General features: G+C 50.6%; 48 protein-coding genes (2 of these 48 running past the window's edge). 20 read left to right on the forward strand and 28 right to left on the reverse strand.

All coding sequences use genetic code 11. The annotated features are described in order from the left end of the window. The 8 genes from iolE to iolB all read right to left on the reverse strand — a co-directional run. Positions 1-173 carry the 5' end (the start) of a myo-inosose-2 dehydratase gene (iolE, locus tag J2Y43_RS30905; RefSeq protein WP_309991901.1) on the reverse strand. 730 nt of this gene lie to the left of the window's left edge, so only the first 173 of its 903 coding nucleotides appear in the window; it begins with the start codon at positions 171-173; its stop codon lies beyond the left edge, outside the window. 103 nt (positions 174-276) lie between these two features. After that, positions 277-2,142, reverse strand: coding sequence for a 3D-(3,5/4)-trihydroxycyclohexane-1,2-dione acylhydrolase (decyclizing) (iolD, locus tag J2Y43_RS30910; protein WP_309991904.1), 1,866 nt, complete (start codon positions 2,140-2,142; stop codon positions 277-279). 30 nt (positions 2,143-2,172) lie between these two features. Next, complete coding sequence (locus tag J2Y43_RS30915; protein WP_309991906.1) at positions 2,173-3,123, reverse strand: class II fructose-bisphosphate aldolase; 951 nt, start codon at positions 3,121-3,123, stop codon at positions 2,173-2,175. Positions 3,124-3,286: 163 nt separating this feature from the next. Next, positions 3,287-4,897: a sodium:solute symporter family transporter gene (locus J2Y43_RS30920; RefSeq protein ID WP_309991909.1), complete on the reverse strand. Its 1,611-nt coding sequence runs from the start codon at positions 4,895-4,897 to the stop codon at positions 3,287-3,289. Positions 4,898-5,210: 313 nt separating this feature from the next. Then, positions 5,211-6,248: an inositol 2-dehydrogenase gene (gene iolG / locus J2Y43_RS30925; RefSeq protein ID WP_309991912.1), complete on the reverse strand. Its 1,038-nt coding sequence runs from the start codon at positions 6,246-6,248 to the stop codon at positions 5,211-5,213. Between the two features lie 163 nt (positions 6,249-6,411). Further along, complete coding sequence (locus J2Y43_RS30930) at positions 6,412-7,878, reverse strand: CoA-acylating methylmalonate-semialdehyde dehydrogenase (protein WP_309991914.1); 1,467 nt, start codon at positions 7,876-7,878, stop codon at positions 6,412-6,414. Positions 7,879-7,892: 14 nt separating this feature from the next. Next, the gene (gene iolC, locus J2Y43_RS30935; RefSeq protein ID WP_309991915.1) at positions 7,893-8,900 is read right to left on the reverse strand and encodes a 5-dehydro-2-deoxygluconokinase; all 1,008 of its coding nucleotides are present in this window, start codon (positions 8,898-8,900) and stop codon (positions 7,893-7,895) included. Between the two features lie 111 nt (positions 8,901-9,011). Then, positions 9,012-9,875, reverse strand: a complete 864-nt coding sequence (gene iolB / locus J2Y43_RS30940; RefSeq protein ID WP_309991916.1) for a 5-deoxy-glucuronate isomerase — start codon at positions 9,873-9,875, stop codon at positions 9,012-9,014. 126 nt (positions 9,876-10,001) lie between these two features. On the opposite strand from iolB, the gene J2Y43_RS30945 reads away from it, so the two are divergent. After that, the gene (locus J2Y43_RS30945; protein ID WP_309991919.1) at positions 10,002-11,033 is read left to right on the forward strand and encodes a LacI family DNA-binding transcriptional regulator; all 1,032 of its coding nucleotides are present in this window, start codon (positions 10,002-10,004) and stop codon (positions 11,031-11,033) included. 113 nt (positions 11,034-11,146) lie between these two features. Then, on the forward strand, positions 11,147-13,789 hold the full coding sequence (locus tag J2Y43_RS30950) for a DUF3857 domain-containing protein (protein WP_309991922.1): 2,643 nt from the start codon (positions 11,147-11,149) through the stop codon (positions 13,787-13,789). A gap of 71 nt (positions 13,790-13,860) precedes the next feature. On the opposite strand, the gene J2Y43_RS30955 is transcribed toward J2Y43_RS30950, so the two are convergent. From J2Y43_RS30955 to J2Y43_RS30980, 6 genes are all read right to left on the reverse strand, one after another. Then, positions 13,861-15,555, reverse strand: coding sequence for a RagB/SusD family nutrient uptake outer membrane protein (locus J2Y43_RS30955; protein ID WP_309991923.1), 1,695 nt, complete (start codon positions 15,553-15,555; stop codon positions 13,861-13,863). Positions 15,556-15,565: 10 nt separating this feature from the next. Next, a complete protein-coding gene (locus J2Y43_RS30960; RefSeq protein WP_309991926.1) occupies positions 15,566-18,601 on the reverse strand; it encodes a TonB-dependent receptor in 3,036 nt (1,011 codons plus the stop codon). Between the two features lie 501 nt (positions 18,602-19,102). Further along, the gene (locus J2Y43_RS30965) at positions 19,103-19,321 is read right to left on the reverse strand and encodes a hypothetical protein (protein ID WP_309991929.1); all 219 of its coding nucleotides are present in this window, start codon (positions 19,319-19,321) and stop codon (positions 19,103-19,105) included. Positions 19,322-19,339: 18 nt separating this feature from the next. Further along, on the reverse strand, positions 19,340-19,801 hold the full coding sequence (locus tag J2Y43_RS30970) for a DUF6932 family protein (protein ID WP_309991931.1): 462 nt from the start codon (positions 19,799-19,801) through the stop codon (positions 19,340-19,342). 49 nt (positions 19,802-19,850) lie between these two features. Further along, positions 19,851-22,394 (reverse strand): FtsX-like permease family protein, encoded by a 2,544-nt coding sequence (locus tag J2Y43_RS30975; protein WP_309991933.1) that lies wholly within the window; start codon positions 22,392-22,394, stop codon positions 19,851-19,853. Between the two features lie 13 nt (positions 22,395-22,407). After that, positions 22,408-23,082: an ABC transporter ATP-binding protein gene (locus J2Y43_RS30980; RefSeq protein WP_291039794.1), complete on the reverse strand. Its 675-nt coding sequence runs from the start codon at positions 23,080-23,082 to the stop codon at positions 22,408-22,410. A 193-nt stretch (positions 23,083-23,275) separates the two neighbouring features. Here J2Y43_RS30980 and J2Y43_RS30985 point away from each other — a divergent pair, with 193 nt between their 5' ends. Next, on the forward strand, positions 23,276-23,971 hold the full coding sequence (locus J2Y43_RS30985) for an arylesterase (protein WP_309991936.1): 696 nt from the start codon (positions 23,276-23,278) through the stop codon (positions 23,969-23,971). 36 nt (positions 23,972-24,007) lie between these two features. Here the strand turns inward: J2Y43_RS30985 and J2Y43_RS30990 are convergent, their stop codons facing one another. The 3 genes from J2Y43_RS30990 to J2Y43_RS31000 all read right to left on the reverse strand — a co-directional run bounded on the left by J2Y43_RS30990 (position 24,008) and on the right by J2Y43_RS31000 (position 26,054). Continuing rightward, positions 24,008-24,559 carry a hypothetical protein gene (locus tag J2Y43_RS30990; RefSeq protein ID WP_309991938.1) on the reverse strand — a complete coding sequence of 184 codons (552 nt, stop codon included), beginning with the start codon at positions 24,557-24,559 and terminating at the stop codon, positions 24,008-24,010. 64 nt (positions 24,560-24,623) lie between these two features. Further along, a complete protein-coding gene (locus J2Y43_RS30995; RefSeq protein WP_309991940.1) occupies positions 24,624-25,763 on the reverse strand; it encodes a T9SS type A sorting domain-containing protein in 1,140 nt (379 codons plus the stop codon). Between the two features lie 126 nt (positions 25,764-25,889). After that, positions 25,890-26,054 (reverse strand): lmo0937 family membrane protein, encoded by a 165-nt coding sequence (locus J2Y43_RS31000; RefSeq protein ID WP_295927853.1) that lies wholly within the window; start codon positions 26,052-26,054, stop codon positions 25,890-25,892. Positions 26,055-26,280: 226 nt separating this feature from the next. On the opposite strand from J2Y43_RS31000, the gene J2Y43_RS31005 reads away from it, so the two are divergent. The 6 genes from J2Y43_RS31005 to J2Y43_RS31030 all read left to right on the forward strand — a co-directional run bounded on the left by J2Y43_RS31005 (position 26,281) and on the right by J2Y43_RS31030 (position 33,655). Continuing rightward, entirely contained in the window at positions 26,281-27,099 is an 819-nt protein-coding gene (locus tag J2Y43_RS31005; protein ID WP_309991943.1) for an alpha/beta hydrolase family protein, read from the forward strand. 15 nt (positions 27,100-27,114) lie between these two features. Further along, positions 27,115-28,362 (forward strand): acetylxylan esterase, encoded by a 1,248-nt coding sequence (locus tag J2Y43_RS31010; RefSeq protein WP_309991946.1) that lies wholly within the window; start codon positions 27,115-27,117, stop codon positions 28,360-28,362. Positions 28,363-28,397: 35 nt separating this feature from the next. After that, positions 28,398-29,651, forward strand: coding sequence for an L-fucose:H+ symporter permease (fucP, locus tag J2Y43_RS31015; protein ID WP_309991949.1), 1,254 nt, complete (start codon positions 28,398-28,400; stop codon positions 29,649-29,651). A gap of 296 nt (positions 29,652-29,947) precedes the next feature. Beyond that, complete coding sequence (locus J2Y43_RS31020; RefSeq protein ID WP_309991952.1) at positions 29,948-30,847, forward strand: ROK family protein; 900 nt, start codon at positions 29,948-29,950, stop codon at positions 30,845-30,847. A gap of 148 nt (positions 30,848-30,995) precedes the next feature. Next, positions 30,996-32,195: a heparan-alpha-glucosaminide N-acetyltransferase domain-containing protein gene (locus J2Y43_RS31025; RefSeq protein ID WP_309991955.1), complete on the forward strand. Its 1,200-nt coding sequence runs from the start codon at positions 30,996-30,998 to the stop codon at positions 32,193-32,195. Between the two features lie 29 nt (positions 32,196-32,224). After that, positions 32,225-33,655, forward strand: a complete 1,431-nt coding sequence (locus J2Y43_RS31030) for an SMP-30/gluconolactonase/LRE family protein (protein ID WP_309991958.1) — start codon at positions 32,225-32,227, stop codon at positions 33,653-33,655. On the opposite strand, the gene J2Y43_RS31035 is transcribed toward J2Y43_RS31030, so the two are convergent. The 5 genes from J2Y43_RS31035 to J2Y43_RS31055 all read right to left on the reverse strand — a co-directional run bounded on the left by J2Y43_RS31035 (position 33,656) and on the right by J2Y43_RS31055 (position 39,903). Next, positions 33,656-34,072, reverse strand: a complete 417-nt coding sequence (locus J2Y43_RS31035) for an LIC_13387 family protein (protein WP_309991960.1) — start codon at positions 34,070-34,072, stop codon at positions 33,656-33,658. It abuts the gene before it with no gap. A gap of 20 nt (positions 34,073-34,092) precedes the next feature. Further along, a complete protein-coding gene (locus J2Y43_RS31040; RefSeq protein WP_309991964.1) occupies positions 34,093-36,198 on the reverse strand; it encodes a family 10 glycosylhydrolase in 2,106 nt (701 codons plus the stop codon). 82 nt (positions 36,199-36,280) lie between these two features. Then, on the reverse strand, positions 36,281-37,417 hold the full coding sequence (locus J2Y43_RS31045; protein ID WP_309991966.1) for an MFS transporter: 1,137 nt from the start codon (positions 37,415-37,417) through the stop codon (positions 36,281-36,283). A gap of 151 nt (positions 37,418-37,568) precedes the next feature. Beyond that, a complete protein-coding gene (locus J2Y43_RS31050; RefSeq protein WP_309991970.1) occupies positions 37,569-39,290 on the reverse strand; it encodes a GMC family oxidoreductase in 1,722 nt (573 codons plus the stop codon). A gap of 82 nt (positions 39,291-39,372) precedes the next feature. Next, positions 39,373-39,903, reverse strand: coding sequence for a gluconate 2-dehydrogenase subunit 3 family protein (locus J2Y43_RS31055; protein WP_309991974.1), 531 nt, complete (start codon positions 39,901-39,903; stop codon positions 39,373-39,375). A gap of 583 nt (positions 39,904-40,486) precedes the next feature. Between J2Y43_RS31055 and J2Y43_RS31060 the strand changes: the two genes are divergently transcribed. Continuing rightward, positions 40,487-41,539, forward strand: a complete 1,053-nt coding sequence (locus J2Y43_RS31060; RefSeq protein ID WP_310226728.1) for an aldo/keto reductase — start codon at positions 40,487-40,489, stop codon at positions 41,537-41,539. Positions 41,540-41,578: 39 nt separating this feature from the next. On the opposite strand, the gene J2Y43_RS31065 is transcribed toward J2Y43_RS31060, so the two are convergent. Next, the gene (locus J2Y43_RS31065; protein WP_309991980.1) at positions 41,579-42,217 is read right to left on the reverse strand and encodes a response regulator transcription factor; all 639 of its coding nucleotides are present in this window, start codon (positions 42,215-42,217) and stop codon (positions 41,579-41,581) included. 679 nt (positions 42,218-42,896) lie between these two features. On the opposite strand from J2Y43_RS31065, the gene J2Y43_RS31070 reads away from it, so the two are divergent. The 3 genes from J2Y43_RS31070 to J2Y43_RS31080 all read left to right on the forward strand — a co-directional run bounded on the left by J2Y43_RS31070 (position 42,897) and on the right by J2Y43_RS31080 (position 45,816). Beyond that, positions 42,897-44,894 (forward strand): T9SS type A sorting domain-containing protein, encoded by a 1,998-nt coding sequence (locus J2Y43_RS31070; RefSeq protein WP_309991983.1) that lies wholly within the window; start codon positions 42,897-42,899, stop codon positions 44,892-44,894. A gap of 159 nt (positions 44,895-45,053) precedes the next feature. Next, a complete protein-coding gene (locus J2Y43_RS31075) occupies positions 45,054-45,551 on the forward strand; it encodes a hypothetical protein (RefSeq protein ID WP_309991985.1) in 498 nt (165 codons plus the stop codon). A gap of 70 nt (positions 45,552-45,621) precedes the next feature. After that, positions 45,622-45,816 (forward strand): hypothetical protein, encoded by a 195-nt coding sequence (locus J2Y43_RS31080; RefSeq protein ID WP_309991988.1) that lies wholly within the window; start codon positions 45,622-45,624, stop codon positions 45,814-45,816. A gap of 199 nt (positions 45,817-46,015) precedes the next feature. Here the strand turns inward: J2Y43_RS31080 and J2Y43_RS31085 are convergent, their stop codons facing one another. Then, entirely contained in the window at positions 46,016-46,579 is a 564-nt protein-coding gene (locus tag J2Y43_RS31085; RefSeq protein ID WP_309991991.1) for a YfbU family protein, read from the reverse strand. Positions 46,580-46,714: 135 nt separating this feature from the next. Here J2Y43_RS31085 and J2Y43_RS31090 point away from each other — a divergent pair, with 135 nt between their 5' ends. Continuing rightward, positions 46,715-46,951 (forward strand): hypothetical protein, encoded by a 237-nt coding sequence (locus J2Y43_RS31090; protein ID WP_309991992.1) that lies wholly within the window; start codon positions 46,715-46,717, stop codon positions 46,949-46,951. Here J2Y43_RS31090 and J2Y43_RS31095 read toward each other — a convergent pair. The 4 genes from J2Y43_RS31095 to J2Y43_RS31110 all read right to left on the reverse strand — a co-directional run bounded on the left by J2Y43_RS31095 (position 46,945) and on the right by J2Y43_RS31110 (position 51,606). Further along, positions 46,945-48,216 (reverse strand): replication-associated recombination protein A, encoded by a 1,272-nt coding sequence (locus J2Y43_RS31095; RefSeq protein ID WP_309991994.1) that lies wholly within the window; start codon positions 48,214-48,216, stop codon positions 46,945-46,947. The genes J2Y43_RS31090 and J2Y43_RS31095 overlap by 7 nt on opposite strands. Positions 48,217-48,331: 115 nt before the next feature. Next, positions 48,332-48,913 (reverse strand): sigma-70 family RNA polymerase sigma factor, encoded by a 582-nt coding sequence (locus J2Y43_RS31100; protein ID WP_309991997.1) that lies wholly within the window; start codon positions 48,911-48,913, stop codon positions 48,332-48,334. Positions 48,914-49,072: 159 nt separating this feature from the next. Continuing rightward, positions 49,073-50,701, reverse strand: a complete 1,629-nt coding sequence (ade, locus tag J2Y43_RS31105; protein ID WP_309992000.1) for an adenine deaminase — start codon at positions 50,699-50,701, stop codon at positions 49,073-49,075. Further along, positions 50,698-51,606, reverse strand: a complete 909-nt coding sequence (locus tag J2Y43_RS31110; RefSeq protein WP_309992001.1) for a helix-turn-helix domain-containing protein — start codon at positions 51,604-51,606, stop codon at positions 50,698-50,700. The genes ade and J2Y43_RS31110 overlap by 4 nt, the downstream gene beginning before the upstream one ends. Positions 51,607-51,781: 175 nt before the next feature. Between J2Y43_RS31110 and J2Y43_RS31115 the strand changes: the two genes are divergently transcribed. From J2Y43_RS31115 to J2Y43_RS31140, 6 genes are all read left to right on the forward strand, one after another. Next, positions 51,782-53,437: an altronate dehydratase family protein gene (locus J2Y43_RS31115; protein WP_309992433.1), complete on the forward strand. Its 1,656-nt coding sequence runs from the start codon at positions 51,782-51,784 to the stop codon at positions 53,435-53,437. 519 nt (positions 53,438-53,956) lie between these two features. Next, positions 53,957-54,730, forward strand: coding sequence for an SDR family oxidoreductase (locus J2Y43_RS31120; protein ID WP_309992005.1), 774 nt, complete (start codon positions 53,957-53,959; stop codon positions 54,728-54,730). Positions 54,731-54,911: 181 nt separating this feature from the next. Further along, a complete protein-coding gene (locus J2Y43_RS31125) occupies positions 54,912-55,778 on the forward strand; it encodes a fumarylacetoacetate hydrolase family protein (protein ID WP_309992008.1) in 867 nt (288 codons plus the stop codon). Positions 55,779-56,003: 225 nt separating this feature from the next. Next, a complete protein-coding gene (locus tag J2Y43_RS31130; RefSeq protein ID WP_309992011.1) occupies positions 56,004-56,834 on the forward strand; it encodes an amidohydrolase family protein in 831 nt (276 codons plus the stop codon). Positions 56,835-56,842: 8 nt separating this feature from the next. Beyond that, positions 56,843-57,172, forward strand: coding sequence for an L-rhamnose mutarotase (locus J2Y43_RS31135; protein ID WP_309992014.1), 330 nt, complete (start codon positions 56,843-56,845; stop codon positions 57,170-57,172). A gap of 37 nt (positions 57,173-57,209) precedes the next feature. Next, positions 57,210-57,671 carry the 5' portion of an endonuclease/exonuclease/phosphatase family protein gene (locus J2Y43_RS31140; protein ID WP_309992017.1) on the forward strand. 321 nt of this gene lie beyond the right edge of the window, so the window shows 462 of its 783 coding nt (coding positions 1-462); it begins with the start codon at positions 57,210-57,212; its stop codon lies off the right edge, out of view.

Here is a 57,671-nt window from a genome sequence, read left to right on the forward strand (position 1 = left end):
TTCAGCACATTGGTATCGCGGGGAAATTTGTTGCCCACCTCGCAGCCAGTAAATCCGGCCAGCGCCATTTCGCTCACACATTGCTCAAATGTATTCTCGCCGCCGAGCTCCGGCATATCGTCGTTGGTCCAGTTGATCGGAGCAACGCCCAGTTTGATGTTTTCGAAGTTCATAATTAGGGGAGTAAAGGGAAGAAAGGGAGGATGGAGGAAGGGGAGGGGGAATGGAAGGAAGACAAATTCCCTTTCCTTCCTTCCTCCCTTTCCTCCTTTCTCCCTATAAAAAGATTCGTTGTGTTTTTTTGTTCTCGCGATAAGTTTCAAATGCCTTTTGCACCGACGCCGACGTCGATACTTCGGCCACAGGCACTTCCCACCATGCGTGGTAGCCCTTCACGGTGCGGTAGAGGCTCGTTTCGATATAAATGACGGTCGTCCGGTCGGCGGTTTTGGCTTGTGCCAATGCGTTTTCCAGAGACTGCCTGTCGGTAGCGCGGATGACGTTGGCGCCGAGGCTTTCTGCATTTTTGGCAAGATCCACGGGCAAAAAACCGCCCGACAGCTGGCCGGTTTCATTTTCGCGGTATTTGTACATGGTTCCAAAGCGCTCGCTGCCGATGCTTTCTGATAAGCCGCCGATACTCGCGTACCCATTGTTATTCAAAAGCAAAATCGTGAAGCGTACACCTTCCTGAATGGCCGTTACGATCTCGTGGTTATTCATCAGGTAACCGCCGTCACCACAGAGCACGTACACTTCGCGGGTAGGATCAGCCATTTTAGCGCCCAGCCCGGCAGCGATCTCGTAACCCATGCAGGAGAAACCGTATTCGAGGTGGAAGTTCTTAGGGTCGGTGGCGCGCCAGAGTTTGTGCAAATCGCCCGGAGCGCTGCCCGATGCGTTGATCATCACATCGCGATCGTCCATGAAGCTGTTCAAGGTGCCTATCACCACCGCCTGATCGATTGGCGGAACGGTGCCGTTGCCATCAGCGTAGATTTGCGTTACTTCATCATCCCACGCCTTGTTGATATCAGCCATGTGCTGACGATAATCCGCCGCGACTTCATGGTCACCTAAAAGTCCCGAGAGCTCTTCCAAGACAGCCTTCGCATCGCCGATCACCGGTAATGCAGCATGTTTGAAAGCGTCAAACTCGCTGATATTGATATTGATAAAACGGACATCCGGATTCTTGAAGATCGACTTCGAAGCCGTCGTAAAATCGCTGTAACGCGTACCGATACCGATGACGAGGTCGGCCTGATTGGCCACATCGATGGCATATTTGGTGCCGGTAGCGCCCAGGCCACCAATGCTATACGGTGCATCGTAGCGCACCGCACCTTTTCCGGCGAAAGTCTCGCCGACAGGAATGCCGGTTTTGGAAGCAAATTGGTGAAGTGTTTCAGCTGCGCCGCTGTAAATAACCCCGCCGCCTGCCACAATCACCGGTTTTCGAGCGGATTTGATCCATTCAGCAGCCTTTTGCAAAGTTACCAGGTCAGGACGCGGCCGGCCGACGTGCCATACGCGTTTTTGAAATAGAGATTCAGGAAAATCGTAAGCGTGAGTCTGGACATCCTGCGGCATGGAGAGCGTCACCGCACCCATTTCGGCCTGTGAGGTAAGTACACGCATTACTTCGGGCAGGGAGTAAATAAGCTGCTCCGGGCGGTTAATGCGGTCCCAGTACTTGGACACCGGTTTGAAACAATCATTTACGGAAATATCCTGCGTAGCCGCGCTTTCGAGTTGCTGCAAAACCGGGTTAGGCTCGCGGGTAGCGAAAATATCGCCTGGGAGGAGCAGTACGGGCAACCGGTTAATGGTCGCCAATGCAGCGCCGGTGATCATATTGGTAGCGCCGGGGCCAATGGACGTCGTACAAACGAATGCGCCCAGCCGGTTCTTCACCTTCGCATAAGCAACCGCGGTATGGACCATCGATTGCTCGTTACGGCATTGGTAGTAACGGAAATCCGGGTTTTCCTGCAATGCCTGGCCCAGTCCGGCCACATTACCATGCCCGAAAATACCGAAACAGCCGCCGAAATAGGGCTCTTCAATGCCGTCGCGTTCGATGTACTGGTTTTTGAGAAACATGATGGTAGCCTGCGCCACCGTGAGTCGTTTGGTCATGTCTTTGAATATTTACTGTTCGAAACAGAGTCAGCTGATAATGTTGCTGAAATCGCCCGCCTTGCCCGTGCAACCGAACAGGTCGAATTTTTTCAGCATAAACTTTTTGTATTCCTCCATAAAAATCTTCCCCGGGGTAGTGGGGGCGAATTCGTCAGGGCGGTCGCGGAAAAACTCCCGGTTGACCATCGTCCATAGTAAACGCGTGTCGGTAGCAATGTTAATCTTGCAGATACCCAACGGAATAGCCTTCCTTACTTCTTCTTCCTGCACACCTTTGGCATCGGTTTTCAATTGGCCGCCGGCCGCATTAATGCGTTCGATCACTTCCGGCACCACATTGGAGCCGCCGTGCAACACGAGCGGGAAGCTCGGCAAGCGCTGCTGGATTTCTTCTAGAATGTGGAATTGTAAACCTTGCCCGCCCGAGAATTTGTAGGCACCGTGGCTGGTACCGACGGCAATGGCCAGGCTGTCGCAATCGGTCGCATGCACAAAATCCTCGACTTGCTGCGGATTGGTATAAAATGAATGCGCCGCGTCCACGGTCAGATCATCTTCCACACCGGCCAGCACGCCGAGCTCGGCTTCCACACTGATGCCTTTGGCATGTGCTGCGGCCACTACGGCTTTGGTACGGGCTACATTTTTTTCAAAATTGTCGTGCGAGGCATCTATCATCACGGACGTGTAGCCGCCCTTGTCGATCGCATCGAAAATGTGCGCTTCATACCCATGATCCATATGGATCGCGTACGTCACGTGCGGGTAGATGCGTGCCGCCGCACCTATCATAGACAGTAGCATGTCCGCATTCGCGTAGTCACGTGCGAAGGGCGTAGTTTGTACGATGAAAGGCGCATTAGCCTCTTGTGCTGCGGCGAAAAGGCCATGGATTTCCTCCATGAAAAACACATTGACGGCCGGTATCGCGTAGCGGCCATAGCATTTTTGGAACAATTGTTTCGTCGTCAGAAGCATCTGGTTAATGGCTTTCGGCTGTCGGTAATCGGCAGTCGATCATTTATGGTATGGATGTTTTTTCAATATCAATGCATTTGCCCGAGAACTAAACACTCTGGACTTCGCTTATCGCCGACAGCCGACAGCCGACAGCCGACAGCCGACAGCCGACAGCCGACAGCTACCAAAATATCGTGTATAAAGCTGCCAGCACACCACATATCAGCACCGAGCCGATCACAAAACTCTTGCCGGGTTGGAACATCGACGCCTCGATTTTCAGGCCCTTCGGGTTGTCCTTGCTCTTCGGATCGGCCAGGGAAACGGCGACGATCACGGCGCAGAGGATCAGGAAGATATAGCCCATACGATCGAGGAACGGGATTTCAGGATACATAAACTTGCCTGCTGTCGATAATGGGATCGTGAGCAATGCGGCTGTGAGAGCCGCCGCCGATGTAGTCCGTTTCCAGAACATACCGAGGATGAATATGGCAAACACACCCGGGGTAATGAAGCTGCTATATTCCTGAATGAATTGGTAGGCCTGGTCGAGCACCCTCAGTTGCGGGGCAATGAGGATACCGATGCCCATCGCGACGTAGATCGTGTAGCGGCCTACGCGCACAAGCTGGCGCTCGGTAGCGTGCGGGGCGATGTACTGTTTGTAAATGTCTAATGTAAATATCGTTGAGATACTGTTTGCTTTGCCGGCCAACGACGCAACAATAGCGGCGGTTAGCGCGGCAAATGCCATTCCTTTCAGACCCGCTGGCAGGAGGTTGAGCAAAACAGGGTAGGCGTGGTCAGGTTTCACCGCATTCCCATCGAGCATTTCCTGCTGGAACATGCCGTTTTGGTACAAAACAAATGCGGCAATGCCCGGGATTACGACGATGATCGGAATGAGCAGTTTGAGCAACGCCGCGAAAAGAATCCCTTTCCGGGCCGTTGGCAAGCTCGCACCAAGGCTTCGCTGAATAATGTACTGATTGCAGCCGAAATAAGCGAGGTTGTTGATCCACATTGCACCGATAATCACCGTCAAACCGGGAAGATCTTTATAAAAAGGATGCTCCTTCGGCAGGATCATATGGAAATGGGAATCGGCCTGTTCGCGGAGCAATGCAAGCGCATTAAAAAGACCCGGCCTGTTAAAATGCTCCGAAACGAGGTCCAAAGCAAGGTAGGTCGTCGCCAAACCTCCCATTACGAGCACTATTACCTGTACGACATCCGTGTACCCGATTACTTTCATTCCGCCGATTGTGATCACGATCGCAAACAGACCGAGCCCTACGATGCCGTAGTTGAAATCGAGCCCGGCGGTCACTTCGAGCGCGAGTGCGCCCAGGTAGAGGATCGACGTCAGGTTTACAAATACATATAACAATAGCCAGAAAACCGCCATGATCGTCGCCACCGTGGGGCTATACCTTTCCCGCAGGAATTGCGGCATGGTGTAGATCTTGTTTTTAAGATAAACCGGCAGGATAAACAATGCGACGACGATCAGCGAGGCTGCTGCCATCCATTCGTAGGAAGAGATGGCCAGGCCAATGGCAAATCCCGATCCCGACATCCCGATAAAGTGCTCCGCCGAAATGTTGGATGCGATGATGGAAGCACCGATCGCCCAGAACGTCAGCGAGCCCTCTGCAAGGAAGTAGTCGGTTGAACTAACCTCTTTCGAGCTTTTCTTTTTATAAATCCAGTAACCGTAAGCGGAAACGCCTATCAGATAGATGAAAAATACTATGTAATCCAGCGATTGCAGACCGGTAGTGGACATGCTTATGAAAGGGTTAGTTGGTTAAATGTTACGGTAAATGATGTCGGGGCTTGGTCTTGGTCAGGTGTTGTCATTGGTGGTCAGGTGTTGTCAGGTGTGGTCAGGTGTTGTCAGGTTTAGTCAGGTATTGTCAGGTGTTGTCATTTGTAGTTAGGAGTTGTCAAGTGTAGTCAGGTTTAGTGAGGTCTGGTCATTTATGCGGGCCAAACTTATTCATTTTCCACTACACCTGACCATTCATGACTATAAATGACAATACTTGACCACACATGACTACGTTTGACTACTCCTGACCACACATGACTACGTTTGACTATTCCTGAACCGCGGTCGCATAATGCAGCACTTCGTCCAATTTCACGCTTCTGCCTTCGGTCAGCGACTTCATGGCAGCGATACCGATTGCCGTTGCCATGAGGCCGTCGTGCGCATCCACCGGCGATGGGGTGTCTTTCAACACGCAATCGATGAACGTTTTAAGGCACACGCGATAGGCAGTTTCATATCTTTCGAGGAAGAAATGCAGCGGTAACGAGCTATGGCCGCCATTGCTGTCGAAATGAATGAGTGTATCGGTAGTATTGTTTTCGGCCTTCGCCATGCCTTTCGAGCCGAAGATTTCCAGGCGCTGGTCGTAACCATAAACGGCCTTGCGGCTGTTGTCGATCACACCTATCGCACCGTTTTCGAAGGTTAACACGATCACTGCTGTGTCGATATCACCAAATTCCTTAATCTCCGGGTGAATGAGCGCGTCGCCTTTCACGAATACCTCTTTTACCTCGCTTCCGACAATGTAGCGCGCCATATCGAAGTCGTGGATGGACATGTCGAGGAAAATCCCACCCGAAACCTTCAGGTATTCTACCGGCGGCGGCGCCGGGTCGCGGCTGGTAATGCGGAGAATGTGCGGCTCTCCGATTTTTTCATTGGCAACCAGGTGCCGGACATTCATAAAGTTGGCATCGAAGCGGCGGTTAAAGCCGAGCATTAGTTTCACATTGTTGTCCGACACCGCTTTTTCGGCAGCCTGAATCGCTTCCAACGTTACATCCAGGGGTTTTTCACAAAAAACGTGCTTCCCTTTTTCTGCGGCGGCTACCGTGTAGGGCACATGAAAAGGCGTGGGGGAGCATATGATCACCGCCTCAACGTCGGGGTGGTTGATCACGTCATAAGCATCCGTTACGACTTCGGGAACACCGAGGTCACGAGCGAATGCATGTGCAGCAGGCGAGAGGTCGGAAGCGATAATCACTTCCGCATCGGGCATATGGTGCACGAGGTTGCTAAGGTGGATTTGGCCGATCCGGCCCAGTCCGATCACACCGGTTTTGAGTTTTTTTGTCATCTTCAGAAGTTGCGAGCGAGTTGCAGCCGTCGACTAAAGTCGGCGGTCAAAGATTTTGAAAAGATATATTTTCAAGATTCTTGATCATCCCTTGCCGTCGACTTAAGTCGACGGGAATTGATTAGAATTGATTAGAATTGAATTGATTAGAATTTTTTAATTTCTAAAACTTCCTGTTCCATTCTTTCAGCCAGCGCTCGATCACCACTTTGGTTTGGGTGAAGAATTCGACCGCGTGCTTGCCTTGACCATGAAGGTCGCCGTAGAAACTATCCTTCCAGCCCGAGAACGGAAACTGTGCCACAGGAGCGGCGACACCGATATTGATACCGATATTCCCCGCCTCGGCTTCATGACGGAAACGCCGTGCATTCAAGCCGCTGCTGGTGAAAATACAGGCCATGTTCCCATACTTGCCGGAATTGATGAATCGGATCGCTTCCTCGATGGTATTAATATGTACAAGGCTTAGCACTGGTCCGAAAATCTCGGTAGCGGCCAACTCGCCGTCCAGTGGAATGTCTTCGATAATGGTAGGCGCAATGAAGTTGCCGTTTTCGTAGCCATCGATTTTCGCATTGCGTCCATCCACGAGCAGACGGCCACCTTCATGCAAACCCTTGTCGATGAGGCTGTGAACGCGGTTTTTGCTCTCTGCTGTGATAACGGGCCCCATTAACACATCCGAATCCAGGCCGAAACCTGTTTTACGGTTCCGTGCCGATTCCACCAGGCTTTCCGTAATATCTTTGTGCTCTCCAACGGTTATAATTGTCGAGGCGGCGAGGCATCGCTGACCAGCGCAGCCGTAAACGCTGTCGATCACGATCTGTGAAGTCATATCGATATCTGCATCCGGCAGCACGATTACCGGATTTTTGGCACCGCCTTGTGCCTGCACGCGCTTGCCGTTGGCCGAACCTTTGGCATACACATAGCGGGCTACATTGGAAGAACCCACAAAGCTGATCCCTTTGATAACAGGGTGTTCGAGAATCGCGTCCACCGTCTCACGCGCGCCTTGCACGAGGTTTAGTACCCCTTTCGGAAGATCCAATTGCTCCATTAATCCAACAATCTTGGTCATGGTTAGGGGTACCTTTTCCGATGGTTTGATAATGTAGCTGTTCCCGCAGGCGAGTGCGTAGGGGAGGAACCAGAACGTGATCATCCCCGGGAAGTTGAACGGCGCGATACATGCGCACGGGCCAAGCGGCTGGCGGATCATATATTCGTCGATGCCCTTGGCAATATCTTCCGAAAACTCGCCCTGGATGAGGGTGGGCATACCGCACGCATTTTCGACATTCTCGATCGCGCGCACCATTTCGGCCTTTGCTTCGATGAACGTCTTCCCCGATTCGAGGGTGATAGTCCGCGCGATGTCGTCGGCGTTGTCTTCGAGTATTGTTTTGAGTTTAAACAAATATTGCACCCGCTTCGAAACCGGCGTATTTCTCCATTCCTGAAAGCCTTCCTGGGCAGCCGCAGCGGCATCGGCGACGTCTTGCGCATTACCGTAAGGCACTTTCGCCAGCACTTCCTGGTTGGCGGGGTTCACCACGTCCACATAGTTGTCGGAGTGGCTGTCGACCCAGCGGCCGTTGATGTAATTCTGTAATTTTTCCATTTGTATTTTAAAACTTATAATCCTCCGTATCCTTTCACGAACTCCATTACTTCATCATAGGCCGGCATAAAATTCGCGCAGCCTTCGCGCGTCACGATGATCGCCCCGCACGCATTGCCCATCCGCACGCTTTTGTACAAATCCCAGCCCCGCAACAGTCCGAACGAGAAGCCGGCGCAGAACGCGTCACCCGCCCCAAGCACGTTCAGTACCTCTACCGGGAAACCGGGCACTTTCACTTCCTCCTTACCCGGCTGGAAAATGGACGCACCATCCTTGCCGCGCTTCACGACCAGCGTCTCCACGCCCGAGTTCAGGATTTCATTAATGGCATTCTCAATGTTCCCGCGGATTTCGGGGGCCGATATTTGCTGATGTTTGATGAGAAGCTGTTCCTTATCGGTCAAAAACGTGGCGAGGATCTCTTCCTCTGTTCCTACCACGATATTGAAGCTACCCAATGCTGCGCGAATGGTTATCCCAAATGCACGTGGATCAAACCACTGGTCGGCGCGGAAATCGATGTCAAGCAATCGCGTAACACCATTCTTTTTTGCCAGTTCAAGGGCATAAAACATCGCAGTACGGCTTGGGTCTTTGCTGAACGCCGTGCCCGAGAATGCGGCAGCCTTGAAATCCTGGAACGGTATGGCGGATACGTGATCGATATTCAGGTTGATATCCGCACAGTTTTCGCGGTAATACACCAGCGGGAAACGGTCGGGAGGCTCGATACCCAGTACTACGGCCGAGCTGCGGGTGCCTTCGATAACCGGAACCCATTCGGTAACAATGCCTTCGTTGTCGAGGAAGTGCTTGATGAAGTTCCCGACCTGATCGTTGCCGATGCCGGTCAGGATAGCCGTTTCCAGACCCAGGCGACGGCTCCCCGTGGCGATATTGAGCGGACAGCCGCCTACAAATGCATTGAATGCCTCGATTTTTTCAAAAGGGCTACCCACGTTGGCCGAGTAGAGGTCAATGGACGAGCGGCCAAGGGTAAGAAGATCGTATTTGGGCATGGATTTTTTTGCTACTTCGGCTTTCGGCTATCGGCCGTCGGCCTTGTTTTTCGTTATTTTATCTTATTCACCAACAGTTCGACAGCCGAAAGCCGACAGCCGAAGTCCTTTTCATCCATTCATCTCCGCCGTGACAATCGGTAGTCTTGGATCGGCGCCTTTCCACGTTCCGTAAATCCAGTCGTGGTCGGGGTCGGAGGTGTTGGCGAGCGACTGGTCGCTTCCTGCGAGGAAATTGAGGTAATATACATTATAGCCATGTCCGGCCACTACCGGGTGGTAGCCTTTGGGAACGAGCACCGCTTCATTGTTTTTCACGCGGATAATCTCGTCAAGCGAGCGGTCTTCGGTATAAACCTGCTGGATGGCGTAGCCCTGCGGTTTGTCGATTTTGTAGAAATAGATTTCTTCGAGATTCGCTTCGAGCAAAGTGCCGTCCTCGGCCACCTTGCGCTCGTCGTGCTTGTGCGCGGGGAAAGAGCTCCAATTGCCGGAAGGCGTGTACACTTCCACACAAACGATCTTATGGCAGCCGAAACCCGGTTCGAGCAGGCTGTTGATTTGACGGTTGGCATTGTCACCACCACGGTATTCGATGGCCGCTTCCTCAGGGCGCTTCATACGCGGCGGGTGGTCTTCGTCGGAAAGGACTTTGCAAATCGCGATGTCGGTACCGGGCGACTGCGCCGTAAGTACGAACGGCGTGCGGCGCGAGAGGTACATCGCATGCCCGATTCCACTGAACACGTCCTTGCGGCCATTGCCTGTTTCCCAGACCTGCCCGGCGGCTTCCACTTTGAAATTTCCGCCCAGCAATGCAAAGCAATATTCATATTCGCCCGTATCTCCCACGATTTGTTCGCCTGCTTCCAGTATTTTAGCTTCGAAGTTCAGGTACGTCCAGCCAGCCTGTTCGGCGGTGAGGGAATGATAGGTCTTGTTGTGTGTTCGGGGCTTAACTAGCAGGTTACTCATTGTGGTAAATCCATTACATTTGCACAATGATAGTGTTGTATAAATTAAACACAAAATGTAAATATGTTAATATTGAATGCAAACGTTTGAAAAAATTTCAAAGAATTAATTGTCCTATTCCCACCCATGAATTCCTCACGTCCTGTTACGATCAAAGACATTGCACGCCGTTTCCGGTGCTCTCCATCCACTGTTTCCCGTGCGCTCAACGACCACCCGGCCATCAATGAAGACACCCGGAAAAACATCCAGGAATATGCCAAAGAGGTGGGCTACCAGCGTAACGAAGTGTCGCTGAGCCTGCTCAATAAAAAGACCGCGTCGCTCGGGGTAGTGGTTCCGACGATCAGCAATTACTACGAAACGGCGGTCATCGAAGGCCTGCATACGGTGTTACAGCCCATGGGTTACACGCTCAATATTTGCGTAACCAACGAAAGCTACCTGCTTGAAAAAGAATCGTTGTCCAAACTGCTCTCCAACCGTACCGAAGGGATATTCCTGTCGGTTTCTCAGGAGACTTACGATGCCGGTTACTACGAGCATCTCGAAAGCGTGATCCAGCGTAAAACCCCGCTCATCTTCATCGACCGTGAGTATGAGGATTTCGAAACAAGCCGTGCTACTGTGGACGATTACCACGGAGCATTTGCAGCCGTAGAGCATTTAATTTCAATAGGTTATAGGCAGATTGCGCATTTGAAGGGACCTAATGGACTTACCGTGTCTGAGCAGCGTTTCAAGGGCTATATCAATTGCCTCAAAAAGTACAATTTGCCTATCCGCGAAGACCTGATCCTGAACACAAACTTCAACGTAGAGAGCGCCATTCTGCCTACCAAGCGCCTGCTCGAACTCGCGTCCCCGCCCGACGCAATCTTCGGTGTGAACGACCAGGTGGCGATCGGGGCAATGCGTGTGGCCAAAGACAAAGGACTGCGCATTCCGCAGGATATCGGGCTCGTGGGCTTCGACAATTCGCCCATTTCGGCCTACACATTTCCGTCGCTCACTACCGTTCACCGCCCGGGGCGGAAGATCGGCATGGAGGCTTCCCGCTTGTTTCTCAATCAGTTGAACGGCTCGGGTGATTTCGCACCGGAGAGCATTGTATTGCCGTCGGAACTGGTGATCAGGGAGTCGTCGCTGCGGATTTGAAACATCCTCAGCGAACTGCTTTTTTGTAAAATAAATAGTTTGTAGCTATCAGGTACTTTGGAGAAATATGAATAGCTTAGTCGATCTGTAACTCTTCTATCTGATTTATTAACTTGACATTTACATTCCGTTCAATCCGACTCTTCCTGTCCGTATTGTGTGTGCTGGCTATGTGCATTGGCGAACTACGGGCAGCTCCTTCCATTGGTGTCAAGCCTGTTCCGTCGTGGGTAGTGCCGGTTACGCCGGGTGGGAAAGCGCCGTCGGCGAAGGACTTTTCCGGCGGGTATTACATTTCTTTTGTCGATAAGCAGGTAAACCTCGGGGCAAAGAGTACTTACCGGCGATTCGTGAGGCAAATTGTTTCAGAAAGCGGCATTCAGAACGGGTCCGAGATTTCGGTCACTTTCGATCCGGCTTACGAGCGGGTAGACTTTCATGAAGTGACTGTCTGGCGGGGAGGGCAACGCATTTCCCATTTGAAGCAGGGGGATTTCAAGGTTATGCCCGTTGAGTCAGAGCGCCAGCGATTTATTTACAACGGCTTTCATTCTGCCTCGCTGGTATTGAAGGACATCCGTAAAGGCGACCGAATCGATGTGGCGTATTCGACAACCGGCTGGAACCCGGTTTTCATGAATAAGTACTCCGATTTTCTTTATTTCAATGCGTATGACTATATCGCGCATATTCATAACTCCATTCTCTCGCCGGCTGGCAGGGTACTGCATTTCAAGGATTTCAATAAACCTCCCGTAAGAACCGCACAGAGCCTCAGCGGGAATACGCTGTACGAATGGGATGTACGTAATGTCAAAAATAACTCCTACGACGACTATGTTCCGGGTTGGTACGGCAAGGAGCCATCGGTTCAAGTGACGGAATTCGGGACCTGGAAGGAAGTGGTCGACTGGGGGCTGAATTTCTATCAGGTACCAGTGCCTGGGGGAGCTTTGAAAGCGAAGGTCGAGGAATGGAAATCACAAAGTGAGAGTACGCTGGACTTTATCGGAAAGGCAGTGCGGTTTGTCCAGGACGAGATCCGCTACCTGGGCATTGAAACCGGTGAAAATTCGCATCGGCCTCACAAACCGGAAGAAGTATTTGCACAAAGATATGGTGATTGTAAAGACAAAACATTCCTGCTTTGTGCTATTTTGAGGTCTAATGATATTGAATGTGATCCCGTATTGGTCGATTCTTACAAACGTTCGCAGATAGCGGAAAACCTCCCTTCTCCAGCGGATTTCAACCACGTGATTGCCCGTGTGCGTGTGCAGGAGAAGATTGCCAAGGACAATGAGTTCAGTTTTGTATTCATCGATGCCACGATGTCATTGCAGGGGGGGGCAGTACCCCAAATGTATTGCCCGCCGTACGGTAAGGGCCTGTTACTCAAAAGCGGTCAGAACCAGTTGGTTACCATCCCCGACCATAATGCAGGAAATGTCGATATCGTGGAGGATATTTATCTGCCGCCGACCGGCGATTCAACAGCGGAAGGGCGGATTCAGGTAAAAACAGCCTATTACAAAGGCGATGCGGACGATTTCCGGGCACAGTTTCAGGAAGGCGATGTGTCGGAAACGGAGGAGAATTATCTCAATTTTTACAAAGACCTCTTCAAACACGCTGTGGTGGAGGCTACGGATACACTGGAATACTATGACCAACGCGAAGGCAACAGCTTCTCATTGGTAGAGCGCTATTCTCTCAAAAAACCTTGGAAACTCGATAGTGCCACCAATAAATTCTATTTCGACGTATTTGGCAAGACGCTTTATACTACGCTGAACATTTTGCCGGGCCGCCCGAGGAAAGATCCGGTTTCGCTTAAATTTCCATCCGATCAGAACTATATCATTAATGTACATATGCCGGATGCGTGGAATGTTCCCGCGGATAAATGGGAAATTAAGCGTAGCTCCTACATCATCAGTTTTGAATCGAAATATCTGCCTGAGGAATATACCTGGCAACTCAAATACCAGCTTAAAACACTGAAAGACCACGTGCCGGTGGCCGAAGCCAAACAGTTCAAGGCGGATATTGACAAGCTGGTAGAAAACCTCGAGTATCAACTCACAGAGCCGAAATCAGCCGGTTTTGATGTATCCGACATCAACGGCTGGATGGTAGGGTTATTGATTGTCGTCGGCATATTCGCAGTTACATTTTTCAGAAGATTGTACCGGTATTCGCCGGGTTACAGACATTTCCATGAGTCGGGGGTTATCTTGGGCGGTTGGTTGATTTTACTGGCAATTTCAGTGGGATTTGCGCCCCTTACCCTGCTGGCTCAGTTCGTCGGCCAGCAATTGCCGGTTTATGTTTCCTTGGCCCACTGGGACGCAATGGAAGCCAGGGGGATGCTCGTTTCGACGGCTTACCACGCATTGCTGGTCTTCGAATTATGTTTTAACGGGGTGATGATCGGTTACGCAATACTGGTTGCGGTTCTATTCTTTAAAAAGCGGGATTCATTTCCTACACTTTATATCTACTTTTTGGGAATCAATCTGTTGGGTATTATTCTTGACACTTGCCTTAGCTACGCATTAATGGGGGATATGTTTGATGGCGAGCTCAATAACACAATCGCCGCGATAGGCCGGGCGATGTTTTTCTCCGCCATATGGATTCCCTACTTAATCAAATCTTCGCGCGTGCAGCGAACGTTCGTGAATACCTATGGCGACCAGCCCGTCGAGAAGGAGTTGAGCGAAGGTACAGAGGTAGCAGAGCCCTTGGAATAATAATTCTGGTTTAAACTAAAACAAAAAGCCGGTCAGATTCCTCCGACCGGCTTTTCTTTGTTACTCAAACATCAATACCCATCATTCTGCTTCAAGTACCCTGGCAAATTCGACGCGCCGTCGATAGCCGTTTGCGGGATCGGGAAGATGCGTTTCTTTACGTCGGTATTCGTTTTTTCGGTCCATTGGCCCTCGTATTTGCCGAAACGGATCATGTCCGGGCGGCGGAGCATTTCCCAGTAAAACTCGAAGCCGCGTTCGCGGAACAGGAGGTCGAGGGTCATGCTGGTCAATGCCGGTGGAGCGAGCGTCTTCGTGCGTGATGCGCGCACGAGGTTCACGTCGGCCAGAGCACCGGCAGCATCGTTGCTTTTGCGCAGTTTCGCTTCGGCACGCATCAGGTAGATGTCCGCCAGGCGTGCGATCACGATATCGGCTTCGCCACGGTTACGGCCAGTGTTGGATTTGCTGCTGAACTCGTATTTCTCCACGCGATAGCCGGTGTTGTAGTTACTTCCGGCCGTAGTGAAGTCGATCATTTCAGAGAAGCTCACTGGCAAATCGGCGCGGTTGCGCGTTACGTAGCTTAGCTTTCCTACTTTCAGCTTGCCGTCCGGACAGCGGAGGAAGGCACCATTCACACGCAATGCACCGTATTGCTGGCCTCTCAGGATACCACGGTTGATTTTGTAGTCAGCGTCAGCGACACAAGTATCAGCGGCATTGGTGTAAATCGACATGTTTTGCTGGTAAAAACGCGGATCACGTGAGGGATCCACTGCCCCGTAGGCTTGTACCCAGCTCTGGTAGAAATCGGAAGTGATCGCAGGGCCGTCGGTGCCGTTCGCAGCGGGGAATTCAGCCAGTGGGAACTGGTCGCCTGAAATCGAGAAGTAGGCCATACGGTTGTGACCGTTCAGCTCGGCACGCTGGTCTACCGCGAAAATGATCTCTTCGTTGGTATGGTTGTTGTTTCCGAAAATCGCGAAATAATCAGCCGAAAGTTTCGCCTGGCCGGAGTTGATCACCTTGTCGGTGTATTGGATCACTTTGTCCATATCCTCGGCCTTGAAATCGAATGTGGCACCATAGATGTTGCGATACACGGCAGCATTCAGGTTCAGGCGCGCCAGCAGGCTCCATACGGCAGCCTGGTTCAAACGGCCGGGGCCAACCACAGATTTTGGTTGCACCGTTGGCTCAACCGCCAGCAATTCACTTTCGATATACTTGACAGCCTCGTCACCGCGGATAATCTTTGAGGTAGTTCCCGGATCGTCCTTCACAAACGCAATGCCGAATAAATCGAGCATAACCATATTGTAATAAGCGCGCATACCGCGGGCCTCGGCAGTGTAAAGTGCCGCGTTGGGCGAGGTAGCTGTTTTAAGACCTTCGATAGCCGTGATACACCGCGAAATAGACTGTACCAGCTGGTTCCACGTGTTGTTCACGTTAGGATCGGTGCTGGTGGTATTGTGGCCGTGTAATGCGATGTATATACCGTTATCACCCCAGTCGGTTCCGCCTCGATAGGGGAGAATAGCCTCGTCGGTGGAGATTTCCTGCAATGCAAAATAGGTGGTATGCTGGAAAAGGTTCGGCAGCAATGCGTAGGTTGGTGCCAGCAGCCCGTTGACTGTCTCTTCTTCTGAAAGTTTTGCCGTGAGTGTTTCGTCAAGCACTTGTTCTTTCAGGTCGGTACAGGCGTTGCTGAGCATCAGCAGGCCGGCTACCGCAAATATGGTTGATAGTTTCTTCTTCATGGGTCAATAATTAAAAGCCGAGATTGATCGAGAAAATGAAGGTTTTCGCTTTCGGATAGCTCAGGTAGTCGATACCGTAAGAGGTAATACCGGCGATCGAACGGTCGTTGTTAACTTCCGGGTCATAGCCATTGTATTTGGTCCACAATGCCAGATTTTGGCCGGTAACCGAAATGCGGGCTGTCTGTACCCATCTGTTGATTCCAAGCTTAGCGGTATTGAGGTTGTAACCCAATACAAGGTTGTTCAGCCTCAGGTAAGCACCGCTTTTGAGATACCTCGTAGAAACCCCCGCCGAGTTATTAACCGATTCTTCCGGCGAAGCAAGTGCCTCAGGTGTTACGTTCACGCCTTTCGACAATTTCAGTTTGTAGAAGTTCGAGTTGGCCGTGTTGTCATACACTTTGTTACCCGCAACGCCATTGAAATTGGCGGACAAATCGAAACCTTTGAAACTCACATTTCCATTGAAGTTGTACATGCGGGTAGGCAATGCCGTACCGGCCACAATCCGGTCGGCGTCGTTGACAATACCGTTGCCATCCACGTCGCGGAACTTGCTGATACCCTTTTCATCAAAACCGATGAACTCTTTCAGGTAGAATGAGCCGATGGCTTCACCGTTGATATAACCGTTGATCGTCGCCGAAGTCAGACCCGATCCTTGGGCGGAACCGGATGGAATCACGGTGTAAGGAGAGTGCTCCACACGGTTTTTGATGAAAGTAATATTGCCGCCTACCGAATATCTCAGGCCGTTTTCCAGGGTGTTACGGTAGTTCAGGTCAAACTCCAAGCCCTGGTTGATGATCTGCATGTCGGGCACGTTGGTCCAGAATGTTCCGGCCGGTTGCACGGGATCGGCAGGGATCACTTCAAGCAGCATTTTTTCAGACACCTTTCTGAAATAATCGACTTCTCCGCTCAATGCGCCTTTGAACAAACCAAAATCAAGACCTAAGTCAGTCTGTTTGGATACTTCCCATTGAATGTTGGGGTTAGCCAGACGCGTGTAGGTAGTACCGGCCGGGTAGGTAGTACCACCGTCGAGTGGGTAGCTGGCGGTGCCTGAAACAACGGACGTAAACCGTGCCTGTGTTATTTTGGATGGGATTTCCTGGTTACCCGTTGATCCCCAGCCTGCACGGAGTTTCAATTCCGAGAATGGCGACGACTTCATGAACGGTTCTTCTGAAATCCTCCAACCTGCCGAGAATGAAGGGAAAGACCCGTATTTGTTATTCGAACCGAATTTGGACGACCCATCGATGCGCAATGTAGCAGTGATCAGGTACCTGTCTTTGAAACCATAGCTCGCACGGCCAAAGAAGGATTGCAGCTCATTGATTGTCGCGAAACCGCCGGGCTGGTTCAGCGCCAATGAGAGATCCTGTCCGAGACCGGGGTTGTAAATCGGCTCGATATCGGAAATGGGGAACTTATTGATGCTGAAATTCCGGCTCTGAATAAAAATGCGCTGGTAGGAATGACCGAGTAATGCGGTCAGGCTGTGGATTTTGGTATTCAGATTGTAAGTCAGGTAGTTTTCGAGCAACCTGTTGGTATTGCGCAGCCCGTAGGTTTCCAGACGGCCGATTTCGGCAGGGATCGTGCTGGGCAGCAATTGCTTATCCTGTGTGGCGGTCGAGTTATCGATGCCGAAGTTCAGTTTATAAACAAGCCCGTCGATGATCTTCACAGAAGGGGAAATGCTAGCCAGCACACGATTGGTCGTCAATTCCTCCTTGTATTGCTGTAAAATGAAAAGCGGGTTGGTGAAATCCTGGTATTGAGCCAGTTGCCCGTTTGCATCGTAAGGAGCATAAGTTGGATTGATAGTCAAAGCACTACCAATGGCGCCCTGGATATTAGGGCGCTGATTTTTGGTGTTGGTGGCATTGAGGTTGAAATCCAGCGTAACGCGGTCCTCGAACAATTTCTGGGAAAGGTTCATGCGGCCGGTGTAACGGTTTTGCTGGCTGTTTTTAAGAATTCCTTGCTGCTTTTGTGCGCCGAACGATGCGTAATACGTCATCTTTTCACTACCGCCGCCAACAGAAATGTTGTGATTATGGGTAGTCGCGGTCCGGAAAATTTCCTTTTGCCAATCGGTGTTGGCTTTGCCGTCGGCGATTGTTGCGCCTAGTTTAGTGGCTTCGGTCAGGAATTCCGGTCCGGAAAGCACATCCAGCGGGCGCGCCACATTGGAAATACCCAGGCTACCCGAATAAGTAACTTGAGCCTGGCCCGATTTACCCTTTTTAGTGGTAATCAGGATCACCCCATTTGCACCACGGGCACCATAAATGGCTGTGGCCGAGGCATCTTTTAATACGTCGATCGACTCGATATCCTGTGGATTCAGGAAGTTGAGCGGGTTTGCATCACCCCCTGTACCACTGTTGTCGAGTGCCATTCCGTCCACGACGAACAATGGGGTGCTACCTGTGCGCACGCCGCCGGGACCGCGAACGGTAATGCTGGTCTTGCCGCCAGGCTCACCGGTAGCAGAGGTGATGTTCACGCCCGACACCTTTCCTTGCAGCAACTGTTCGGGGGAGTTGATGATACCCTGGTTGAACTCGGCGCTTTTCAGGGACTTCACCGAACCGGTAATGTCTTTTTTCGTAGCGCTGCCGTAGCCGACCACCACCACCTCGCTGAGGTTGGCTGCGGCTTCTTTGAGCTTGATTACGATGGAGCTGGCGTTGCTTTCGGTCAAAAGGAAATCTTTCAGCGACTGCTTTTCAAAACCGATATAGCTGAATTCCAGGTTGTAGCGCTGGCCTGTCTGCAAGTTTGCAAAACTGAAAGTGCCTGATTCATTGGTAGTTGCGCCTTGCTTATTATTGCCATTGGCATCGGAGATCACCACAGTAACGCCGGGCAGACCTTCGGAGGAACCTTCGGTCGTCACTTTTCCGGTGAGGGTAACCTCCTGCAATTTGTTCATGTTGGTCTCAACATGCTTTCTGGGCTGGCCTTCGGGAACGGGTATTTCAGCTGCGGCAATGGCATGGAGGCCGCACACGGCCGTTACTTGCATAAGGCAGTTTCTGAATATTCCGGTCCTGACTGATAGAGTCGAAGTCTTTCTCATAGTCGTGGATTATTGGATTTTACAGTGAATAGAAAGTTGAGGCAAAAGAGATTTTTAGTCATAGAGGAAAATTTGGGGAGTAATGAACCACAAGATTACATATTGTATTATTAAGATAATTAATAGTAATAACTTTATAGGCAATGCAAACGTTTGAAATTCTGTGCAAACGTTTGAAAAAATATGAAGATTAAATTGGATGAAATTAATAATGCTTTTTGCGGTGTAGGAATAGTGATTTTAAATCACCCCAAAGTCTAATCGGGATGGGAAAAGTTGCATTAAAGCAGCATTTCAGGGCCAAAAATGGCATTACGGAAAAGAATAAATGAAGGAATGGGTTTTAAGGAATTGTTAAATCGCCGTGCACGGATAGGACGCGGGCTGGAAAGTGGAGTAGCGGGAGGAACGGAGAGAAGGAGAGACGGGACGGCTAATTTCGCGCGGCTAAGCGGCGCTATCTGCCGGGACAACTTTCAGGGTTAGCCCATGTGTTTTCAAGAGTTGATCCAGCTCTTGCTGGTGCTCGGCTAAAAGCTCTTCGTATTGTTTGATCATTAGCCATGAATCGCCTGACTCACGATGCATGTGCAGGGTTTGATTAGTGGTTGCCACAAGGCCTATAAGCCGTGACACGCGCAATTCCCATTCTTCCAGTTCTAACATCGACTGTGGTTTCATGACTCAATAATCTAATTGTATAAATCCTTTCGGCTGTCCTTTACGGGAGTCTCTAACAAACTCGTGAAGCCACTGCTTAGAATCCAGATGAGAGCGAAAAAAATGTTTGTGATCGGTTGGGTAATCTTCAAGGTACCCGTCAAGGCGGAGGCTTCGTTCTCGACTATACTCTCTCAAACTGCCAAGTATATGCTCGTTTCGGCTGAAAGTTTTTGCATTTATAAATGTTACAAAATCAATGTCATTGGGATTAAGTTTCCTGGTAACAAAACTTCCATCTATCCATTGATGAAATCCCGTGCCAATGATAGAGATGAGTCTTTCCATATATTCTGAAAAATTCTCAAAAATCACCTGCCTCGTGCCGGACCGCGGGAATGCATCCACAAACTCAGCTTTAAATGTCGCCCAGTCGGTGTAAATAATCTCGTAGGGCTTCAAGTTGCCGTTAATGTCAAATTCCAAGTGTGTGTGTAGCTTAATTTTCAGTTTAAATATACCGAAAATTAAACACTTAAACATCCTGCCGCAATACCTCTAACGGCGGGCGGGACAGGATGCCGCGGCTGTTGAGCAAACCGATGATAACGGTTAGCAAAGAGACAAAAAGGAATATCAATATCACCGGGCCGAGCTCGGGGTTGAATTCCGATTCGAAGTTGAATTTGGCGAGGCAGAAACTTCCGATAAGCGCGATGAGGATACCTGTGAATGCCGCCAGTGCGCCCAGAAAGAAATATTCGAGCGAGGTAATGACGAATATCTGTCTCCGGCTCGCACCCAACGTGCGTAGGAGGACGCTCTCCTGAATGCGCTGATATTTGCTGATCATGACGGACGCAATGAGGACGATCAGCCCGGTAAGTATGCTGAATCCGGCCATAAAGCGGATCACAAAGCCGATTTTGTTGAAAATATCATCCAGTACACGCAGTACGAGGGCAAGGTCGATGATCGAAATGTTGGGGTATTGCCTTACCAATGCCTGCTGGAACCGCGCGGAGACGGTCGGATTGGGTACGTGCGTGAGCATGGCGTGGAACTGCGGGGCGTCTTCGAGTACGCCGGTTGGGAAAACGACAAGGAAGTTGGTACGGACCTCGCTCCAGTTCACCTCCCGGAAGCTGGAAATAATGGTGGACATAATGGTGCCTTGCACATTGAAAACCAGCGTGTCGCCGATTTCCAGGCGGCTCCTTTCCGCAAACCCTCCCTCGACGGAAATGGGTATGAGTTCGGACGATTGGTCGTATTTACCCTGCCATTTCCCTTTGGTGATTTTCTCGGAAGAAGTAGTGGAATCACGGAAGGTGACGCGGTATTCCCGACCGAAAATGCGGCGTGACTGCTCGGCAGTGGTATCGCCTTCGAAATCGGCGGCGGTTTTGCCATTCACTTCTTCCAAACGCATATTCACAATGGGGACGCTCTGGTTGATGGGCACATTTTGCGCCTTGGCAATCGCCAGAACGCCGTCTTTCTGATGGCTCTGAATGTCGAAAAGCACCATATTGGGCTGGTTGCCGCTGCTCGATAGCTTCACACGGGTGAGCAGGATCGTTTGTATAAAAAATAGCGTGCAGATCAGCGAGGTACCCAGGCCGACTGAAACGATGAGAATGGTCGTCTGGTTGTTGGGGCGGTACAAATTCGCAAGCCCCTGGCGCCAGAGGTAACTCCATGAAGTGGGAAAGAACTTACGCACAAGCCACATCAGCAAGCTGGCTATACCGAAAAGGATCAGGAATGAAGCGAGAATGCTGGCAGTAAATACCAGTGCCTGCACCCAGGTTTGCATTTGCAGGAACGAAAACCCGAAAATGAACAGGACGATCAGCCCATACAATGCCCAACTCACCGCGTCGCGTTCGGGATGGGAGGCGTCGGAGGCGGAGCGCAGCACATTCAGCGGCGATACTTTGCGGATCGATACGAGCGGCGGCAATGCGAAAAGTATGGAAATGAGCACGCCGATCGCCAGGCCCTGGCCGATAGCAGGCCATGAAATGTCGGTAGTGAGGTCAAACGGAAGCAGGTCCTTCAATACCACAGGCAAAAATTGCTGGATGACCGTACCCAGAATGGTGCCGAGCACGGTGCCGATGAGCCCGATGCCCGCGATTTGAATCAGGTAGATCAGAAATGCCTGCGAGGCTTTTACACCCAGGCAGCGCAGTATCGCAATGGAATTCAGTTTCTCGCGCACATATATATGTATGGCGCTCGCGACGCCTATGCACCCGAGCAGGAGCGCGACGAACCCTACCAGCGAGAGAAAGCGCGTGAGGTCACGGAAGGAGCGGCCGGTGTCTTCTTTCTGGCTTTGAACCGTATTAAAATCAAGGTCATACTTCTCGAACTTCGGTTCCAGCGTTTTGACCATCTTTTCGACATCCGTTTTAGCCGGATATTTGAAATAATACCTGTAACCCACGCGACTGCCTTTTTGCATCAGGCCGGTCTGATCCAGAAAGCGCATCGGAATGTAGACAACTGGCGCCACCGAGGCCGTCACACCGGTCGCACCGGGGGCTTTTTCCAGAACGCCGGCAATAGCAAAAGTCACTTCGCCGATCCGGATCGAATCACCGACCTGCGCGCGGTATTGGAGCATCAGGGTTTGGTCTACCAATGCTTCCTGGCGGTTTCTGAACGTCTTTTCAGCCGAAACGGGAATGGTTTCCAGCTTTCCGTAGTAAGGGAAGTCACCCGAGAGCGCCTTCACCTGCGTCAATCGGCTGCCGCCGCCTTTATTGAAATACACCATCGAGGCAAATGCGCGTTCCTCGGAGCGCACCTTGCCGAGCGAGTCGACAAAGGCCATCGCTTTTCCATCGATTTTCTTACCACTATAAATGGATAAATCGGCACCGATGAGCGTAGCTGCCTGGCTGTCGATATTGTCGCGGAGGTTGTCGCCGAGCGAGTAAATGGCTACCAGCGCCGCGATGCCGAGGATAATGGAGGATATAAAAAGGGCCAGCCGGGCGCGGTTTCTACGACTGTCGCGCCAGGCCATTTGCAATAACCACGAAAGGTTGAATGTATTGGGGTTCATCGGAAATTCACGGTTAGCTGGCCTCCACAATTTTGCCGCCTTTGATGCGGATGATGCGCTGTGTCTTGGCAGCGAGTTCGAGGTCATGGGTGACGACCACGAGCGTGGTACCCGCCTCGCGGTTGAGGTCGAAGAGCAGCTTCACCACTTTTTCGCTCGTTTCGGCGTCGAGGTTACCTGTCGGTTCGTCGGCAAACAGGATCTGCGGCTGGTTGGAGAATGCACGTGCCAGCGATACGCGCTGCTGCTCGCCGCCGCTGAGCTGGGTGGGGTAGTGGTGGCCACGTTCGGCCAGGCCTACTTTGTCGAGCAGGTCGAGGGCACGGGATTTTACATTCTTTTCTCCACGCAGTTCCATGGGCACCATCACATTTTCCAGTGCGGTGAGCGTGGGGAGGAGCTGGAAGTTCTGGAAAATGAAACCAACATATTGGTTACGAACGGCCGCCAGCTGGTCTTCGTTGAGGCCATTCAGCCGGGTTCCGTGCAGCTCTACGGTGCCGGCCGTGGAGCGATCGAGCCCTGCGCAGAGGCCGAGAAGCGTCGTTTTGCCGCTGCCCGACGGACCTACGATCGAGACCGTGGAGCCTGTTTCGATGGAAAAACTGATATTGTCGAGGACTTTGAGGGTGCGGTCGCCGCTTTTATATATTTTACTGACGTCGTGCAGATCGAGTATGGTATTCATCAATCGTTTTTCTTTATGTTTGCGTGGTGTCCGGGACGCGCCGTCCGAGGCGCGCAGCCAGGCGCGAAAGACCTAATTTGGCTCTTTTCGGCTATTGTTTCTCATAAATATAGTTTAAACGGTTTTTATTTGAGAATGAATGGCCGGGTATGCCTTTTTAAACTAAAAAATCCATTCCCTTTGAATTCAGATTATGATTGATATGCGTCGTTTCAAGACATTTTTAGTATTATCGCTTCTGACCGCCGCGCTGTTTTCCTGTGGCGGAGAGAAAAAGGAAGAATCGGCGCAAAAGGCCGATTCCGCTCCAACAGCCGCGAAAGCTCCCGCTGCTAAAAAGAAGATCATCGTGTTTTTCGGAAACAGTCTTACGGCAGGCTACGGCCTCGACGACCCGTCGCAGGGCTTTGCCGGACTTATCCAGAAACGCATAGATTCGCTGGGTCTCCAATACAAAGTCGTGAATGCGGGTGTGAGTGGCGAGACTACTTCCGGGGGGAATAGCCGTATCGACTGGCTGCTCAAACAACCGCTCGACGTTTTTGTACTCGAACTCGGAGGTAACGACGGCTTGCGGGGTATTCCTGTTTCGGAAACCCGCAAGAACCTGCAGGCAATCCTCGATAAGGTGAAAGCCAAATACCCCGACGCTAAGCGCGTGCTTGCCGGAATGCAGATCCCGCCGAATATGGGACAGAAATATGCGACCGAGTTCAAGGATGTATATGCCGATCTGGCAAAAAAGAATGACATAACCCTTATTCCTTTCCTGCTCGAAGGGGTAGGTGGGGAATCGAAGCTGAACCAGGCCGACGGCATTCACCCCACAGCCGAAGGGCATAAGATTCTCGCTGAGAATGTGTGGATACGGATCAAAGATCTGCTATAAAAGCAACTAACCCGCCCAATGGCGGGTTAGTTGCTTTTAGGTATTGTAGGTTTCGTTACCATGAAGTTGCCGGGCGCCATAGCGGTTCCAGGCTTCTATGATTTCCATCCTGTCTTCGACCGTGCGAGGCGTAAAGGAAATGATCACCCCGCCTGCACGGATGCTGGACTCAAATGCTTCGGCATGTTCCCTGGGCACGCCACGGTGGTGTAATGCCCCTACAATGCCGCCCGTGAGCCCGCCCGCACCTGCACCGGTAAGTGCTGCAAGCAAGGGGCCTGCCACTGCGATCCCAAGGCCTGGAATTACTACTGTGGTACCGATGGCGATGAGCGCGCCGGCAATAGCCCCGGCCGTACCGCCGATTGCAGAGCCAATGCCCGCATTCTCCATCGTCGAATGGGCAGGTTTTTCATCGCCAATTTCTTCGTGATGTACCCGGTGTGTCTCGTCGGAAATGATCACATTGATTTCCTCCGGCTTGTAACCCCGGTAAATCAGCTCGTCGTAAGCTTTCTGTGCGTCCATGCGGTTGGAGAATGCCGCATTCACGAGCGAGGGGTAATTGTATTCGATTGTGGTTTCCATGATATCGCGTTTTGGTTTAAACCTCGCGCGATCTGAAAACAATTATGCCAGAAATGGAGCCAAGTTACTCTGCTTTCACGACTCTCAATTGTCTCGAAATTCCTTCCTTGTCCGTGAGTTTCAACAGGTAAGTTCCCGAGCGCCATTGTGAAGTGGTAATGCTTGCCGGTAATTGCCCTTGCGCCTGGTAAACCACTTTGCCGCGTATGTCGGTGAGCTCCACTGCTCCGGGAAGGCCGGCCTGGTGCGGCGACAGGAATAGCGATTCTGAAAAAGGGTTCGGATAGGCCGGTACCGGCGCCTCGCGCATGTACACGCTCCGTATGCGACTATACGAGTACGTGGCGTCGCGGTCGGTCATGCGAAGGCGGTAGAGGTTTTCGCCCGCAAAAGGGTAGCTATCCGAAAAGGAATAGGTTTCTTTTTGCAAACTTTCTCCCCTGGCCTGCAAAATCCCCGCTTTTTGCCACGCCCGTCCGTCGTTGCTGCGCTCGATATCGAAATGAGAAGCATTGTTCTCGGCGGTAGTTGCCCAGCTCAGGCGTACGGAAGATCCTTCAACGATTGCATCAAACTCGGTCAGCACCACCGGTAACGGACCATTGCAGGCCGAATAGAGCATTGCCTCGTTGAAACACATGCCCGCATTGCCGGACACATTCAGGTAAGTGCCGGCCGGATGCACATGTTGGTAGTTACAAATGGCCGGGGCGTTGCATACGGACAGCATCGGGTTGTTGCGGATCGTAAGGTCCCCGCCAATCGTAAGGCTGGTGGCCAGCCCTGTAAGCGAGGTGAGTGACTCATTGCCGACGATGTTCACCGTTCCGGTAACAGTAGTGAGGGCGCTCAAAGCTCCCAAATTATTTAATGCCCCATTGAACGATATTTCGAGCATACCGGCGGTTTGGAGCCCGCCAAGGCCGCTCAGCGAGGTGAGTGAATGATTCTCCGCAATGATAATGGCGCCTCCGACGCTGGTGATATTTTGAAGTGGTGCGAGGCTGGTAACCACGTCGCTCGCGAGGCTGGTGATGTAAATGTTGCCCGTAACCGTTTTCCATTGCGACTCCCAGGAGTTTAGCGCACTTTGGCTGGTGAATTCGACATTTCCTACGTATGTCTGTGCCAGCAAACGACTGGAAACAGCCGATAGCATGATCAGTAACAACAGCATACGGCTTTTGAGTAAAATCAACTGCATAGAATAAGGGGTTATCGTGCAAAGGCTACCTCAAGGTAAGATTTTGTAACCAGACTGAGGCAAACAAAAGCCCGGAACGATTGAAAACTAACGTCCCGGGCTGGTTGAGCTGAGCGAATGTGGCTGCTATACCACCCTGTCGCCGCGTATCAAACGCAGAATAATCGCTATCACGGCGATCACCAGCAGAATATGAATGATGTTTCCTAGTCCAAAACTCGCAAAGCCGAAATAGCCGATCAGCCAAAGGATCACGAGGATCACGGCTATGGTATACAGGAGATTTCCCATTGTTATAAAATTTTGAGTTAGAGTTATTTTAGAGATAATTGTATTACATCAATTTAAATGCCAGCCACTTTCTCTCATGTCAAAACGGGATATTTCCCCGGTTTCTACAATATTTGCGGGGTTCAAGGCATTTGCATCATGCAGTTGTAGAAAATTTTCTCAAAAACTTACGGTGGCAGCCTCCCCGTTATCGTCATTCTCTCAATTCTCTTTTAACTCATTTAAAATGAAAAAAGCATTTCTATCACTCTTTGCATTTGTTCTGTTTGCATTAGGTCAGGTTAGCGCGGCGCAGGTCGATACCGTGGAGGTGAATAGCGCGGTGATGAAGAAGAACCTCAAGGTGGTCGTGGTGCGGCCGGCCGGTTATAATGCAGGCAAGGAGTTCCCGGTGGTGTACCTGCTGCATGGTTACAGCGGCAACCATTCCAACTGGATCACCAAAGCGCCCGGCATCCAGCAAGCTGCCGACCATTATAATATGATCATCGTCTGCCCCGACGGCGGTTTCAGCAGCTGGTATTGGGATAGCCCGGTGGACCCGCAGTCGCAGTTCGAGACCTATGTTTCCAAAGAACTGGTTTCCTATGTCGACAAAAACTATAAAACCATTAAAGACCGTAGAGGCCGCGGCATTACCGGGCTGAGTATGGGCGGTCACGGAGCGCTCTACCTCGCTTTGAAGCATCAGGACGTGTACGGCACCGCCGGAAGCATGAGCGGCGGCGTGGATATCCGTCCTTTTCCCAACAACTGGGATATGGCCAAGCGCCTGGGCAGCTACGCCGAGCAGCCCGAAAGATGGGAGAAAAACACCGTGATCAACATGCTCCATTTGCTGACCCCCAACTCACTTTCGCTCATTATCGATTGCGGTACCGAGGACTTCTTTTACGGAGTGAATGAAAACCTGCACAAGCAGCTTGAATACCGCAAAATCCCGCACGACTACATTTCCCGTCCCGGTGCGCACAACTGGCCGTATTGGGAAAATGCGGTGCAGCACCAGCTCCTTTTTATGAATACTTATTTCAGCAAAAAATAATCAAACCTGCTTATCATGAGGGTTTTTGTCCTTGCGCTGGCATTTTGCCTGATCGTTTTACCAAAAATAATACATGCCCAGGAGGGTAATCGTGCGTTGCCCGACCCATTTACGTTTAACAGCGGAAAAAAGGTGAAATCGGTGAAGGAGTGGGAGCGCAGGCGGAACGAAATCCTCGAAACGATGACGCACGAAATGTACGGCGCGGCCCCGCAAAGACCGAAAAACATGCATTTCGAAGTTTTTGACTTGGATAAAAATGCATTGGGCGGCAAAGCGACGCGCAAGCAGGTGACGGTTCACATTACCGAAAAAGGAAGGGAAGCGCAATTTGATCTGCTGATTTACATTCCCAATCAGGCCAAACATCCGGTACCTGCCATTATCGGGCTCAATTTCATCGGTAACCAGGCCATTCACGCCGATCCGGGTATTAAACTGACTACTGCCTGGGTCGAGAAGAGCGGAATGTTCCCTTGCTCGGCCGATGGGAAGGCCGGTGATGCCTGCCGGGGCGTGAATGCCTCGCAATGGGCAGTGGACAGCATTCTCGCACGCGGGTATGCGCTGGTGACGCTCTACCGCGAGGAAATCGCTTCGGACCGGAAAGAGCACGCGTTTCAAACGGGGGTCCACCCGTTATACCCGGAATTGCAGCAGCGCGAAGATAATTTCGGTACGGTTGCTGCCTGGGCCTGGGCACTGAGCCGCGGGCTGGATTACCTCGAAACCGACAAGGATATCGATGCCAAACGGGTGGCGGCGTTCGGTTTTTCGCGGTTGGGTAAGGCTGCGCTCTGGGCAGGTGCAACGGACCGGCGGTTTGCTGCCGTACTGAGTAATGAGTCGGGTGCGGGTGGCGGCAAGCAGTTCCGGCGCGGGATCGGAGAGGATATTAACCGGCTATGCACGGTATTCCCGCATTGGTATGCCCGGAGTTTGGGTAAATACAAAGGGAAAGACACTGAGCTGCCGTTTGATCAGCATTTTGTCCTTTCGCTCATTGCCCCGCGGCCGGTTTATCTGGCAACGGCCGAGGACGATAAGAATGCCGATCCGCAGGGTGAATTCGCCACCGCACGGGCCGCAGATGCAGTGTACCGGTTTTTAGGGACGAGCGGTTTTCCGGATGCGCCGTTTCCGGCGCTGAATCAGCCCGTATCGGGCCAAATCGGCTTTCATATCCGGCCGGGTGGGCACGACGTTAAAATGTTCGACTGGATACAGTTTTTAAATTTCTCTGATTTACATTTGCAAAAATAGACCGAACCTAATATTTATTTTTACTATTCAGCTAAATGAGCAACCATTCGTCTGTCGGCACCGTTCACGCCTCCCCGCCCAAGTTTACTGACAAAAAATACCTAGTTACCCTGGTCTTTGTTACATCCCTTTTTATGTTCTGGGGGATAGCGATTACGATGGGTGACGTGCTCAACAAGCACTTTCAGAAAGTACTCAGCCTGAGCAAGACACAATCGGCATTCGTACAGTTCGCGATTTTCGGGGCCTATTTCATCATGGGTATCCCTGCGGGTTTGTTCATGAAACGGTTCGGTTATAAAAATGGCGTATTGCTGGGCCTGTCGCTGTTTGCGCTTGGTGCATTCCTGTTCGTTCCGGCTGCCAGCACAGCTTCTTTCCCTTTCTTCGGTATTGCGCTGTTTATCCTGGGTTGTGGTTTGGCGACGCTTGAAACCGTGGCTCACCCGTTTGTAGCGTCACTTGGTGATCAGCGTACGAGCGACCAGCGTATCAACTTTGCACAGGCATTCAATGCTTTGGGCGCAATCCTCGGGCCTGCGATCGGTGGTTATTTCCTTTTCCGTAACCATGTCGAAGGCAGCACGGATCTTACTTCCGTAAAAAATCTTTATATCGCGATCGGTTCGGTCATTGCACTGATTGCCCTGGCTTTTTCATTTGTAAAAGTACCCGCGCTCATTGACCCGCATGCAGCGGATATTGATCCCGATGCGGTAAATGTGGATTCGGAGCCCGGTAAGTCATTGTTTCAGCACCGCCACTTCGTATGGGCTGTGGCTGCGCAGTTCTTCAACGTAGCTGCACAAGGCGGTACCTGGGCGTTCTTCATTAACTACGGCCATGAGAAAATGGGTTTCTCCGACGCCGTGGCAGCCAACTACATGATCGGTTTTATGGCATTGATGCTCGCGGGGCGTTTCGTTGGTACTTTTCTGATGCGTTTCATTGCACCAAATACGTTGTTGGCCATTTTTGCATTCAGTAACATCATTATGTGCCTCATCGTGGCGCAGGCGTGGGGATGGCCGTCGTTCATCGCGCTCATGATGCTCAATTTCTTTTTCAGTATCATGTTCCCGACGATTTTCAGCCTTGGTTTGAAAAACCTCGGCGCGCATACCCAGCAAGGTTCTTCATTCATCGCGATGGGTGTAGCAGGAGGGGCGTTTTTCCCGTTCCTGATGGGGGCCGTGGCAGAAACCAACGTGGCGCACGCCTACTATCTGCCGATTATCTGCTACGCGGTGATCTTCCTGTTTGGATATAAGTTTTACAAATCACATTGATGTACTTCGGCTGTCGGCAATCGGCAATCGGCTTTTAGGTCAACTGAAAGCCAGCCGACCGCCGATTACCGAGGTTCTATTTAATTAACAAAACAAATAAAGATACTTCGGCTGTCGGCTATCAGCAATCGGCTTTTTGTTCAACTGAAAGTCAGCCGACCGCCGATTACCGAGGTTCTATTTAATTAACAAAACGAATAAAGATACTTCGGCAATCGGCAATCGGCTTTTAGGTCAACTGAAAGTCAGCCGACCGCCGACTGCTGATAGCCGAAGTCTTTTTTAAAAAAACAACAATGAAACTCTGGGGAATCGACTTAGGAGGTACTAAAATAGAATGTGCAGTGCTGGATCCCGAAAGGAATCTGGAAGTAGTGGTACGCATGCGTGTGCCGACGGAATCGGTGAATGGGTACGACCATATCCTGTCGCAGATCAAGAAGCTGATCGACATGGTAGCAGACCAGGTAGGCGAGCGACCGCGCAAAATCGGTTTCGCGACGCCGGGTGTGCTTGAACCGGATTCGCAATTGATGAAAAATTCCAATACGACCTGCCTCAACGGGATGCCATTGAAGGTCGATCTTGAAAAAATACTGGGCGTGCCGTGCGAGCTGGCCAACGACGCAAACTGCTTCGCATTGGCAGAGGCATTAATGGGAGCCGGTAAGGATTACCACGGTGCGGAAGTCGTTTTCGGGGTAATTATGGGTACCGGTGTTGGTGGCGGATTGGTGGTTAACAACAAGATCATCGGCGGGCATCACGGTATCGGCGGCGAATGGGGCCACAATATCCTCGAAGAGGGGGGCGACCCATGTTATTGCGGCAAATCGGGTTGCGTGGAGCAGGTAATTGCCGGGCCTGCATTGGAGCGCCACTATGAAAGACTGAGCGGAGAGAAGGTATCCATGAAAACCGTGCTGGAAAGATACCACGCCGGTAACGACGAGCACGCCAAAGCGACTATCGAACGTCTGCTCGAATACTATGGCCGGGCCATTTCTACGCTTATCAACGTGATCGACCCGAACCTGATCGTGATCGGGGGAGGCGTAGGTAATATCGACCTGCTTTATACCGCCGGATTCGAACGCATCCGCAAGTATATTTTCAACAAAGGAATAGTAACAACGCCCATCGTGAAACCCAAATTGGGTGACAGTGCGGGCGTTTTCGGAGCGGCATTGCTGTAACCCGAATACCGCTTCTCCTATCCCGGCATTGCTCAGCGTTTTGTTGAGCAATGCCGGGATTTTTGTTGCCTTTTGATGGAGGTATATAGGCAGTAAATCAGTAATTTATGTGGCTTCTTAGGTCAGTTGTCATCAACTCACATTAGTCATGTATACCACAGCCACCAGCACCCTCAACAACCGTATCCGGTCTATCGACACTGTCCGCGGCCTGATCATCATTATCATGGCCCTCGACCATGTCCGCGACTTTTTCCATATCGCCGGCGCCACAGGCGATCCTACCGACCTTGCTACCACTACGCCCGCATTGTTTTTCACCCGCTGGATCACGCATTACTGTGCGCCATCGTTCATGATGCTTTCGGGGCTATCAGCCTATTTGTCGGGCCTGAACAAGACGGCCGCTGAGAAATCGGCTTTCCTGATTAAACGTGGGTTCTGGCTTATTTTGGTAGAAATGGTGTTTATGACCTTTGCATTTACATTTGATATTTACTACAAAACACTCTTTTTCGCCGTGTTTTGGGCGCTGGGCGGGGCGATGATCGTACTCGGCATTGCGGTGCGGTTTGCGTCGCCGAAAACCGTTCTGATGCTCGGGTTGGCATTGGTGCTCGGGCATAACCTGCTGGATTATGTGAAGTTGCAGGAAAACTCAACGGCTGATATCCTGCTGCGCATATTCTTTACCGGTAGGGGCACATTCCTGCCCCGGCCCGACGGCGGCGCCATCGTGTTCCTGTATGTGATATTTCCATGGGCGGGCATCATGATGTCGGGCTACGGGCTTGGTATGCTGTACAACCGCAATGCGGATCCCGCTCGCCGCAGAAAACTGCTCATTCTGATCGGCTCGGTGCTCACGGTGCTGTTTGTTGTTTTGAGGCTGATTAACGAATACGGCGATCCGGCCCCCTGGTCGACGCAGGATTCCGGTATCAAGACTTTCATGTCCTTCCTGAATGTGACCAAATATCCGCCTTCGCTGTTTTTTACTTTCATGACGCAGGGGCCGATACTCATTCTGTTGGCCCTTACCGAGCAGACGGATAATGCATTCAGCCGCATTTGCACGGTTTATGGCAGAGTCCCGTTCTTCTTCTTCCTGGTCCATTTTTACTTGATCCATATCATGACGATGGTGATTGTGTTCCTGTCGGGCTACACCTGGCAGCAGGCAACGGACGACAGCCTTTTCTTCAAGTTCCGGCCCAACGAATTCGGGTATCCGCTCGGGCAAACCTACCTGATCTGGATATTGATCGTCGTGGCGCTTTACTGGCCTTGCAAATGGTACGGTGAGTACCGGGCCCGGAAGCGGACGTGGTGGCTGAGTTATTTGTAAATGTTTTTTTAATTTAAATACACACCTGTATGAAGCATCTTCTGCTACTGTTATGCTTTTTTACACCTTTTTGGACCGATGCCCAGGCCCCGGAAGAAAACTACCCGGTAGATCCCGCATCCGAAGAACATCCGGGCGTACCCAAGGGTGAGGTTTTGAAATTTGTATTTGATCAATCCAAAATATTCCCGGGGACGTGGCGCGAGTACTGGGTGTACGTGCCTGCGCAATACAAGGCAGACACCCCCGCGTGCGTGTATGTGAACCAGGACGGTATTCAATGGAAGGCTCCGGTGGTGTTCGATAACCTCATTCACCAGAAGGAAATGCCGGTAACGATCGGCGTCTTTGTGATGCACGGGCGCGTGAAAGCCGCCGACCCTAATGCCGCTAATGACCGTTTCAATCGCAGCTTCGAGTACGACGGCCTGGGCGATGCCTATGCGCGGTTTATTCTCGAAGAAATCCTGCCGGAAGTTGAAAAGCAGAAAACGAGCGACGGCCGGCAGATCCGCCTTTCCAAAAACGGCAACGACCGCGCGATCGGTGGTTCGAGTAGCGGTGCAGTGTGTGCATTCACAGCCGCATGGGAAAGACCGGACGCCTTTTCACGCGTGTTCAGCGCGATTGGTACGTATGTGGGCCTGCGCGGCGCGGACCGTTATCCGACATTACTTCGAAAAGTCGAGCCGAAGCCCATTCGTATTTACATGCAGGACGGCGCCAACGACCTGAATATTTATGCCGGTGATTGGTGGATGGCCAATCAGACGATGTTGCGCGCGCTTACATTTGCCGGTTATGAGGTGAAACATCAATGGGGTGAGGGCGGCCATAACGGTAAGCAAGGGACGTCGCTGTTTCCGGAAGCAATGCGCTATTTGTGGAACGGCTGGCCGGAGCCGGTCAAAAAAGGACAGTCGCAGAATGCATTTTTGTCGGCTTTACTGATTCCGGGAGAGGACTGGGCGGAGGCTGCCGATGCTTTTCCAATGAAGGGGAAACCGGAACCTTCCAGCGCGAATTCCTTGAAAACACTGAAAGCCGGAGCCGCGGCGCTTTCTCCCGATCAGACGTTGGTTTATACCGTCGACTCCACCTCGCATTGGGTATACTCCTATCAGGTCCAACCGAACCGGAAACTGGCGTACAGGCAGCGATTTGGATGGCTGCACGTATCCGATGCCGAAAATAAAGCAGGGGCGTCCGGCATCGTTTGTGATCGCGATGGCCGGATTTACGTAGCTACGAATTCCGGTGTGCAAATCCTCGATCAGACCGGCCGCGCGAATGCCATTTTGCCTACACCTCATGGCACAGCCAGCAAAATAACTTTTGGCGGGGGCAATTCGGATGTGCTGTACGTGAAAATCATGGGTAAAACTTATGGCCGCAAGCTGAAAACCCGCGGCATAAATCCAGGAGAAGCGCCCAACAAGCCGGACGCTCCCAAATTGTAGTTAGCCGTTCAGAAAGATGGCCAGCACCACCAGCAGGCCCGCAGCCAGGCTGATGGAACCTGCGAACGGGAAGAAATATACAAATTCAATAATTCCCATGGCCAAGTAGCCGATCCCGATCGGTGTGAGGACGTTTCGGGCGATGTCGTGGTTACTGTCGGCATACCGTGCCGCAGACAGGATGAGCATGATCGACATACCATATACGACGAACAATATGAGGCCGTAACCTTCAAAGTAGTCGCCCATGCTCCGCATTGCGCCCATGAACTCGAATTTTGGCCCGGTCATCTGCCGGATCACCTCTTGCTTGACGGGGTCAGGGGTTTCTTTCCAGGTGAAATGGCCAAAAAAATGCCCGATCAGGTGAATGAGGATACACAGCGCAGCAATGCGCAGGACGAGTCTTGGTTTCATGGGGTAGCGTTTGATTTAGTTTACCATTCCATCACAATACTTTCGAACTCCGCGAGGCGTGCGAGCGAGAGACTGAGCGTGCCGTCTTTCCAGGTAAAGTTTAAAGGCTTGTGATTCGTCAAAGTAAACACTTTTTGCGGTTTTTTCGCCAGCCTGATCCTGAATTGCAAATCGTTGACAGGCAGGGGTTCGAAATAGGTGTTTCCGCTGAAACCGGTTAGGTTAATTAAGTGTAAAATCTGTCCGTCAGGGGTGTTTTTCGACTGATTTTCGGGGGTGTTGCGGGTGAATGTTTTCAGCACCGTTTCAACCCGTACCGGCGCATTCGTCTGGAAATTTTGTGCGATTTCGGGTAGCATGTGGTGGATCATATCCAGCAATAGGTTCTTGTGTTCCTGATAGCCATGCATGTAATAAATTCGGCCGAGGTTGATCGGGAAAAGTGCTGCTTTGCTGTTCGGATGATTTTTAATGCCCAATGCATAGTAACCCGTCGGATCGTGGCCGCCGATGATTTCAGGAGGGCCCGGGCGGCCTTTTGCCAACACGGGAAGCAGTTTTCGATCGGCACCCGAGAGGTCATATAGCCCGAGGTTGAATTTCCAGAAAAGCATGCTCTGCCCTTTGAAACTTTTGAAAATGCTGCGGTCGTCGGGTACGAGGTAGTTTCCGGCGCCATCATTATCCTTCTTCTCGATTTTTGCACCGAAAAGTGCTTGAAGCGTTTCGGGGCTATCAAACAAAGTCCGATTGGTGGCGATCAGGTGGGTGCCTTGCTGGCAGGCTTCTTTCAGTATTCGAATGGCTTCCGGTTTCAGGTAAGTGATCTCCGGCAGGATGATCAGTTTATAGCCCTTTACCTGCTGTTCCAGATTCGCGATCTGGCCGTCTTCCACGATATCGAATGGAATGTGTGCCTCGCGGAGCATGAGCTGGATGCCGCGGTATTCCTGCATCGGTTCGCCATTTGGCCAGGCACCAGGCGCTATCACGGCTATTTGAGCTACCGACTGATATTTGCCGAAATAGGCCTCGTTTTTTTTGTGAAAACCATACACTTTCCTGAAAACGGGATAGCTTCGTTCGTCCTCGTACCCGCGCATGTCGCCCATCATGCTCATGTCCAGTCCCGAACCGTTGGCGATATTCTCGTACAGCCTGATCCGCGTTTCCTCCGGTTCCACAGCATTGTACCGCGACTGGAAGGATATTTGCTGAATGCTCGCGTTGCTGATAATGTGGTCCGGAAACGAGTTGACCGCATTGCCGACATTATCGGAGGCCGTGTAAGGCCAATACGGCAGGGTGGTCATGCTCTGCGACTCGTGGCGGATGATATCCACGAACTTGTCGGAGTAGGTACAGATTGCGATCTGCTCATTTTTCGACTTCACGAGCTTGTGCAGTCTTTCCGACCAATCCTCCACAGTCGTTTTTTTGAATTCGAGGTATTGCTGGAAAAGTGGGTCTGCTTTGTTTTCCTCGGTAGGCAGCGCTTTGCCGCCGCTGAATTCCGCGAAGCGCTTTTGATCGTATGCATTCTGATCGATGCCATGGTATTTGCCTTCATAGGGATTATTGACCTGATATCCGGGCATATTCAGGAAGATACCATCGATCGGGAAGGTGTTGATCACCTCTTCAATGATCTTGAATGCCTTTTCCTGCACATAGGGGGCATTAATGGACACCACATACATATCGGTATTGATGATACGCTCGCCTTTCGGAGATATGTAGCACCAATCGGGGTGGGCCTTGAAAATACTTTCGTGTACACGGCTGAAATCGAAGCGGACAATTACCTTAATGCTGTTACTGTGGCATTTGCGCACAATATCGGCGAGGACATTATTGTCTTTCAGATAGGGATTCCGATAATGAAAATCAAGTTGAGAGGGGTAGAAAGCCATAATGCCTCCCGCATTGATCAACAGCGTGTTGGCGGAACAGGCGACCAGGTCGGCTACAATGGAGTCGGCGTTAATTGTCGCGGCCTCGTAAGCGGGCAGGTTCATTTGGATAACCCTCAGATTGTTCCTTTTCCACCAGAAATCCGGTTTGTTTTGTGCCAGGAGGGAACTTGCATTTATGAGAAAATACAGGAGTACAATGCGGCTTTTCATACCAAAATGAATGATTTGGTGGAAAAGAGCCGCGCTGCATCGCATCTACTGAATGCAGGTAGATTGATTTTATCCCGCCATTCTATTCGCGGTGCTTGTAGCCGAATGCGACGAAAAAGAGGAGTATCCCCACCAATCCGAGTGCCCAGGACAAGGAAGTGATTTCAGCGAGCACGCCAATCAGTGCCGGACCGGCGAGCTGGCCGGAATAGCCCAGTATGGTAACTGCCGACAATGCAATGGACGGCGGTACATGGGGAATACGCCCGGCGGCGGTGAAGAATATCGGTACCACGTTGGCAGCGCCAAGTCCAACCATTACAAATCCCACCAATGCAGCAATGGCGAAAGGGATGGTAACCGCTACAATGAAGCCGGCGCCAGCCAGTAAGGTGCCGTAAAATACCACTTTTGCCGGACCCAGCCGATGGATAATGCCGTCGCCGGTGAGGCGCATGATGGCCATGGCAACCGAAAATGCGGCGTAGCCAAGTCCGGAGAATGATGGGTCGAAGCCTCGTGAGAATTGCAGAAAAACGGCGCTCCAATCGAGGAGGGAGCCTTCGGCAAGGAAAAGAATGAAGCACATAATGCCCAGTACCACGACAGGCCCCTTTGGCAATACGAAACTGGTACCATCCAGTTTGGCCTCTTCCGAATGGGGTAACAGGTACCGCGACTGCGTTACAGTAATGAAGACGAGCAAAGCGGAAATAGCGACGGCTGCGTAAGTAGGCGAGAGGCCGGCTTTGATCAGAAAACCCAATCCTATGGAGCCCATGAGCCCGCCAAGGCTGAACATTCCGTGGAAGGAGGACATAATATGGCTGCCGTGCCGTTCCTGAACCACGACGGCCTGCGCATTCATGGAAACGTCGATGGAGCCGATTCCCGCGCCAAACACGAACAATGCCGCGGCAAGCTGGTAAGGAGAGCTGGCCATTAGCAGCAATGGAAGGAGAGAAGCGATTACCAATGCCGAAACGATAGCCACTGTCCGGCTGCCGTATTTATTGATCAGCAAACCGGTGAGCGGCATTGTGAGAATGGCCCCAGCGCCCAATGCGAGCAGGACGACACCTAAATCGGCATCGTTCAGGCCCAGTTTGATTTTGGCAAAAGGCACCATCGGCGCCCAGCTCGACAGGCCGATGCCGCATACTAGAAATATCAATAAGGTTGCTCTCCGGGCTGCGCTGATTCTCAGTTTCTCTTCCATTGATGTAAGCGTGGATTTTCTACAAAGAAATATGATTTTGCAGAAAATTGCAAAATATTGCAAAAAATAGCAATTCTGGATGTTGAATTGTCAGGATCGGTTACTTAAAAAAAGAGGCCAGGTTTTCGTTACCTGGCCTCTGGATATTCCATCAGATGTTTTTCTTTTTGGATTCTTTCACTGCGAAATCCACCGCTCGCGCCGTAAGGGCCATATAGGTAAGCGACGGGTTTACACACGACGCGGACGTCATGGCGGCACCGTCGGTAACGAATACGTTCTTCACCGCGTGGAGCTGGTTGTTACCATTCAGAACCGACGTTTTAGGATCGCGTCCCATACGGGCTGTGCCCATTTCGTGGATCGCCATCCCCAGGTACGAACCGTTGTCATAAGTACGCACGTTCTTGACACCCGATCTTTCGAGCATTTCGGCTGCGTCGTTCATCATATCCTTGCGCATTTTTTTCTCGTTCTCGCGAAGGTCAGCATCGAAAACAACGGCAGGAATACCGAATTTGTCTTTCTTATCCTTATTCAGGTACATCCGGTTTTCGTGGTATGGCAATGTTTCACCGAAACCACCGAAGCCCATTGTCCAGTTGCCCGGGGTGGTGAGCTCTTCCTTGAAATCGGCGCCGAATGCCAGCTCGGCAATGTTGCGCTGCCATCCCTGGCGGCCACCGCCACCCTGGTAGCCGAATCCGCGCAGGTAGTCGCGTTTGTCGTTGCCGACGTTGCGGTAACGCGGTACATATATACCGTTGGCGCGGCGACCGAAGTAATATTTGTCGAGGTCACCTTCCCAGGTACCACTCGCGCCTGTGCGGAAGTGGTGGTCCATGAGATTATGGCCCAGTTCGCCCGAGTCGTTACCCATTCCGTTGGGGAAGCGGTCGGAAGTAGAGTTGAGAAGCAAAGCCGTTGATGCCATCGCACTTGCGCAAACGAAGATGATATTTGCAAAAAACTCGCGCTCCTGCAAGGTCACCGTGTCGACGACGCGTACGCCGGTAGCACGGCCATTTTGTTTTTTACCATCATAAATAATCTCGCGCACCACCGAATCGGGGCGGAGCGTCAGCCGGCCTGTTTTCATCGCCGGCGGCAATGTCGACGACTGGGTGCTGAAATACGCGCCATATGGACAGCCATAGGAGCAGCGGTTGCGGTACTGGCACGGGCCGCGGCCGCCGTCGAGCTGGATCTTGGTCGGTTGCGAAAGGTTGGCAACACGTCCGATCGTCATCACCCGGCCGGGGAATTCTTTTTCCAGGCGTTTGCGTACTTCTTTTTCGACGTGGTACATTTCCATCGGCGCAATGAAGTCGCTGTCGGGCAACTGCGGCAAACCGAGCTTCTCGCCCGAAATACCGACGTGTTTTTCAACGTATGAATACCATGGGGCAATGTCTTTGTATCGGATCGGCCAGTCGACAGCGATGCCATCTTTCAGGTTGGCTTCGAAGTCGAGGTCGCTCAGGCGGTACGATTGCCTTCCCCACATGATTGACTTCCCGCCGACGATGTTCGGACGGAACCAGTCGAAGCGCTTTTTCTCTTCGTAAGGCTGGTCCATATCGTTCATCCAGTACTTCTCGGTCATTTCATTGTACGGATAGTCACGCGAGAGGAATGGGTGTGTTTCCTTCTGTTTGACCGTCAGGCGGCCGTTGTACTGCGTTTCCCAGGGAGCTTTCAGGGCATTTTCATAGCCTGTCACGTGTTCCAGGTTCTTACCTTTTTCGAGCATGAGCACTCTCAGGCCCTTTTCGGTCAGTTCTTTCGCCGCCCAGCCGCCGGAAACTCCGGAGCCAATCACGATGGCGTCGTAGGTGATGTCTTTTTTTGCGTCAATATTAAGATTCGCCATTTTCTAATAGAGTTTGGAATGTCAGGAGTAGTCAGAAGGTCATGGGGTAACTACTGCTATGGTCCTATTAATTGTTCCCGGATTAAAGTGCCCAGCTTTTCTGTCCTTTGGGCATGGGCCAGCTACCTTCGAACCGGCCGGGGATCGGCAGGTAATCGAGCGCCTGTGTCGCGCCGATTTCGGAAGTGAAATAGCCGGTAACGGTGAGCCCTTTCATTTGCAGGAAAAAAGGCTTGTCGGAAACGGTGGTCTTTTTGATAATATCGTTTTTCTGGGTGGCGTCCAGCGCGGCGAAATCCTTGGAGTAGGTTTCTTTGGCGAGCGCGTCCACTTTGGCAAGACCATCATAGAACTTTTTCTGCTCCTCCATCGGGTAACAGTCGCGCATGACGCGTACGATAAACTTCTCGGCTCCGGCGGCTTTGGCGCCCGGGGTACCGGTGGTAGGGATGATCACATCCGCGACTTCCGCGAGCAGGGCTTCCTGCTGATCGGACACTTCAAGGGATGGGCCGAAATTCAGACGCTCGCCTGCGATACCGGCCATGAGCGGGGCTGAAATCGCGCCGCCCAACAGGAAGGTTATTCTTTGAACAGCTTCTCTACGGTTCATGGTTAGGTTATTAAGTCAGGAAATTCAAATTGCTATAAAAAATATCTTTTAAAGATAATAAGAAGGGCGTTTCGGGCATCAAAACAGGCCCGTTTTTCCGAATATTCATCCAAAAAGACCATTTGCACATCAAATTTCGTGAGGTCCCCATCCTGTGATGATATTTGAGTCATAGTTACTGGACTAGGGGCTGAGGCAACAGCAATTTAAGTATCCTGTTGAACCAGTTAAAGGTTAGGTAAAAGAGGAACGTTGAGTAAATAATGTGAATATCTTCCCTGAGGTTCAGGGAAGATATTTTTTTGAGGGCACCAAAAGAAGACATGCGTAATGAAATAGCTATATAACCAACCTAACTAAACGAACAGCCGAAGTTGCAGCGGTTACGGGAAACTGGCGGATCCCTGATTGTACGATGGAGGCAAAAAGGCCGGATGCGTCCGGCCTTTTTTGTGCCCTACTGTGCATAAAAGGGCTGTTTGGCTTGATGTTTGAAGATTTTATCCCTTAATTGGGCGCGGCCTATGCGCCGCGTAGGTCGTGCTACGCGGCGGGCGCCTTATTCATTTTAAAATCAACGCAAATGGAATTCAGACAACTGGGAGGATCGGGCTTGAAAGTACCGGTGCTTAGCTTTGGTACCGGCACTTTCGGCGGTACCGGTGATTTCTTCAAGGCATGGGGCAATACACAGGTCGACGAAGCAACGAAGCTGGTGGGGCTGTGTATGGATGCAGGTCTCAATTTTTTCGATACGGCTAATGTCTATTCGCAAGGTTTGTCCGAAGAAATCCTCGGCAAAGCGATTATCGGGCTGCGCGACAAGATTATTCTCTCTACAAAAGCTACGTTCAGAATGGGAACCCAGCCGAACCAGTCGGGCTCGGGGCGTTTTCACCTGATCAAGGCGTGCGAGGACAGTTTACGCAGGCTGCAAACGGATTACATTGACATTTACCATATGCACGGCTTCGACGGCACCACGCCGGTGGAGGAAACGCTCAGCGCATTGGACGACCTGATCCGCGCCGGAAAGGTACGCTACATTGCCTGCTCCAACTTTTCGGGCTGGCACCTGATGAAATCGCTCTCGGTTTCAGAGCGGTACGGCTGGGCGAAGTACATCGCGCACCAGGCGCATTATTCATTGCTAAGCAGGGAACTGGAATGGGAGCTGATGCCGCTCGGTGTCGACCAGAAGGTCGGCACGATCGTGTGGAGCCCGTTGTCGGCAGGGCGCCTGGGAGGGAAATACCGCCGAAACCAGCCTCTTCCGCCGGAAGGCCGTATTGCGCAGGGAGGAGGCGAGGGGCCCGCCATACCCGAGGAATTTTTCTTTAACCTGATCGATGTGCTCGACGAAGTAGCCGCAGAAACGGAAAAAACCGTTGCACAAGTGGCACTGAATTGGCTGTTGCAGCGCCCGACTGTCTGCAATATCGTAATAGGTGCGCGGAATGAGGAGCAGTTGAAGCAAAACCTCGGGGCTGTGGGTTGGAACCTCACGCTGGAACAGGTGAAGCGCCTGGATGCGGCTAGCGAAAAGTCGCCGATATATCCTTACTGGCATCAGCGGAAGAATACCGCATTGAATCCCCTTCCTGATTTTTACGGCCATCTTATGGCCCGACAATAAATAAAACAACCGGAGGCCGGGCTTGCAGGTTTCGGTTTGCTACCTGGCCTCCGGGATATATAATCCGTGCTGCATGGCATACACGATGAGATCGGTGGTCCGGCGTACTTTCAGCTTATCCATGACGCTACGATGATAATATTGCACTGTATGGGCACTCAGTTTCAGCTCATAGGCAATTTCCTTAATCGTGTGCCCGCCGCAGACTTTTTGAAGTACTTCTTTTTCCCTTGGGGAGAGATGCATAACCACTTCTTCTTCCGTAAACACGCTGTTGATCAGCGTATCGCGGATGGTTTTCCCAATGTACTGCTTGCCCGCGCGCACCTGGAAAATTGACTCCCTGAATTCCTCGAAAAGCGTCGATTTCGACAAAAAGCTGTTCGCCCCGCGGCGGATCGTGTATTTGACGGTCTGAGCATCTGTTACCGTCGACAGCACTATTACCTTCATTTCCCTCGGTAACGTCGATCGGCACACGTCGAGTAATTCCAGGCCGTTCTGGCTGTTGAGGGCAAGGTCCATGACCAGAATGTCGGGAGGCGTGCTGCTTCTTTCCGTCAGGAAATCTTTACCGTCCGTGTATGCTTCCACCGTTTCTACTTCGGGTATCAGCTTCAACAGATTTTGAAGGGCATCAGCAAGAAGAAGGTGTTCATCTACTAAAACTATATTCATAGAATTACTTTTAAGTGCTGTTAAATCTAATTTGGTGCCCCGATTTTATACAATTCGATCATTTGATATTTATAGTCGGAAGGGGGAATGCGCTGAAATTTTTGTCGATTTTTGATATAATCAATTCAGCTACACAAAATACGCGAATATAAAGCAAATTGACCATCCATTGGAGTGTAGTAGTTATTTGCAGGAAGTAACTTTCGGTGAATTTCTAACGATCGGGTAGATAAAATTAATTCTATACCCCCAGTTTTTTGGGGGTGCAATCATACTAAAAAGATGCGGGTTTGTTTTGATTCATTTATAAATACATTTGCAAATAAGTACTATCTAGTTTGAGAATATAGTATAACTAAATTGACATACTTGATTTCACCCATATTCTTAAAGTCATCAACACCTAAACCATTTCCACAGTACAATTACAGAAATCACTTGCTCATCTCTCTTGACCGGCACTCCGGTTATTCGTTAGACGACACCTTCACAAGAAAGACCATCAGGCGCCAGCGCGTATAGGAATCAGCGTGCGCTCACAGATGGAATACCACATCGGATCTGACCACGCTACCGGTTTTGCCGGGATAAGGTTTCTTTTATTCAACTGTTTGATTTCCTAGTATTTATGTTCAATTGATCACATAACGGTTAATTTCTATTCTAAATTTCTATCACTATGAAAAGTTCTATCGGCCATTTGATTAAGCAGTTGGCGCCATCGCGGTACCATCGCGGAACGGCGATGGCGGCCCTGGTTGCTTCGGCATTTTCTGTCAATGTGTATGCGCAGGAGTACGCAACCAGTCAAACGAGTTCTACGACGACGGGACAGTTGTTGTTTGTTGAGGCCCCAGGCACGATCACCGGTGCGGCGAATGCAACCGGGGCGCCTGATAACAATTATGCTACTCTGACATCATCCGGTATCGTTGTAACGGCCGTATCGATAACAGGTAGTTCCACCTTGAATCTGACCATGCCTACGGCAATTCCAGCCAACAAAAGGGCTTTTGTAAAGATTCAGACCCCGACAGTTACCGGCCTCAGCCTCGACCTCGGCAATCTGGTGAACCTTCTTGGCCTACTGTCATCGAACGCTATTCAGGTCACTACCAATGCGGGTACCGCGCAAAGCACGCTTGTAAAAGATGGTGCGAACAACCTTTATATCGCCGTAACTTCATCCTCGGCGTTTAGCACAATATCTCTTAAAGTAGATCTGGCTAACTACACCGGCACGCTTGGTCTGGCACTGGGTTATCTATCGTTGAATGTCGACGGTGTCGTTTCGTACGAAAATGCGCCTATCGGTGCTTGTGACCTGATCTCCTACGGTTATTCTGGTATCGATCCCAATTCGACGGGCGTTCTCGGGGTAACTTTGACCCAGTCTTTGCAGAATCCTCAAAACGCGGTTGACGGCATTATCAGCCCTACCAACTTCTCATTGCTGCAAAACGGTGCAGTGTCGGTTGTTACATCTGTTTCGGAGACATTCTACCTTGCCAAAGCGTCGGCCTCGAACAACGAGCTGGTGGCGATTATTTCCAGACCTCCTGCATTGGCGAATTTGGCGGTTCTCGACAATATCTCATTCCAGGCATATCTCGGTAACACGCCGGTAGGTGCCCCGCAATCCATCACGAGCTTGCTGTCGCTCGATTTGCTCGGCTTGTTCCAAAGCGACGCGCTGACTCCTGTGAAGTTTACCCCGGGCGGGAGCTTCGACAGGGTTGTAGTTACATCTACCACTGGCGTGAATGCGAATTTGTTTACAGGCTTGCGCATACATGAGCTGGCTTCGCGACCGCCGGTAACTTTCACAGGCGGTACCGTGGCATCCAGCCGCGTTGGTGATGCTACCAACTCGAATCTTTTTGGTGCACAAACCGGCGGTTCCGGAAGTTTCAGTATCCAATGCGGTTTGCCGACCGACTACACTTATGCACTGTATCAGGTAACGGCACCAGGTGCCCGCACATTGGCAGGAACGCTGCCAAGTACTATTACCCTTAACCCGGATGGTACTTTCTCGGGTACTCCGACAACCGGACAGAACGGTACTTATACGTTCGATGTACAAGCCACAAACCAATTTGGTCAGACAGGGATCACAAGTTTCACCATGGTCGTAGAAAATGCCTTGCCTGTGACATTAGTTACATTCAAAGCGCTGAGCGAAGGGCAGACAGCTGCATTGGCCTGGACTACATCTGAGGAAACCAACAGCGATCGCTTCGATATCGAGCGTAGCCAGAATGGCAAAAACTGGGTAAAGATCGGTTCTTTGGCTTCACACAAGGAAAGTAAGGTGAACCAGTATTATTCTTTCGCGGATGCAGCTCCTTTGAGAGGTAGCAATTACTACCGTCTGAAAATGGTTGACCGCGACGAGACATTCGCATACAGCCATATCGAGCATTTGAATTTCGATGGTGTTGCATTGGTTTATCCTAACCCTGTAACTGCTTCGCAAAACTTGACATTCAATGTTGGGGATTGGAGCAAAGTGAGCCGGGTGAAGGTGGTGAATGCTGCCGGAAAGGTGGTTTTCGAAGCTTCGAACGCATTGCTTTCGGGACTCAACGCACGCAATCTCGTAGCAGGTGCATATGTGGTACAGGTGACCCATATCGACGGCACTGTAAGCTCACAGCGATTTGTAAGACAGTAATTTCCCTGTCTCACACCATACACAAACAAACCGCTGGCATTCGTCAGCGGTTTGTTTTTTATAAGCCTGACTCCAAAAAGGCAGGACTACTACTTTTTTTGAAACGGCAGAGCGGTATATTTGAGCTTTGAAGTACCCCAATTATCAACGTTACTTAATATGCCTAGCAAAAGAGGTAAAAAGAGCAAGTTCAAAAAGGTCCTGATTCCGGTGTTGAAATGGGCCAGCGCAATTATCCCGGTTTGTGCCTTCATTTATATTCTATACTACTACAAGCAACTTGATTTTCTGAAACCGAAGGAGCAGGTTAAGACCGAAACCAAAGTGCTGGCGTCCGGCGATTCGTTGCAGGTCGGTATGGGCGGATCGGAAGAGCTCGCTGCTCAAATACACGTTACGAACAACGAATGGCACCAGGTAGGAGGGCTTGCCATCCATAATGTGTTGATTGAAAACACATCGTCCACGCCGGTAAAAAGTGTGGAAGTGGAGTTTAAATACCTCAACGACGTGCAGGCTGTGGTAACGTCCAAGGTTATCACTATCAAAACGCCCGTTCCCGCGAAAAAAACTGCAAAAGTAGCAGGGCTGAGTGTCGGTTATGTCAACAATTCGGTGGTAGGGTGTGATGTAAAAGTGCTCAGTGCGAGAATGTAGCACTTGGGGTGAAACTGGCGTGGTACGATTATTTAGGTTTATCCGCTAAACCTGACTAACAGCGGATACCATGGCACAGTTACTTCAAAACCTTTATAATCTTGCACCGATCCTGGCGATGATCGCCCTTGCAGGTGCAGCAGCGGGTGGGTTCTGGCTGGTCGTTGAACTGAAAAAGCGAAGCGCCTATACCCACTACTCTCAGAGCGACCGTTTGTTCCTCAAACGCAATGCCAGCCGGCTTCGTAAAATGCAGCTACATTAAGATAGGGGTATAAGAAAACATCCCAATTACAAAGTAACCGGGATGTTTGATTTTACTCAACGTTATTGAAAACCTTTTGACGGGTTTTCGATACAAACTTAATGATTTCTTTATTCAAAACATTGTTTTTTGTTTACGAAATAATATTTTTTGTAGCCATTGATCGTCATGTATTTACTATACGGTTTGGGAGGGCAGATCATGTCTGAGTATCAAGCACTATCATTTTGACCTCGTCGATGAATTTCTGCAAATCCACGACAGAATATCGCTCCTTTTGCGCATTTTCGTAGTCAAAATACACCGAAAGCATGCGGTTGTATTTGATCAGTGAATTGCTTTTATGCGACTTTAATTCCCGGCCTTTATACTCGCCATGTTCATCCATACGGTCGACCAGATACGACATCATATAGTAATGCATGCCGCTGTCCTGATCAAACCCTTCAAATTCCAATGATGCCAGATCGAGCGCTTCTTTATCGGCTTCCGGCAGCGAACGAATGGAATCGTTGATACGGCTGTACATCTTCATGATGTCGGAAATTTCGTTGTAGACACTCAGCGGTACTTCTTCGTACAAGTTGTTGAATACCTTGGGATACAGGCCGGTGTAGCCCTTTTCAAGTATTTCAATCCGTTTTTCGTACAACTCTCGCTCTTTTTCGTTTCCAATAACGGAGAGGATTCTGCATTGATTGATCAGCAGTTGTCTTTCAATCAGGGAAATGCTTTCGGGGATCATATAAAGCTGGTTCGACATTTTTGGCAAGTTAATGGTAATAGGTACATTTTGTGCCCGCTTTACTTGCAATGTTCCGGAAAGTTTGCTCCTTTACAATTGCATTGTTCAGTTATCCTGTACATAGGCTAGCCAATATTCATTTCGACTCAACATATGGACCAAATACACCCCGAATCAACCGGCCCCGATGCTCAAAACGAAGGGAACGAGGAGTCGCTTGCAGATTACGTGAAGCGTATGGAAACCGAGGAAAACCTTAGAAAGCTCGCTCAAAAGCTGGAAAGCGACCTGAAAAATCCGGGTAAGCCGGACGTATCCACGCCGGACGTATCCACGCCGGACTTATCTTTTGAGAAGTTTGATGCGAAACGGAAACTGCGCGGTCAGTAGCCGTACCAATCGCCCCACCAGTATTGCAGTTTTTTTCTGATTTCTTCTTCACGCGCGTTCCTCCCTGGTTCGAAGAACCTGGTACCCTTCAACTCGTCGGGCAGGAAATCCTGCTTTGCGAAGTTCCCCTCAAAATCGTGCGAATACTTGTAGTCTTTTCCGTAGCCGATCTGTTTCATCAGCTTCGTGGGCGCATTACGCAGGTGCAAGGGCACGGGCAGGTGCGCAGTGCGCGTAGCGGCCTCTATCGCCTCACCGATTGCCATGTAGCTCGCATTGCTTTTCGGCGACGTAGCGAGGTAAACCGCCGTTTGGGAAAGTATAATGCGGCATTCAGGATAGCCGATCACATTCACGGCCTGCATGCATGCATTGGCCATGATCATCGCCGTCGGGTTGGCATTCCCGATGTCCTCTGAGGCCATGATGAGCATCCTGCGGGCAATGAATGACGGGTCTTCGCCGGCCACGATCATCCGCGCCATCCAGTAAACTGCTCCGTTTGGGTCGCTGCCACGGAGCGACTTGATGAACGCCGAGATAATATCATAATGCTGCTCGCCGGACTTGTCGTAACGGGCAATGTTCTGCTGTGCTACTTCGGTGACCCATTCATCGGTGATTTCGATCTTTTTGGCGTCGCCTTTACCGAGCACCACCAATTCCAGCAAGTTGAGCAGCTTGCGGCCGTCGCCGCCGGAAAGACGCATTAATGCGTCATATGATTTGAATTTGATATTCTTTTCTTTCAGCCACGGATCTTTCTCCAATGCACGTGCGATGAGATCCTTCAATTCTTTTTCACCGAATGCTTCCAGAATGTACACCTGGCAGCGGGAGAGCAACGCGGAATTGATTTCAAACGAGGGATTTTCGGTGGTTGCGCCGACTAATGTAACCTGCCCTTTTTCCACCGCTCCGAGCAACGCGTCCTGCTGACTCTTGTTATACCGGTGAATTTCGTCTATAAAGAGAATCGCCGGGAAAAGGCCGGAAGGCCGCGACAGTACTTCGCGGAGGTCTTTTACACCGGAGCTAATCGCACTGAGATTGTAAAACTGCCGCTTGGTGGTTTCCGCAATGAGCAACGCGAGGGTAGTTTTCCCCACACCGGGAGGTCCCCAGAATATCATCGAGGGAATGGCATTCTGCAAAATGGCGCGCCGTAACGGTCCTTTCGGGCCGAGGAGCTTTTCCTGCCCCACGAAATCGTCGAGTGTCCGCGGGCGGAGGCGTTCGGCAAGGGGCGTGGTAATCGTGTTCATGGGTGAAGTGTTCGGAATTTAGCTTGTTAATGTAAGGTAAATTTAACACAAAAAAAGCGCGGCATAGTTCGCCGCGCTTTCTGAGAATGTATTTAAACGTTTAAACAGGCTGCTATCAAAAAGTCAGTCTGTCGAGTGTCATCTGCTTTTTCAGGTTACCCAATGCGCCAAAAACCAGGTTATACACTGATTGTATATTTATTTTCATTAAATCCGCAATCTCGTGATTATTCAGGTTCATGTAGAATTTGAGGAAGATAGCCTCGCGCTGGCGGCGTGGCAGGCCGTTGATGGCCACATTCAGGTGCTGGTTGGTCGATTCGAACTCTTCTTCCGAAATCAGGTGGTTCTCGTGTGACGGGGTGTTGATGTGCCAGTATTCAACCGGGATATCCTCGTTGCTGGTATGCTTTTGTTGTGCATTCAAATGGCGGACCAATTTGCGTTTGATGGAAGCCATCAGATAAAAGCGAACCGAAGTAGTGTCACCGAGCGTCATGCGGTTTCTCCATAATTCTACAAACAAATCGTGGATACAGTCCTTGATAAGAGGCTTGTCGATCGTGAATTGCGAACAGTACTGGTAAAGAATGTGAACGTAAGAGCGGTAGAGGCTTGCGTAGGCATTTTCATCGCCTTTTCTGAACTGATCCCAAAAACAGAGTTCTTCTTCGTGCTTGTAGCGTAGGTGAGCCATTGTTTGGACAGGATTTGGAATTGGGGTTAGGAATGATTGCGAATAATGTCATTATTACACTTGTAAATATATTTATAAAAAAACATATTTTAAAAATATTTTCATCATAAAATTATATTTCAAAGGTTAATGATACTATTTCGTGAAAATCGCTGCTTTCTATAAACTTAACGCGGTAAACTTGAAATTTTCTCCGTCAAAAAGCCCCTTATCGCTTAGTTTCAGCGAGGGGATCACCAGTAACGCCATGAATGACAGCGACATAAACGGTGATTTTAATGTCGACCCGAGTGTGTTTTTGACAAAACGGTCGATATTTGTGTAATTTTCGGCAACTTCATACCCATCCCTGTCGGTCATTAATCCGGCAATCGGGAGTCCGATTAAATGCTCGGATCCTGCGCCCACTGCCGACAACCCGCCCCGTGCTTCCACTATCAGGTTCACTGCCCGCGCAATACTTTCATCATCACATCCTATACATATTATATTGTGTGAATCGTGCGCAACCGACGAGGCCAGTGCACCCTGCTTTAACCCGAAGTTGCGGATAAATGCGATGCCCGGAGGCGCCGGCGAATAGCGGTTCACGACCACCACCTTCAATACGTCCTTTTCCAGGTCGGAGACCATCGCGCCCTCGATAATTTTTGCCTGCGTTATCCACTCATTTGTAACCAATTGACCATCCAAAGCCTCGATCACCCTGATTCGCGTTTCAGAATTATTTGCAGGGTATATGAATTCGGCGGCTGTCTTCGGTTCGCATTCAAAATAGTTGGGGTGGTCGCTGCGCAAATCGGGAATTAACGATGTGCCTTTTTGGGCGACGAGCGCACCGTCGATCCAGGTTTCTAGGATATTAAATGCTTCCGGGTTGTCGATCAGAATAAAATCGGCGGCATCACCTTCGCGCAGTAAGCCGGCATCCAAACCATAATGCATTACGGGATTAATGCAGGCGGCTTGCAGCACATTCCAGAGGTCGTACCCGAGCGCGAGGGCCCGTTTCACGAGCACATTAATATGTCCCTCCACGAGGTTGTCGGGATGTTTGTCATCGGAGCAGAACATAACGCGGTCCGGAAAGTCGGCAATAAGGGGGATCAGCGCATCGAAATTCCGCGCGGCGCTGCCTTCACGGATCAGGATTTTGACGCCGTAACCGATTTTCTCGTGCGCTTCCGCATACGTAAAGCATTCATGATCTGTACTAATGCCGTAACCCGCATATTGTTTCGCCGCCTCGCCGCGTAGGCCGGGCGCGTGGCCGTCTATTACCTTATTATAATGTTTGGCCCAGTTGATCTTGGCCATCATGTCGGGATCTTCATTTAAAACCCCTGGGAAATTCATAACCTCCGCCAGATAACCTATATCGTCGCTGGCGAGCAGCTCACTCACTTGTTGCGCATCTACAACAGCTCCGGCTGTTTCAAAAACCGTCGCGGGAACACACGAAGGTGCACCGAAGCAGAATTTGAACGGGACACGCTTGCCGTCTTCGATCATGAAATGCACACCTTCCACACCTAGCACGTTGGCAATTTCGTGCGGGTCGGATACGGTCGCAATCGTCCCATGTACGACAGCCAACCTCGCAAATTGCGCGGGCGTGAGCATGGAGCTCTCGACGTGTACGTGCGCGTCGGTGAAGCCGGGCAACACATAAGGTAGGGAAGGGCTTTCAGGGCCGAGAATTTCGATTGTGGAAATATGCTTCTCCGAAATGCGGATTTCGGCTTCCAGAATGGTCTTTTCGAAGATATTGATCAGGTTGGCTCTCATAAAGTTGTGTTAAATGCAGGCAAATGGCCGGAAATAGGAATCTTGCGGAATTCCTTCTGGTATTGCATCGGGCTTTTGCCGGTGTGGAGTTTAAAATATTTGTTGAAGTTGGCGAAGTTGTTGAAACCGCTTTCGAAGCAAACTTGCGCCACGGGAATGCGGCTTTCGGAAAGCAGCTTGCAGGCATGGCCGATCCGAAGTTCGAGCAGGAACTGTGAATAGGTCTTGCGGCTGCGGCTTTTGAAATACCGGCAAAACGAATGCGGGCTGATGTTGGCCACTTCGGCGATTTCCTCGATCGAAATCTTCTTCTGAAAGTTGGAAATAGAATACTGGTAAATGTGGTTAATGCGGTCGGTATCGTACTGGTCGTACTCGTTCTGGTACTGCGTGTTGGAAAGGACGTTGATTTCCTCGCAATGGGCCAGGGTTTCGAGTATTTGCATGAGAGAAATAATCGGGTTGCCGTTCGTCTGGGTGAGGAGCTCGTGCAGAAGCGTTTTCACTTTATCGGTCCCTTCGCCGAGTATCTTCATTCCTAACCGGGCTTTCACGAGCAAATCGTGGATCGACTTGTTTTCGGGCAGTGCCAGGAAGTTTTTACCAAAAATTTCTTCCGAAAAATGGACGACAGTCGCCTGTGCGTAAAGCTCGCTGCCGCGCTGGAAGTACTTTTCGTCACAACGCCAGAAATGCGGGAGGTTGGGGCCGATCAGCAGCAGGTCGCCGCTTTGGAAACTGCGGATATTATCGCCCACGAATTGTGTGCCGGAGCCCTGTTCGATGTGAATGAGCTCTAACTCAGGGTGGTAATGCCAGCGGTTGTAGAAGTACAGCACTACGTCGCGCCGGATACTGAATGATTTTTGTAAGCCCCTCGGGACTTTAAGTAGCTGCGGTTTCACAAATAATTACATGATTAAAACCGTTAAAGAGAAATATATGCCAATATAGTTGAAAAATTTGCTAATGTCTGAGTTCATTGTATTCAAATAATTCTGTTGTTTTGCTGATATATTCTATTTGGCATCACTGAAAACCAGTGGAATATACCAGATTACCATTCACCTGAACATTAATATGGCGTCCCAATTCCTGAAAGTTCACCCTTCCGATAATGTTATCGTGGCATTGCGCGACCAGCCTGCGGGCTCGGACGTGACATACGAGGGGAACATCTACAACCTCCAATACGGCGTTTCTGCCAAGCACAAATTTGTCACCGAGGATATCGAAACCGGCGGCGCCATCATTATGTACGGTGTGCTGGTAGGCCGGGCCACCCAGCCGATCAAAAGAGGCGAGCCGATCACGACATTCAACCTGAAACACGACGCGCACGATTACAGCACCGCTAATCGCCAGCCATATTCTTATACGCAGCCTGACGTAAGCCACTGGCAAAACCGGACTTTCAAAGGTTACCACCGCGAAGACGGCCGTGTAGGGACTTATAACTATTGGCTCGTGGTACCCTTGGTGTTCTGCGAAAACCGCAACGTACTCATTATGAAGGATGCGTTCGAGCGCGAGCTCGGATATGCGCAAACCGATATGTACCGCGATCAGGTACGCGAGTTCCTGCATTTGTACCAGCAGGGCGATATGCGCACCATCAAAAACCTGGGAACTTTTGTAGACGCCCCGGCGGCCGCTAAAAAGAAACCGGAACGACCGTTCAAAAATGTGGATGGCGTTAAATTCCTCACGCACGAAGGCGGCTGCGGCGGCACGCGCCTGGATGCGAATACATTATGTTCGCTCTTCGCGGCTTATGCGGTGCATCCCAATGTGGCGGGTATCACGGTACTGAGCCTCGGTTGCCAGAACTCCGAGTTGAAAACACTCGAAGACGAAATCAGGAAGCGGGATCCGCATTTCAATAAGCCATTTTTTGCATTTGAGCATCAGAAAGGCACTGAATACTCGCTTATGTCGGGTGCGATCAAGGAGACTTTCATGGGGTTAACTAAAATCAATGAGTTTGAGCGCTCGGATGCACCGCTTTCTAAACTATCAGTAGGTTTGAAATGCGGTGGGTCGGATGGCTTCTCGGGCATTTCGGCCAACCCGGTATTGGGGCATTTGTCTGATCTGGTTGTAGGACTGGGCGGACAAACACTTTTGGCAGAATTCCCTGAATTGAATGGGGTAGAGCAGGAGTTGCTCAACCGGTGCGTAACCGAAGAAAAAGCAGCCAAGTTCGAAAAACTCATGCGCGACTACGCCGGCAAAGCCGAAGCCGTAGGTTCCGCATTTGCATTCAACCCATCACCGGGTAATATTAAAGACGGCCTCATCACGGACGCGATCAAATCTGCCGGAGCGGCCAAAAAAGGCGGTAATGCATACGTTTCCGACGTTTTGAACTACACCGAACGCGCAACGGAATCGGGTTTGCACCTCGTTTGCACCCCGGGTAACGATGTGGAAGCAACTACCGGCCAAACTGCCGCAGGTGCGAACATTATCCTTTTCACTACCGGCCTCGGCACGCCGACAGGTAACCCGATCTGTCCGGTAGCAAAAGTAGCCACCAACTCCGCGCTCGCGCAGCGCATGCCCGACGTGATCGATTTCGATTGCGGACCTGTTGTGGACGGCACGCAATCAATCGAACAGAATGCCGAAGCATTGCTGGAATACGTGATCAAAGTAGCCAGCGGCGAGCTCACCAAAGCGCAACAGCTCGGCCAGGATGATTTTATTCCGTGGAAAAGAGGCGTTTCATTATAAATCGCTCAATCCGTTCAACTAAGTTGCGTTGCTAGTCCTTCTCCGTCGGTTAAAACCGACGGTAATAGATTGAAATTTTAGCAGAGAAGCAAATCTATTGCCGGGGGCTTTATCCCCCGGATCGGAATAGATTGAAATTTTAGCAGAGAAGCAAAATCTATTGCCGGAGGCTTTATCCCCCGGATCGGTAATAGATTGAAATTTTAGCAGAGAAGCAAAATCTATTGCCGGGGGCTTTATCCCCCGGATCGGTAATAAATTGAAATTTTAGCAGAGAAGTAAAATCTATTGCCGGGGGCTTTATCCCCCGGATCCGAAGCAAAGGAATTGCAAAGCGAAAGGATTGCAGATTAAAAAGATTTCAATCAAAAGAATTGCAGAGCAACAGAATTGCCTTGCTATAGCAAGGCAATAACAATTACAATAACGACAACAAAGCAAAAGCACAGCTTTTGCCCAGGACCAACAGACAAGTATCATTAACTCAGGGCTTCGGCCTTGGGCCTAGACCAACTATCTATGTTTAATCTAACAGGAAAAACAGCACTGGTAACCGGTGGAGCGAGCGGGATCGGATTGGCGATCTCCAAAACTTTCGCGAAACAGGGAGCTTATGTGCACATTCTCGAACTCAATATTGATCTGGCCAACCAGGTGGTGAGCGAAATCACCGCGGAAGGCGGACAAGCTGAGGCACACGCACTGGACATCTCCAAACAGGCGGATGTCGTGAACGTTATCAATAGCATTGCGGCACAGCACCCGATCAATATTTTGGTCAACAATGCAGGTATTGCACATATCGGCAAAGCAGATACGACCGCCGAAATCGATTTTGACAGGGTGATTAATATCAATGTCAAAGGCGTGTACAACTGCCTGATGGCCACGATTCCCCACCTGAAAACCAATGGAGGAGGAGTGATTTTGAATATGGCTTCTATTGCGGCAACAGTAGGAATACCCGACCGTTTTGCTTATTCTACTGCAAAAGGTGCGGTTTACTCGATGACATTGTCGGTAGCCCGTGATTATCTGGCCGACGGTATCCGTTGCAATAGCATCTCGCCGGCGCGCGTGCACACGCCGTTCGTGGATGGTTTTATTTCCAAAAACTATCCGGGTAAGGAGCAGGAAATGTTTGAGAAACTGTCTAAAACCCAGCCGATTGGACGCATGGCGAAACCGGAAGAGATCGGCGCATTGGCATTGTACCTCTGCTCGGATGAAGCAGGTTTTATCACCGGCTGCGATTATTTGATCGATGGTGGGTTTGAAAAGTTGAATAATTAGGAAAAGGCTGTAAGCTATAAGCTTTAAGCAATAGGCTATAAGCCAAGCCAGTTTACAGGTTAAAATTTATAAAATATTAAACATTAAGACGGCGGAATTTAGTCGCATAAAGCTTACAGCCTACTGCTTACAGCTTACAGCCTATTGCTTATAGCATTCCCCGTCCCAAATATCCCTTTCCATGAAACTCTTTCGATTTGGTGCATTTGAAAATGAAAAGCCGGGCGTAGAATTGGCTGACGGTACGAAGCTGGATGTTTCGGCATTTGGTGAAGATTATAATGAGAAATTCTTCGCGACCGACGGCATCGCCCGTTTGTCGGCGTGGCTGGAAACCAATGCGGCGTCTGCGCCGAAAGTGGCGGAAGGCTTCCGTTATGGTTCCTGCGTGGCACGTCCTTCAAAGATTGTTTGCATTGGTATGAACTATGCCAAACATGCTTACGAGTCGGGAGCGACTGAATTGCCGAAAGAGCCGATCATTTTCTTCAAATCAACCACTGCATTGTGTGGGCCGTTTGACCAGGTGATTATCCCGAGAAACTCGGAGAAAACCGACTGGGAAGTAGAGCTGGCCGTGGTAATCGGTGAAAAAGCAAGCTACGTCGACGAAGCTAATGCATTGGACTATGTGGCCGGTTATGCCGTTCACAACGACTATTCGGAACGGGCGTTCCAAATGGAGCGCGGCGGCCAATGGGTGAAAGGTAAAAGCAATGATACCTTCGCTCCGCTGGGTCCATATATGGTCACTTCCGACGAAGTAGGCAATGCTAACGACCTCGATTTGTGGCTGAGCCTGAACGGCAAGAAAATCCAGGATAGCAATACATCCGATATGATTTTCCAGATCCCGTTCCTGGTAAGCTACCTGAGCCAGTTCATGACGCTGCTTCCGGGAGATGTGATCACCACCGGCACACCAGCGGGCGTAGGCTTGGGCATGAAGCCGCCGGTTTACCTCAAAGCAGGTGACGTCGTAGAATTAGGTATTGAAAAACTGGGTTCACAAAAACAGGAAGCGATTGCCTGGAAGGCGACGGTGTAAGGGAATCTGCGACGTTTGTGGTCATTAGTAGTCAGGGATGGTCAGGTATAGTCATTTGTAGTGATTCGCTGTCAGGTGCATTTGATTTCTGATATCACACACACTTGACCGCAATTGACTACACTTGACAATGAATGACCACACATGACAATAATGACAACACCTGACTACCAGTGACAACCCCTGACCGTAACTGACCAAGTTACCACCACAGTAAAGAAGTATATGACGATCGACGCTCACCAGCATTTCTGGATATTTGACGAGGAACGTGATTCATGGATCACGCCCGATATGAAGGTTATCCGGCGGAATTTTCTACCGGAGGACCTCTGGCCGGTCCTGAAAGCCAACAAGGTCGACGGCTGTGTGGCTGTACAAGCTTCGCAGAACGATGCGGAAACGGAGTTTCTGCTGCATTTGGCCGAAGCCAACGACTTTGTGAGAGGCGTGGTAGGATGGGTAGACCTCAAAGCCGTGAACCTGTATGATCAGCTCGAAAGGTATTCGCAGTTTGAGAAATTGAAAGGCTTCCGCCACGTAGCACAGGGCCAGCCGGAAGGCTTTCTGCTGCAACCCGAGTTTATCCGGGGCGTGGGTACGTTGGTCGCATTCGATTTTACCTACGACATTCTCATTTACCAAAACCAGCTGAAAGAAGCATTTAACTTCGCGGTAAAGCTGCCGAATGTGCATTTCGTGCTGGACCATATTGCCAAGCCGCTCATTAAAGCACAGGAGTTGCAACCGTGGGCCGACGACATTCGCCGACTCGCCGAATTGCCGAACGTGCATTGCAAGGTATCCGGCATGGTGACCGAAGCCACCTGGATGCATTGGGAGAAAGCCGACTTCCGGCCTTATCTCGATGTCGTTTTCGAAGCATTCGGAACCGAACGCATTATGTATGGCTCCGACTGGCCGGTATGTCTGGTCGCGGGTGAGTACGAGGGCGCGAAGGGAATCCTGACCGACTACCTGAGCATGTTCTCCGACGATGAAGTGCGCGATGTGATGGGCAATAACGCGAGACGCTTTTATAACCTCGATATTTAAATAGTATTATGAAAAGATATTGTCTTGCGGTGGACCTTGTCGACGACCCGCAAATGATCGCGGAGTACGAAGGTTATCACAAACAAATCCAGCCGGAAATCCATAAGAGTATTACGAGTGCCGGCATTACCGTGATGGACATTTACCGGGTTGGTAATCGCCTGTTCATGATCATGGAGACAGAAGACGATTTTAGTTTTGAAACAAAAGCCCGGATGGATGCCGACAATCCGAAAGTACAGGAATGGGAGCAGCTCATGTGGAAATACCAACAAGCATTGCCCACTGCCAAACCAGGCGAAAAGTGGGTATTAATGGAACAGATATTTGCCCTCTGAGAATAAAGGTCGTGGTATGAACTAGCATTCGAACAGGTTGAGTAGATTACTTTACGCATTATCCATCCTTATTTTATCATTTGCATTGCTTTCATCGCAGCCCCGCCAGGCTGTGGAAGTGAAGTTGATGAGTTTCAACATCCGGCATGGGCTGAATAATCAGGAGGAGTCGAATCTGAGGGATATTTTAAGGATAATCAAGGAAAATGACCCGGATCTTGTCGCATTGCAGGCGGTCGACAGCCTGATGGACAAAGGGAAGGTGCAGTTCCAGCTGAGGCAGATCGCCGCGCAGACAGGCATGTATTACGCGTATGCCGTGGCCGATACCAATGAAAACGGTACGCAGGGGGTAGGAATCCTTTCGAACTGGCCGTTTGAGAAAACACAGGTGATCCATCTGCCTAAAACCGCTGGGGCCGACCCAAAAGTGCTGCAATGCGGATTGATCCGGCTGTCGAGATCGGTTACCTTCCGGTTTTGTAACTCCCGGCTCGAA

The organism is Dyadobacter sp. BE31 (assembly GCF_031457695.1).
Taxonomy (GTDB): domain Bacteria; phylum Bacteroidota; class Bacteroidia; order Cytophagales; family Spirosomataceae; genus Dyadobacter.

What these genes read in the sequence shown, in the direction of transcription:
- iolD (WP_309991904.1), bottom strand. Translation starts at nt 2,142, where the DNA reads ATGACCAAACGACTCACGGTGGCGCAGGCTACCATCATGTTTCTCAAA.
- J2Y43_RS30915 (WP_309991906.1), bottom strand. Translation starts at nt 3,123, where the DNA reads ATGCTTCTGACGACGAAACAATTGTTCCAAAAATGCTATGGCCGCTAC.
- J2Y43_RS30920 (WP_309991909.1), bottom strand. Translation starts at nt 4,897, where the DNA reads ATGTCCACTACCGGTCTGCAATCGCTGGATTACATAGTATTTTTCATC.
- iolG (WP_309991912.1), bottom strand. Translation starts at nt 6,248, where the DNA reads ATGACAAAAAAACTCAAAACCGGTGTGATCGGACTGGGCCGGATCGGC.
- J2Y43_RS30930 (WP_309991914.1), bottom strand. Translation starts at nt 7,878, where the DNA reads ATGGAAAAATTACAGAATTACATCAACGGCCGCTGGGTCGACAGCCAC.
- iolC (WP_309991915.1), bottom strand. Translation starts at nt 8,900, where the DNA reads ATGCCCAAATACGATCTTCTTACCCTTGGCCGCTCGTCCATTGACCTC.
- iolB (WP_309991916.1), bottom strand. Translation starts at nt 9,875, where the DNA reads ATGAGTAACCTGCTAGTTAAGCCCCGAACACACAACAAGACCTATCAT.
- J2Y43_RS30945 (WP_309991919.1), top strand. Translation starts at nt 10,002, where the DNA reads ATGAATTCCTCACGTCCTGTTACGATCAAAGACATTGCACGCCGTTTC.
- J2Y43_RS30955 (WP_309991923.1), bottom strand. Translation starts at nt 15,555, where the DNA reads ATGAAGAAGAAACTATCAACCATATTTGCGGTAGCCGGCCTGCTGATG.
- J2Y43_RS30960 (WP_309991926.1), bottom strand. Translation starts at nt 18,601, where the DNA reads ATGCAAGTAACGGCCGTGTGCGGCCTCCATGCCATTGCCGCAGCTGAA.
- J2Y43_RS30965 (WP_309991929.1), bottom strand. Translation starts at nt 19,321, where the DNA reads ATGTTAGAACTGGAAGAATGGGAATTGCGCGTGTCACGGCTTATAGGC.
- J2Y43_RS30975 (WP_309991933.1), bottom strand. Translation starts at nt 22,394, where the DNA reads ATGAACCCCAATACATTCAACCTTTCGTGGTTATTGCAAATGGCCTGG.
- J2Y43_RS30980 (WP_291039794.1), bottom strand. Translation starts at nt 23,082, where the DNA reads ATGAATACCATACTCGATCTGCACGACGTCAGTAAAATATATAAAAGC.
- J2Y43_RS30985 (WP_309991936.1), top strand. Translation starts at nt 23,276, where the DNA reads ATGATTGATATGCGTCGTTTCAAGACATTTTTAGTATTATCGCTTCTG.
- J2Y43_RS30990 (WP_309991938.1), bottom strand. Translation starts at nt 24,559, where the DNA reads ATGGAAACCACAATCGAATACAATTACCCCTCGCTCGTGAATGCGGCA.
- J2Y43_RS30995 (WP_309991940.1), bottom strand. Translation starts at nt 25,763, where the DNA reads ATGCAGTTGATTTTACTCAAAAGCCGTATGCTGTTGTTACTGATCATG.
- J2Y43_RS31000 (WP_295927853.1), bottom strand. Translation starts at nt 26,054, where the DNA reads ATGGGAAATCTCCTGTATACCATAGCCGTGATCCTCGTGATCCTTTGG.
- J2Y43_RS31005 (WP_309991943.1), top strand. Translation starts at nt 26,281, where the DNA reads ATGAAAAAAGCATTTCTATCACTCTTTGCATTTGTTCTGTTTGCATTA.
- J2Y43_RS31010 (WP_309991946.1), top strand. Translation starts at nt 27,115, where the DNA reads ATGAGGGTTTTTGTCCTTGCGCTGGCATTTTGCCTGATCGTTTTACCA.
- fucP (WP_309991949.1), top strand. Translation starts at nt 28,398, where the DNA reads ATGAGCAACCATTCGTCTGTCGGCACCGTTCACGCCTCCCCGCCCAAG.
- J2Y43_RS31020 (WP_309991952.1), top strand. Translation starts at nt 29,948, where the DNA reads ATGAAACTCTGGGGAATCGACTTAGGAGGTACTAAAATAGAATGTGCA.
- J2Y43_RS31025 (WP_309991955.1), top strand. Translation starts at nt 30,996, where the DNA reads ATGTATACCACAGCCACCAGCACCCTCAACAACCGTATCCGGTCTATC.
- J2Y43_RS31030 (WP_309991958.1), top strand. Translation starts at nt 32,225, where the DNA reads ATGAAGCATCTTCTGCTACTGTTATGCTTTTTTACACCTTTTTGGACC.
- J2Y43_RS31035 (WP_309991960.1), bottom strand. Translation starts at nt 34,072, where the DNA reads ATGAAACCAAGACTCGTCCTGCGCATTGCTGCGCTGTGTATCCTCATT.
- J2Y43_RS31040 (WP_309991964.1), bottom strand. Translation starts at nt 36,198, where the DNA reads ATGAAAAGCCGCATTGTACTCCTGTATTTTCTCATAAATGCAAGTTCC.
- J2Y43_RS31045 (WP_309991966.1), bottom strand. Translation starts at nt 37,417, where the DNA reads ATGGAAGAGAAACTGAGAATCAGCGCAGCCCGGAGAGCAACCTTATTG.
- J2Y43_RS31050 (WP_309991970.1), bottom strand. Translation starts at nt 39,290, where the DNA reads ATGGCGAATCTTAATATTGACGCAAAAAAAGACATCACCTACGACGCC.
- J2Y43_RS31055 (WP_309991974.1), bottom strand. Translation starts at nt 39,903, where the DNA reads ATGAACCGTAGAGAAGCTGTTCAAAGAATAACCTTCCTGTTGGGCGGC.
- J2Y43_RS31060 (WP_310226728.1), top strand. Translation starts at nt 40,487, where the DNA reads ATGGAATTCAGACAACTGGGAGGATCGGGCTTGAAAGTACCGGTGCTT.
- J2Y43_RS31065 (WP_309991980.1), bottom strand. Translation starts at nt 42,217, where the DNA reads ATGAATATAGTTTTAGTAGATGAACACCTTCTTCTTGCTGATGCCCTT.
- J2Y43_RS31070 (WP_309991983.1), top strand. Translation starts at nt 42,897, where the DNA reads ATGAAAAGTTCTATCGGCCATTTGATTAAGCAGTTGGCGCCATCGCGG.
- J2Y43_RS31075 (WP_309991985.1), top strand. Translation starts at nt 45,054, where the DNA reads ATGCCTAGCAAAAGAGGTAAAAAGAGCAAGTTCAAAAAGGTCCTGATT.
- J2Y43_RS31080 (WP_309991988.1), top strand. Translation starts at nt 45,622, where the DNA reads ATGGCACAGTTACTTCAAAACCTTTATAATCTTGCACCGATCCTGGCG.
- J2Y43_RS31085 (WP_309991991.1), bottom strand. Translation starts at nt 46,579, where the DNA reads ATGTCGAACCAGCTTTATATGATCCCCGAAAGCATTTCCCTGATTGAA.
- J2Y43_RS31090 (WP_309991992.1), top strand. Translation starts at nt 46,715, where the DNA reads ATGGACCAAATACACCCCGAATCAACCGGCCCCGATGCTCAAAACGAA.
- J2Y43_RS31095 (WP_309991994.1), bottom strand. Translation starts at nt 48,216, where the DNA reads ATGAACACGATTACCACGCCCCTTGCCGAACGCCTCCGCCCGCGGACA.
- J2Y43_RS31100 (WP_309991997.1), bottom strand. Translation starts at nt 48,913, where the DNA reads ATGGCTCACCTACGCTACAAGCACGAAGAAGAACTCTGTTTTTGGGAT.
- ade (WP_309992000.1), bottom strand. Translation starts at nt 50,701, where the DNA reads ATGAGAGCCAACCTGATCAATATCTTCGAAAAGACCATTCTGGAAGCC.
- J2Y43_RS31115 (WP_309992433.1), top strand. Translation starts at nt 51,782, where the DNA reads ATGGCGTCCCAATTCCTGAAAGTTCACCCTTCCGATAATGTTATCGTG.
- J2Y43_RS31120 (WP_309992005.1), top strand. Translation starts at nt 53,957, where the DNA reads ATGTTTAATCTAACAGGAAAAACAGCACTGGTAACCGGTGGAGCGAGC.
- J2Y43_RS31125 (WP_309992008.1), top strand. Translation starts at nt 54,912, where the DNA reads ATGAAACTCTTTCGATTTGGTGCATTTGAAAATGAAAAGCCGGGCGTA.
- J2Y43_RS31130 (WP_309992011.1), top strand. Translation starts at nt 56,004, where the DNA reads ATGACGATCGACGCTCACCAGCATTTCTGGATATTTGACGAGGAACGT.
- J2Y43_RS31135 (WP_309992014.1), top strand. Translation starts at nt 56,843, where the DNA reads ATGAAAAGATATTGTCTTGCGGTGGACCTTGTCGACGACCCGCAAATG.